Source organism: Parvimonas parva (assembly GCF_016552165.1).
GTDB lineage: Bacteria > Bacillota > Clostridia > Tissierellales > Peptoniphilaceae > Parvimonas > Parvimonas parva.
This window is the reverse complement of record NZ_JACVDA010000010.1, coordinates 1-57,671: the sequence shown is the minus strand read 5'-3', so window position 1 is coordinate 57,671 and position 57,671 is coordinate 1. Positions and strand designations below refer to the sequence as shown.

The window sequence follows — 57,671 nt, the reverse complement described above, 5'->3', positions numbered from 1 at the left end:
CCGAATGAAATTCCAGCCACAATTGCCAAAATTGGAACGGGAAAGAAAAATATCGGTAAAATCGAAAATAGTAAAATGTAAATGAATGATGCGTTTTTACCATATCCTTGAATTATATTTCTAATTTTTTCAGGAGTGAAAATTTTGAAAATATAATAAGATATAATAACTATAAGAATAACTGAAATTAAGGTAATAATTTTTTTCTTACTCATTGTAACACTCCTTTAATAGTTTTTTTAGTTTTTCATATTCTGAAAAATTAATTTCGTTTTTTACAAAAAAATCCAAATCTTCTTTATTGTCTATATCTCTTAAAATTCTAGCACTTGTATAGCTTAAATTTTCTTTTTCTAAAACTTTTATAGTATTTTCAAAAACTGATTCAGTTTCAAAAATTTTTTCGTCGAATAAATTTTTACATAGCTTTTTTAAGCCTATTAGATAATATCCCTTGTCGAAAGTTTTGTTTATACAGGCGTCGAAGTCATCTAAGCTTTTAAGTGCAGTCTCTATATCTTTTTTGGAAATAGTCGGAATGTCGGTTCCGATTAAAATAACTTTTTTATATCCCATTTCAAAGGCTTTTTTAAATGCAAAATTCATTTTTTCTCCGAAAGGATAATCGCCTTGAGAAAAAATATTTTTTTCAAAGGCAAAAAAGTTTTTATTTTCTTCGTTTAATTTTTCAAACTCCGTTATGAATAACAAAATATCGGAAAAATCATTTTTGCAAACGGATATAGTATCCAAAACCATTGCTTTATGTATGTTTAAAACTAGATTTGTGTCAATATCTTTGCTAAGTCTTGTCTTTACTTTATTCTTTGACGGAAATCGTGTAAAAATTATAACAGCATATTCTTTCATAAAATCACCATATATACTTTAACATAAAATATGAAATATTAAAAGTCATTTTTGGTAAAAACATTGTTGTATAAAAAGTTCTTATAATTGCACATAAATCCATAAAAAAATTTTATTTGAAAGAGGATTAAAAATGATATATAATTTTATTATGAAAATATATATTTAAGGAGTGTGTTTTTATGAATAACAATTATTTTGAAAAGAAAGATTTAGGCAATTTTGCAAATGGAGTTTTAGGTGAAGAGGCTAAAAAATTATGGGACGAATTTTTAAAATATTATGGAGATAGTACTTCAGATGGAGCTTTAACAAAGAGAGAAAAGGCACTTTGTGCATTAGCTGTTGCTTTTGCTACTCGTTGCCCTTATTGTATAGATGCATATACTCAAACTTTAATTTCAATGGGAGTAACTGAAGAACAATTAACAGAAGTTTTACATGTTGCATCTTCAATGCAAGCCGGTATAACACTTGTAAATGGTTTTACAATGAAAAACACTGTTTCAGAAATTAAATTATAGGAGTTGATAGTATTTTTAATTTAATTAAAAGAAATTTTGAAGAAGAACAAGAACAGGAAGATGAAAAGATTTCATTTTCAAATACAATAGAATTTTCGAGAAAAGTTTTGGAATGTTTAAATTATATTCCAAAATTTTTTGAAAAAGTTGAAAATAAAAAATTTTTATATACTTCAAGTATGGATACAATGCAACTTAATATAGGAAAGATTTGTAATCTTGCCTGTAAGCATTGTCATGTTGAGGCAGGACCTCATAGAAAAGAATATATGAAAAAAGAGATTATGGACGATTGCTTATATGTTTTTAAAAAACATAATTTCAAAGTTATGGATATAACAGGTGGTGCACCTGAAATGATGCCTAATTTTGAATATTTAGTTGAGGAGTCTGGAAAGATTGCGAAAGAAGTAATTGTCAGAACGAATTTAACAATTTTATTAGATGAAAAGTATTCACATTTAATAGATTTTTATGCTAAAAATAGAGTTACAATATTTTGCTCTCTTCCTTTTTACACAAAGGAAATTACCGACGGTGTAAGAGGTGTCGGAGTGTATGAGGACTCAATAGAGGTTTTGAAAAAATTAAATGCTGTGGGATATGGTAAAGAATTACCTTTGAATTTAGTTTACAATCCTGATGGTGCTTTTTTGCCTGATTCACAAGAAAGTTTAGAAACTGAATATAGAAAAAAATTGTTAGATGAATATGGAATTATTTTTACAAATTTATTTACGATAACTAATAATCCAATCGGTAGATTTGGTATGCGACTTTATAAAAAAGATAAACTTAAAAATTATATGCTTAAACTTTTTAACGCTTATAATGAAGATACAGTTGAGTTTTTGATGTGTAGAAATGAAATTAATGTATCTTATGACGGTTATATTTTTGACTGTGATTTTAATCAAGCATTAGATTTAAAGATAAATTCGGATAAAGTACATATTTCAGATTATAAAAATTGTGATTTTCCAAAGAGAAAAATCGCTCTTGGAAATCATTGCTATGGTTGTACTGCAGGAGCAGGTAGCTCTTGAGGTGGAGAAATTAGTTAGACGTGTTCTAAGGAGGAAAAATGAAATTAAAAAAATCTACGATTATAAAAATACTAACAGTTTTAGCCATTGTGCTGATATGTATTTTTGTTAAGCCGGTTAATGATAAGATAAAGGAATTTATTTTGTTATTTAAAGGCTCAAGTACAGACGAAGTTTTAGAAAATGTAAAGAAATATATTTTATCATATGGAAATTGGGCAATTTTCATTTCATTTATGTTAATGGTATTCCAATCAATCGCTGCACCTATTCCTGCATTTTTTATAACATTTGCAAATGCGGCTATATTCGGTTGGCAATTTGGAGCAGTTTTATCTTGGACAAGCTCAATGGCAGGCGCGATTCTTTGCTTTTACATTGCAAGATTTTTAGGAAGAGAAACTGCTGAAAAATTTGCAACAAAATTTGCTCTTGATGAGGTGGAAATTTTCTTTGACAGATATGGAAAATATACAATATTAATTGCAAGACTTTTGCCATTCGTTCCGTTTGACCCGATAAGTTATGCAGCAGGACTTACTTCGATGAGTGCTTGGAGTTTTATCTGGGCGACAGGACTTGGTCAATTACCGGCAACTATAATCTATTCATATATTGGCGGAACTTTAACAGGTGGCTCAAAAACTTTTGTTACAGGATTATTTATTTTATTTGCAGTTTCAATTTTGATTTTCTTAATAAAGAAAATTTACAATGAAAAACATAAAAAAGTAAATTAGGAGAAATTTTGAAAGAAGTAATAGATTATATAGAAAAAAATAAAAGCAAATTAGGAATTAATAACTATGAAATTACTTTTTTGCAACAGGGAGAATATAATATAAATTATCTTCTAAATACGGATAAGGGAAAATTCGTCTTAAGACTTAATTCAAGAAGTCAGATGAATTTACCAAATCAGATAAGATATGAGTACGACACTCTTAAGTTTTTAGAAAAATCGGGTGTTACACCAAAGGTCTATTATGTTGATGATTCTTCTGAAAAGTTATTAAATGGTGTTATTCTAATGGAGTATTTGGAGGGTAGGCCACTTATTTACGAAAAAGACGGAGAAGTTGCAAGTAATATATTTGCAAAAATTCATTCGCTGGATGTTTCTTCACATAGTGAATTTATCGTTGAAACAAATTTATTTCAAGATAGGATAAATGAGGCAAATTTTTGGCTTAAAGACGTTTTTTCAAGTAAAAAAGTAAGTGATGAACAAAAACACTTTTTTGATAAATTTTTAAATTACCTTGAAAAAAATAAAAGTGATGAAAAATATTTTGAACAAAATAGAATTTTATGTTTAAATAATACGGAAGTTAATTCCAATAATTTCATAATTGGAGATAGAGGTTATTTGATAGACTGGGAGAAAGCTGTTGTTTCAGACCCTTGCCAAGATATAACACATTTTGTAGTCGTTACAACGACAAAATGGAAAACGGATTATATTACAACAAGAGAATATGAAGATAACTTCTTCAAAAATTATGAAAGATTTTTAAATAAAAAAATAAATATTAAAGAAAGAGTAAATTTATATAAGCCATATATGTATTCAAGGGCACTTAGTTGGTGTATTAATGCTTATCTTGAATATCTTGATGAGGATAAGCTGATAAAAAATATGGATACTTTTGAAAAAGTAAAAGAATTTACGGATATTTATTTTATGAAAAATTTGTTAAAAGATTATTTTTAACATAAAAATAAATGGAGGAAATAATATGAGAAAAAAATTATTAGTTTTAATTTTATTTTTAATGCCTATATTGATTAGTGCTTGTTCTAAAAAATCTACTGTTAGTAAAGATTTAACATTATTTGGAATGGACAAACAAAATAACATAAAAGTAGATAAAGAAAATAAAAAGATAAAAATATTTGCTGTTGTAAATGGAAAATATCTACTTACAAATACAAGACATGCAGTTATTTCAGAAACTGGAAAATTTGCAGATAAAGCAATTTTTAAATCTTTTACAAAACCATCTGATTTTTATAAAGCTCTAGTAGAGATAGGAGCTGTACCTGGAAATAATATGACTGAACAAAATGCAACCTCAACTTTAACAGAAGGTTCAAAATTAAAAGTAACCTTTACTTGGAAAGGGGAAGAAAAAGGTAAGGATATAAATGAAGTTATCATTGATTCAAATAAAAATCCTATAGATATTAGATTTACAGGGAATTTAGAACGTTCAAATAATAAAAATACAGGTTGTTTAACTTGTTTAGATTCATGTCTTGTAGGAATTTCAAGTAATCATACCTATCCTTATGGTAGCGTTGAAAAAGAAAAAAAGGTAGAATTTAGAGGAAATGCTAAAGTTTTACCATCTGATGGAGAAGCAGTTATAATAAATTATGAAGTTGTTAAATAAAATTTTACAAAACTATATATATTTTATTATAGGTATTATTTTAGGCTTATTTATATCCGCGTTAATTAGCCTAAATATATGGATTGATATGAGAATTCATTCTTATCAGATAATTTTAGTTTCAACTGTATTTTCTATAGTAATTTTTAATATATTAAAAATTAAGATATTTAAAAAATTAGATGAATTTAAAATATTTTTGATTTTTGAAATTATATTTTTAATTTTTGGTTTTACATTTAATAAATTTAATAGATATTTGTATGATTTTAAAGAGTTTTGTCCTTTAGATATTGATATTTATACAAGTAAAATTATTTTGATTTTTATTATATTTATTGCAAATATCAATATAATAAAATTTTTAAAAAATGAATAATATATAAGAATTTAATAATAAAATAGGTATATATTTATAAATTTATATACCTATTTTTATAAAATATGCCATTCGAAAGAGTGAGATTTTTTTAGGAGAGTTTTATGGATAAAACAGGATTATTATTTTGGGGATTTTTAGTTGTTTATGGAATTTGTATGCTTATGATTTCCCCACAAAAAGTTTCGTTAGGTGGATTTTTTAGAGGAGAAGATAAAAATGGAAAGGACGTTTCTTATTTTTTATTAACTTCAAGTGTGTTTATTAGTTGGATTTTTGCAAAATCTGTAACTAATGCTGCGAATTTAGGAGCTAAATATGGAATTGTTGGAGGAGTTGCCTATGCAGTTTATTGGCTATGTATTCCTTTAGCAGGATTTGCAATTTATAGATTAAGAGCAAAATATGTAGCAAAGGGTTTAATAAGTTTTTTAACTGAAAATTACGGAAAATCAGCGGCAATATTCTTCTCAGCAGCGATTTTGATTAGATTATTCAATGAGGTTTGGAGTAATACTTCAGTAGTTGGAGGATATTATGGAGCTCCGGGAAGTAAAGGCTTTATTTTATCAGCTACTGTTTTTACAATAATTACTTTGATTTACTCAGTTAGAGGTGGACTTAGAAGTTCAATCATTACAGATATGATACAAACAGTTGTATTTACAATTTTTGTATTGCTAATTATATTTACAATCTTACCTAAACACTCAATCGGAGAATTGGTTACAGAGGGGACTTGGAAGATGAATACAGGCGTTGATATGTTATTGGTTTCTTTTGTTCAAATCTTCAGTTATCCATTCCACGACCCTGTTCTTACAGATAGAGGATTTTTATGTGAGAAAAAAGTTATGTTAAAAGCATTTATCGTTTCAGGACTTTTAGGATTTTTAGCAATAGTATTATTCAGTTTTGTAGGAATTCATTCAAGACTGTTAGGACTTCCTGTATCATCAAACATTCCGGCAAGTTTAGCTCAAAAAATGGGAATTGCAGGTTCTTTTATTATGCTTGCAGTAATGGTTTCTGCAGCAGGGTCAACTTTGGACTCAACTTTTGCAAGTCTTGGAAAACTTACAGCTCACGATTTACCTTTAATGCGTGGAAAAGATTATGGAGAAAAATCAAAAACTATCGCAATAATAGTTATGATTGCAATAGCGATAATTGGAAATTTACCTATGATTATCGGAACGGATATATTAAAGGCTACAACTATAAGTGGTACTATGGTTATAGGACTTGCTCCGGTATTTTTGTTACATGGATTTGTTAAACCTACAAAGCTGGGCTTTCATTTAAGTTTTTGGACAGGAATTATTTTAGGATTGGCGTTGACATTAAAATTAATTCCTTCAGCATTTGCCATTGGAGGAGGCGACCAAGCACTTCTTTTAGGAGTTAATGTTTACGGTTCAATCTTATGTACTTTAGGATATGTAATTCCAGGTTTGGTTTCAAAACTTTTAGAGAAAAAATAAGGAGTCATATATGAATATTCCAGGAAGAACTTGTCCTTTAGATTATGATATAGAAAGAGAAGTTTTTGAAAGTGAAATTCCAACGGCTGTAGTTCTATATGTTGTTGGTGGATTGTATGGAAATAAATTTGCCTTAGACGAAATTGAAAAGATGAAGTTAGAAGAGGAGTTTTCAGTTTCAATTATTTACAACGGAGATATACATTGGTTCGATAAGGATATAGCTACTTTTAAATATATTGAAAGTTTTGTTACAACGGCATTGCTTGGAAATGTTGAGGCTGAAATTTTAAGGAAAGAAGATTTACAAGTGGGTTGTGGCTGTTCGTATCCAAGTTGCGTTAGCGATGTTGTAGTTAAAAGGTCAAATGAAATTCATAGATTATTAAAAAATTCAGTTGAAAAAGATGAAGAAATATTAAATTCATTTAGCAAAAGAAAAAAGGCAATGATTGTATCCGTTGGAGATAAAAAAATATTTATAACTCATGGTGATGAAAAATCTTTGGCCGGTTGGGGATTGTCGAGAGAAGAATTATCTGATTTAGACAGACAAAAAGAATTGGTAAATTGGTTTTCTGAGCATAAAATAGATATTATTGCTTGCACGCATACTTGTTCCCCTGCGATGTTGAAATTAGATTCAAAAGTTGTAATCAACAATGGAGCATCAGGAATGCCTAATTATAAAAATAGGCTTTCAGGGAATATAATTAGAATTTCAAAGATAAAAAGTAATAGAGCAATATGTAGAACAAAAATAGACGATATTTATGTCGAGCTTGTAGCTGTTAATTATGATACAGATGCCTTTTTGAATTGGTTTGATAATTTGTGGGATAAAAAAAGTCCTGCATCTCTATCTTATAGAACCAGAATTATTAAAGGAACAAAGGACGAAATAAAAGATTCAATTATAAACGGATTTGAAATTTGTAAATAAATTTATCCACTCTTACAAAGGGTGGATTTTTTATCATTTAAAACAGTCAAAAATTGACTTTTTCTTCTGTATTTAGTATAATGGTATGAATAAAATTGTAATTTTTTATAAGGAGAAGTGTTATGGACGAAAAAGAGATATTTTTGACTGCTGAGGGGTTAAAAAAATTAGAATTAGAATTAGAAGAATTAAAAACTGTTAAGAGAAAAGAAATAGCAGAAAAAATAAAAATTGCAAGAGATTTTGGAGACCTTTCTGAAAACTCTGAATATGATGAGGCTAAAAATGAACAAGCTCAAATAGAAGAAAAAATCGTAAAACTTGACAATATGATTGCTAATGCAAAAATAATTGAAGAGGTAGAGATAGATACCAATACTGTTAGTGTTGGAGCTACTGTTAGTTTAGTACAAGTTGCTACTAAGAAAAAAATGGAATATACAATTGTAGGTTCTGCTGAAAGTAATCCTCTTGAAGGAAAAATTTCAAATGAATCTCCGGTTGGTAGAGCTATTTTAGGAAAGAAAAAAGGAACTAAAGTTCAAGTTCAATTACCAAATGGAAATGTTGTAGATTATAAAATAGAAGATATAAAGAGAAATTAAGGAGTGATATAGTGGAAGAACAAAATCTAAATGAGATGCTTTTGGTTAGAAGACAAAAGCTACAAGAATTGATAGAAGCGGGAAAAGACCCACACGAAATTGAAAAGTTTGAAGATATAATTTATTCTAAAGAAATAAAAGATAATTATGAAAATTATGAGGGAAAAGTTGTTAGACTTGCAGGACGTATTATGACTAAAAGAGGTCATGGTAAAGTTTGTTTTATGGACTTGCAAGACTTTTCAGGAAGAATCCAACTTTTCAATAAGCTTGATGTTTTAGGCGAAAGCTATGAAGAAGTTAAGTCTTTAGACCTTGGGGATATTGTTGGTGTTGAAGGGGAAGTTTTCACAACTCATGCCGGAGAAATTTCTATTAGAAGTTCACAAGTTGTTTTACTTACAAAATCACTTCAACTTTTACCGGATAAATTCCATGGATTAAAGGACGTTGACTTAAGATATAGACAAAGATATGTTGATTTAATAGTAAATCCTGAAATTAAAGACGTTTTTGTTATGAGAAGTAAGATTATTTCTTCTATTAGAAAATATCTTGACAGCAGAGGCTTCTTGGAAGTTGAAACTCCAATTTTAAATACAATTGCAGGTGGTGCAAATGCAAGACCTTTCATCACTCATCATAACACTTTAGACATTGATATGTATTTAAGAATTGCCAATGAATTATACTTAAAGAGATTAATCGTTGGTGGTTTCGATAAAGTCTATGAAATGGGAAGAATGTTTAGAAATGAAGGAATGGATAAACTACACAATCCTGAATACACTGCGATAGAATTGTATCAAGCTTATGTTGATTATGAAGAAATGATGAGACTTTGCGAAGAAATGGTTTATACTGTTTGTATGGAAGTTGTTGGTAAATCAGAAGTTGAACTTCAAGGAAAAGTAATTGACTTTAAACCACCTTGGAGAAGAATTTCAATGGTTGATGCTGTAAAAGAATATGCAGGAATTGACTTTGAAACTATTTTAACTGATGAAGAGGCAAGAGCGATAGCTATTGAAAAGAGAATAGAAGTTACTGAAAATACAACAAGAGGAGAAATTATTTCTCTATTCTTCGAAGAATTCTGTGAAGAATATATGGTTCAACCGACTTTTGTTACTAAGCACCCGGTTGAAATCAGTCCGCTTGCTAAGAGAGACCCTCAAGATAAGAGATATACTCAAAGATTTGAGGCTTTCGTAAACTGTGGAGAAATTGCAAATGCATTTAGCGAATTAAATGATGCAATAGACCAAAAGCAAAGATTTTTAAAACAAGTTGAAGCCAGAGAAAATGGAGATGATGAGGCACAAATGATGGACTATGACTTCATCAATGCGCTTGAAATCGGACTTCCTCCAACTGGTGGTATGGGAATTGGTATTGATAGACTTATTATGTACCTTACAAATCAAGAAACTATAAGGGACGTTTTACTTTTCCCAACAATGAAACCTATGATTGAAAAAGATAGCGAATAGGAGCTTTTTATGAAGAAAAGAAATTTATTAGCACTTTGTTTAGTTTGTTTTTCTTTTGTTGGTTGCCAAAGTTTTCATACAGGCAAAGTCGTTATTGAAGATAATAAGACAACAGGAGAAAAAGTTACAAATGTTGAATATATAGTCGTTGATGAGTCCGATAAAGAATCTTTAATTAAAAATATTAAAGAGGGAAAAGGTGCTGTTATTGACAGAAGTAAAAAGAGTGCTGATTTAGATGATAATAACAGTGCTAAGATTACTACTGATTCTAACGAAAATAATAGTAACAACAGCAAAAATAACAATAGATAGGATAGTGATTTAATATATGAGAATAGAATTTTCTCCACCGGACATTAGCCAATTAGAGATTGACGAAGTTGTTGACGCTTTAAAATCAGGTTGGATAACTACCGGACCAAAGACAAAAAAATTAGAACAAGAGCTTTCAGTTTTAACAAATACAAATAAAACTGTTTGCTTAAATTCTGCAACTGCTTGTATGGATCTTACTTTAAGACTACTTGGAGTTGGAGCAGGAGATGAAGTTATAACTTGTGCATATACTTATACTGCATCTGCAAGTGTTATTGACCATGTTGGTGCAAAGATTGTTTTAGTTGACTGTAACAAAGAAGATAAGTTTATGGACTTAAGCGCTTTGGAAAATGCTATTACTGAGAAAACAAAGGTAATCATTCCTGTTGATTTGGCAGGGAAACCTTGTAAATACGATGAAATTTTTAAAATCGTAGAGAGAAAAAAAGCTTTATTTAAACCTAATAATAAACTACAAGAAAAAATCGGAAGAGTTATAGTTATGGCTGATGCTGCCCATTCATTTGGAGCTAAATATAAAGGGCAACCAAGTGGAAGTGTTGCAGACTTTACTTGTTTTTCATTCCATGCAGTTAAAAACTTTACAGTTGCCGAAGGTGGCTCTGTAACTTGGAATAAAAATTTAGGTTTAGATGATGAAGAAATTTATAGAGAATTTCAACTGTTATCTTTACATGGACAGTCAAAAGATGCTCTTTCAAAAATGAAACTTGGTGCTTGGGAGTACGACATTGTCGCTCCGAACTACAAATGTAATTTAACAGATATCGCCTCCGGAATTGGACTTGCTCAATTAAAGAGATATGAGGGACTTTTGAAAAGACGTTTTGAAATTGTAGAAAAGTATAATAAAGGATTTGAAGGAACTAGAGTTAAACCTTTTGTTCACTTTGAGGACGGAAGAAATTCTTGTTGTCATCTTTATATCGTAAATATTGAGGGTGCGACTGAAAGCGAAAGAAATGAGATAATCACAAAAATGGCTGAAAAAGAAATTGCTACAAATGTTCATTATAAGCCATTACCAATGCATACTGCTTATAAAAACTTAGGCTTTGATATAAAAGATTATCCAAATGCTTATGAAAATTATAAGTCTGAAATAACTTTACCACTTCATACTTTATTAACTGATGAGCAAGTTGACTTTGTAATAGAGAATTTGAAGGCGTTGGTGTAATTATGAAGATAAAAAAAGTTGTTATACCGACTGCCGGACTTGCAACAAGAATGTTCCCTGCAACAAAGGCTGTTCAAAAGGCGATGCTACCGATTTTTGATAAGCCAACTTTGCAATATGTTATTGAAGAAGCTTTAGATGCAGGAATTGATGAAGTAATACTTATTGTAAATGAAGATTATTTTACAATCGATAAACATTTTAATGTTCCGATTGATGAAAGAGTTAAGGCATCAAAAAATGTTTCTGAAAAAGATATAAAAACATTAGAAGAAGTTTTGAAATGCAAAATAAAATTCATTGTTCAAAAAGAACAAAAAGGATTAGGTCATGCAATTCTTTGTGCAAAAGAGGCCGTTAACGGGGAAGATTTCTGCGTAATTTTGGGTGATGTTATAATTGATTGTAAAGGTAAATCTTGTACAAGTAGGCTTGTGGATATTTATAATAAATATGATAAAACTGTAGTTGGTGTTGAATTTGTTCCTGACGAAAAAAGACATAACTACGGAATATTAGAAGGAAAAGAAATAGAAGATAATATTTTTGATTCTACAAGGCTTATAGAAAAACCGAATATCGATGAAACAAATTCTAATTTAGCAATGGTTGGAAGATATATTGTTAAAAATGAAATATTTGATATTTTAGATAATCAAAAAGCCGGTAAAAATGGAGAAATACAATTTACCGACTCATTAAACGAACTGACTCTAAAAGGAGAATTGCTAGGACATAGATTTGACGGAAAAACTTATGATGTTGGGAATAAAACCGGTGTTTTAATTGCAAGTGTTGAGTATGGTTTGAGAGATGAGTTAAATAGAGATTCTATAAAAGAATATTTAAAAAATTTGGTAGCATCAGATTTTAAATTGGGAGAGTAAAATGGCTAGAAAAATTTTTTTGATGATATTGGATATAATTGTAATTAATCTTTGTTACTATCTAGGTTTTCTATTAAAATTTGATTGGAAAATTCCTACTAGTTACTGGAATATGTATGTTAGGTGGATAGTTCCTATAATTTTAATAAAAATTATTATATTTGTATTGTTTGGACTTTATAGAACGATGTGGAGATATGCTGATTTTAAAGAGTTATTTAAAATTTTTATGGCCATAACCGTTGCAAATGTAGTTACAGGAATGTTTTTAATCTCAATGAATGTTGGATTTCCAAGAAGCGTTATAGCTCTTGTATTTGTAATAGATATGTTTTTTGTTACAGGAACCAGATACCTTTCACAAGCTAGAAAAAATTTAGTTTTTTCTATTCCGGTTGATAAGGTTAAAAGGGTTTTGATAATCGGAGCAGGAGATGCTGGAGTTTTAATGTTAAGTGAACTTAGAAAACATAAAGAGCTTGGATATAAAGTAGTTGCATTTATTGACGATGATAAAAATAAAATAGGAACTGAACTTTTGGGAATTCCTGTTATCGGAGGAAAAGAAAAAATTATCTCAGCTATAAGTGAATATAGGGTTGATGAGGTTATTTTAGCTATGCCTTCAGCTAGTAGAGAAGTTCAAAAGGATATTTCAGATATTTGTTCAAAACTTTCTATGAAGGTAAAAATAATTCCCGGAATGTATGAATTGATTGACGATAATAAGTTAAATGTAAGAGATTTAAGAGATGTTGAAATCGGGGATTTGCTTGGACGTGATGAAATTAAATTGGACCAAGAGATACTTAATGATTTCTTAGGAGATAAGACAATTTTAGTAACCGGTGGAGGAGGCTCTATTGGTTCTGAACTTTGTAGGCAAATAGCAAAATTCAATCCGAAAAGATTGATAATTTTGGATATTTATGAAAATAATGCCTACGAAATTCAAATGGAATTGTTAAGACATTATAAAGATTTGGACTTGGTTGTAGAAATTGAATCTATAAGAGATGCAGTTAGAATGGATATTATATTTGAAAAATATAAACCTAATGTAGTTTTCCATGCAGCTGCACATAAACATGTTCCACTTATGGAAAACAGTTCAACTTCTGCAATAAAGAATAATATTTTCGGAACTCTAAATGTTTTAAATGCCTGTGATAGACATGGCGTTGAAAAATTTGTTTTGATTTCAACAGATAAGGCTGTAAATCCAACGTCTGTAATGGGAACGACAAAGAGAGTTTGTGAAATGTTAGTTCAAACTTTTAATGAAAAATCAAAGACTGAATTTGTTGCAGTTAGATTTGGAAATGTTCTTGGCTCTAACGGTTCGGTTATTCCTCTTTTCATAAATCAAATAAAAGAGGGTGGACCTGTTACGGTTACTCATGAGGATATAATAAGATACTTTATGACTATTCCTGAGGCTTGTCAACTTGTATTACAAGCCGGAGCAATAGCAAAAGGTGGAGAAATCTTTATACTTGATATGGGTGAACCGGTTAAGATAATTGATTTGGCTAAGAATCTTATCAGGCTTTCAGGCTTTGAGCCTTATAAGGACATTGATATAAAGATTACCGGACTTAGACCGGGAGAAAAACTTTATGAAGAACTTCTATTAAATTTGGAAAATTCAGTAGCAACTGAGTATGAAAAAATATTTATAGAAAAACCGATAGTTCATGATGTAGAAGCACTAAAAGACGGTCTTGAAAGACTTGATAAAGTTAAAAACACTTTGGATAAAAAAGATATTACAGATATATTAAAAGATATGGTTCCAACATTTAAACCGGATTTGATAAATAAATAATATTTTGTTATAAAAACTTCGTTTAAAATTATTTTTTACGAAGTTTTTGTTTTAAGTGGATATTTATTTGTTAAATATTTTAAATTGACAAAAAGTAAAAAAAGTTGTAAAATAGTAATTGTGAGAAATCACGTTTAATTTTAAGGAATAATAATTTGATAATTGTAACTTGAAAATTTAATATGAGGAGGTGTGAAACTAATGCCAAAGGAATTTTTAATGATGCCTATTTTCTTGATTGTTGGTGCTGTTGTTGGCTATGTTTTTAGAAGAATGACTTCTGAAAAACTTATAAGCGGTGCCGAAAATCATGCAAAAAAAATTGTTGAAGATGCGGTTAAGGAGGCTGAAACTAAAAAGAAAGAAAAATTAGTTGAGGCTAAGGAAGAGGCGCATAGAATTAAACAAGAAAGCGATAAGGAAAATAGAGAAAGAAGAAATGAAATTCAAAAGTTAGAACGTCGTTTGATTACTAAAGAAGAAAATTTAGATAAGAAAAATGAAAATTTGGATAAGAAAAATGAACGTTTAAATAAAGAATTGAAAGCTTTAGAAGTTAAAGAAACTGAAATTGAAAAATTAGTTGAAAAACAAAAAGAAGAACTTGAAAGGGTTGCGAATATATCATCAGCAGAGGCTAAGGAAATTATACTTGAAGAAGTTAGACAAGCAAGTATAAAGGACGCTGCAAATATTATAAGAGAGATTGAACAAAATGCAAAAGATAATGCAGAAAGAAATGCCAGATATATTATTGGAACTGCTATTCAAAGATATGCAGCAGACCATGTTGCAGAATCTACGGTTAGTGTTGTAACTTTACCTAATGATGAAATGAAGGGTAGAATTATTGGTAGAGAGGGAAGAAATATAAGAACATTTGAAAGTTTGACAGGAGTAGATTTGATTATCGACGATACTCCGGAAGCTGTTGTTTTATCTTCTTTTGACCCTGTTAGAAGAGAGATTGCAAGACTTGCACTTGAAAAATTAATTAATGACGGAAGAATCCACCCAACTAGAATTGAGGAAATGATTGAAAAATCAAAACAAGAAGTTGAAAATAGTATTAGAATCGCAGGTGAAGATGCTTGTGATCAAACTAATATTCATGGATTACACCCTGAACTTATAAAACTTTTAGGAAGATTAAAATATAGAACTTCTTATGGACAAAATGTTTTAAAACATTCAATAGAAGTTGCTCATATGGCTGGAATGTTAGCTGCTGATATAGGAGCTGATGTTAAGATTGCTAAAAGAGGTGGTCTATTACATGATATAGGTAAGGCTATAGATCACGAAATGGAAGGAAATCACGTAGAATTAGGTGTTCAGATGGCTAAGAAATACAAAGAAAAACGTGAAGTTATCCATTGTATTGAAGCACATCATAATGATGTTGAACCTTCAACTGTTGAAGCACTTTTGGTGCAAGCAGGAGATGCTATCTCAGCTGCAAAACCTGGTGCTAGACGTGAATCAGTTGAAAATTATATTAAACGTTTAGAAAATCTTGAGGCTATTGCAAATTCATTCGAAGGAATTGAAAAATCTTTTGCAATTCAAGCTGGACGTGAAATAAGAGTATTGGTTAAACCGGAAATTCTTGATGAAGATAAGATGTTATTAACTTCAAAAGAAATAATTAAGAAAATACAAGAAGAACTTGAGTATCCCGGAACAATTAAAGTTAATTTAATTAGGGAAACAAGAGTTGTTGACTATGCAAAATAGTTTTTAAATTTGAAAATAAGAATGTTTATAGAAATATGAACATTCTTTTTTTGTGTAATTTTTTTGTTGATATTATTTATCCATTGTGTTATATTTATTATAGTTATTATTATGAGGAGTAAATTATGAAAAGAGAAAAATTATCAATTTTAGGAATTGGACCTATTTATGTGGGTATTATAATAATTTTAACAAATATTTTGGTATTTTTACAAAATAAAGGATATTTTAAAAGTGGAATTGTTCCGTTTTTAAAAATTCCTTTTATGATTATAGGTATTGCATGTATGCTTGTTGGGATTGTGCTTTGGGTCAGCGCTGTTTTTCAGTCGAAAATTTCAAGAAATATAAAAGAGATGAAGTTAGTTACAACTGGAGTTTTTGCTTTTGTTAGAAATCCAATTTACTCTGCATTTATGTTTTGTTGTTGGGGAGCTAGTTTTATTTCAAATAATTTATATTTTTTGTTTACAATTCCGTTTTATTGGGGACTTTTAACTGTTTTGATTAAAAAAACGGAAGAGGTATGGCTTAAAGAAATTTTTGGAGAGGAATATATTGCTTATTGTAAAAGAGTCAACAGATGTATTCCTTGGCTTTCTAGGGATACAAAATAGGAGGTTATATGAGTAATAATTATTTTGATGAAGTGGCTAAGGTTTGGAATACTAAAGAAAGAGAAAATCGTACCTTTACTGTTTATGAAAAAATGTTTAAGTATTTAGGAGAAAATCTTAAAGAAAAAACGGCTCTTGAAATAGGCTCAGGCGATGGACTTTTGGCAACTTTGTTTTCTAAAGACTTAAAAGAGGTAGATTGCATGGATATGTCTTTAAAGATGAGAGAGGAATCTTTAAAGAGAATCAATGAAATGAAAATAGAAAATATAAGTATAAATGATGAAAAATTTTTAGAAAATTCAGATAAAAAATATGATTTTATTTATAGTTTAACTGCTTTTCATCATATTGTTGATGTTGATGCAGAGCTTAAATTGTTAAAAGAACATTTAAAAGATGATGGAAAAATCATTATAATGGATTTAGATACAGTTTCTCCGGATTTTCATAAAGATTTTCCAAACTTTGACGGACATGACGGTTTTTCAAAAGAAGAAATGGAAAATTATTTCAAAAATGCAGGATTTACTCCGATTAATTATGAGATATTGTGGAATGGAAGAAATGGGGAGATTGATTTTAGAATTTTCTTAATGGAAGGGAAAATTATAAGAATTTTAAAATAGTGAATTTAATAAATTAGCTATTTTAACGCAGTGGAAAAGTTTAAATATTTGACAAATTTAATTTTATATGATAAAATGCAATAAAGTGTTATTTCGAATAAAATTAATTGATATATTTATTATGGAGGATGATTTTTATGAAGTGTAATAATCCTAAGAGGTATAAGAACGAAGATAAATAAATTTATTAGTTATTGTTTTAAGTTTTTTATAATTATATTTCGAACAAAGTTAGGAGAGAAAATCATGAAAAAATTCTTAAGATATATTTTAATTATTTTAATAGCTTTTTGTTTAAATTTTAGTAATAAAACAATTTTTGCTAGTGAAAATAATGAATATTCTCTTCAAGTTCAGAGAGGAGAGTATAGTGATGAGATTTTAGATTATATAAGAAATAATTGGGAAAATTTTTTTGGAAGAGATGAGTTAAAAAAATTTTTAGGTTCTGATATTATTGTTGGGGAACTTTATGGAATATATAGCGTTGATGAAGATAAGTTTATAGCTACTAAATTTCCTATTTATGTAAAAGGTAATTGTGTACAAGTGCTTGATGTTTTTGAGAATCCTAAAACAGGGAAATTGACATGGACTGCGAGCACAGATAAAGATTTCATGAAAGTAATAGATGATTTAAATAAAAAAACTGGGAAATATAGATTTGAGACAAAGTATAGTTCTACTGGTGGTGCGGATACTCTTGATATTGTAAAAATTGAAGAACAAGGTTTTAGAAGTTTTAAAGATGCCATATATTCTGATATAAGTAAGCCTTTGTTAAAAATAAAGGTTAGAAATATTAACGAGAAGCCCGCTCTAAGATATTCAAATTATCCTGTAGAAAAGATTTTGCCCATGGATCCAAAAGAATCTCAAGATAATAAACCTTGGTGTGTAGCTTATGTGGTGCTAGGATTTTATCTTATGAATTTTCTAAAGATATTAGGGCTAGAGATATAATGGATGAAATATGTAATTATAGAATGATTTATGCTTGAGGTAGAAATTTGAATAACCCCAAAGGTTTTCGTGCTATGGTTGTGTATGGGTATGAGAAAGATAAGTACTATTGGAATCCTTGGGGAGAATCAGGATTAAAAAGTTCTATGGATTAAAATACTATGAAAACAAGAAATGGTACAATGTATGATTGGATAGATTCAATTAGAAATTTTACTTGGAATTAAATTAAAAGGTTATGCCCACGCATAACCTTTTAAAATACTTATTTTTTTACGCCTGTAACATTAAATGTTCCGTCCTCGTTTTTATAGCCTGAAATTTTAAATTTATCATTTTCTTTTGCAAAGATTAAATCGTTTGAAACTGAAACTCCAGCGATATATATTAAATTATCTTCTTTGGTTGTAAAGTAGAAGAATGTGTTTCCTTCAATGTTTATGGCTTTTATTTCCTTAATTGTTCTTTCAACTGCAGAATTGTTATCTACACTCGGGTCGATTAAGTCTGCGTTTAATTTGTTGTAGTTTTTAACTACTTCGTTTATATCGCTACCGACTGCAACGCTTTGATATTTTTGTGCATCTATAAGTGCAAAAAGTTTTGTAAGTTCTGCACCGTCTTTTAAGCTCATAAAATATGTCGGTCTGTTATTTAAGTTTATTAGAATAGGGAATGTTGAAGAATATCCTTTTTCTTGAACGCTACCCTTTGCACTTTCCATAACTGAAAATTCTTCTGCTGATGAAACAGGATAGAATTTTGTTTCCTTCGTTCTCATATTTACAAGTACAAAACCTATATTTGATTTGTCGGAAAGAACGGAAGTTATACCTGTATAGAAATAAATATCTTCTCCGATAGAAAGATAATTATATCCTTTAGTCGGCTTTGTAACACCTGTTTGCTTTATATATTTATTTATAAAACCATTTTTGTAAACACCGTTATAAGTTAATTGTTCTTCAATCATTTCTGCAGGATAAACTCTATCCACCCAAGCGGGAACATCTTTTTTATCATATTCTTTAATTTCTCCGGAATTTGCATCTACGATTAAAACCTTGTTAACGTCCATACCGCCAACTAAGCCGATTGTTGGTTTTAAAACTGATGCAACCCAGAAAGGATTGCCTTCATCATCTATTTCAAAATTTATTTCTCCGATTATATAAGTCGGTCTTTTAAGACGAATATGTCTTTTTATATTTCTGTTAAGTTTATCTGAAAAACTGTAAAAAATAGGCTTTTCAAGTTTTACAAGTTTTGTATCTTGACTTGCCATGTCAACAGAAACGTAGTGTCCAAGACCCTTTGATTGGTTTACAAACCATTTAACAATTCCCGAATAAGTAAGAGGAGTTACTCTAAAAGGCTTGCCCTTAATATTTATTTGTGGATATGTCGGGTCAATGTCGTATTGTGAAACTAAATCTCCACCGATTTCTCCAAGTTTTCTTGAGCCCAATCTTTCGGCAGTTGATTTGTCAACAACCGGAATTTGATTAAAGTTTATAGGCTTTACGTCGTCTTTAAAAATTCCTTCTTGTTTGTTTATTAGAGCAGAATATTTTTTCGCATTAAAAACCGGAGAAGATATTAAAAATGCAAAACCATAAAATCCTACCGATATTCCCAAAACATATAGTAAAATTTTTCTAAGACTTTTACTAAATTTATCATTTATATTTTTTATATCTTCCAACATACTTGAAAAAATAACAAAGCTAATTGCAATAATTCCAAGAAAAAAGTAAAAAGAAATATGTCTAAAATTTATTATTGGTAATGCTATATAAAAATATATAGAAGAAACCAAAATCATAAAAATCAAACTCGGTAAAAAAACAGAGCCGTTTGTTTTAACTTTTTTTCTTTGGTGAGATTGGAAAAAATTTTCTTTATTTTCAGGTTCGTTTTCTTTATCTACTTTTTCAAATTCTTCTTTGATAGAAGAAAAAAATTTATTTATAAAAAAATTCATAAAATTACCTCCTTATTTATTTTATTTGAACATATTTCCACTTTGATAAATTTAAAGAGGTAAATATGATGAAATAAATATTCTTTTACACAATAATCGTAAATTCATATTTATTTTATCATAAAGTAATAAAAAAATATATACCATATCTTTTTAAGAGTATAATTTTTTTCTTGAAAAATATTATTAAAAGTTGTATAATTTTGTTAACGACGTAAACGTCTTTAAATATAAATAAATCTTTAAATTATCTTGCTAAACTATATTTAATTGATTATTGTTTTATGAAAATAATTGTTCTTTATTGACTATTTTTAATAATAAATATCGACAAGAAGTAAAATAAATTTTGTGATGCAACTAAAATTTATAATCTTTTTTATATTTAAGTGCTTTATCTGTTCACATTTCTTTTTTTATATGTTACAATATATGTGAGAAAATTTTGGAGGAAAGTATTGAGTAGAGAAAAGATATATGTAAAGAACCATTATAGATATGATGCGATATTTATATTTTCTATTTTAGCAATGTTAATTGGATTGTTTTTTGATAGTCCTAAAGAAATTTTAGATGGTTACATTAAAATTTTACAATCACCGAGTCATTTGCTTACAGACTATATGTCAGTAGGGGGGATTGGTGCGACATTTTTGAATGCCGGAATGCTTATGTTGTTGGCATCTTTTGTTTTGTGGAGAAGAAAGCAATTATTAACAGGGCCAATCATAGCTGCTCTTTTTACACTTTTTGGATTTTCTCTTTTTGGGAAAAATTTATTTAACACAATTCCTATAACTTTTGGTGTTTATCTTTATGGTAAAATCGAGGGATTAAAATTTAATACTTTGACCATGAACAGTTTGTTTGGTACTGCTCTAGGGCCTGTTGTAAGTTATATTTGTTTTGGTATTGGATTGCCTTTTGTCAAAGGTTTTTTAATTTCGTATGCCGTTGGTATTTTGATTGGAATGGTTATTCCTGCTCTTTCGGCGTCGTTTTTACGTTTTCATCAAGGTTATAGTTTATATAATATCGGTTTTACTTGTGGTGTTATAGGACTTTTTATTCAAGGTATTTTTAAATCTTTTTATTTAGAAGTGAAAAATGTAAATATAGTTAGTAAAGGAAATCTACAAATAGCGATTATAATGTACATATTTTTCTTTATAGTTTTTGCTCTAGGTTTTTATTTAAACGGTTTTAGTTTTAAAAACTTAGGAAATCTATTAAAGAATAGTGGTAGAGCTCCATCTGATTTTGGGAATATTTACGGTAGGGGTGTCAGTATGATTAATATGGCAACTCTTGGAATTATATATACTACCTATGTTTTACTTATGAATCAGCCTTTAAACGGTCCAATTCTTGGTGGAATTTTTACTGTTTTCGGGTTTGGAATTTTCGGTAAACATATCAAAAACGTATTGCCAATTCTAGTTGGAACATTAATTGCCTACTTTTTGAATATTTATGATCCACATAGTGTTTCTGCAACTGTTACGATTTTGTTTGCTACAAACTTAGCTCCTGTTGCAGGGGAATATGGAATATTTGCTGGAATGGTTGCCGGTTTTTGCCACGTTTCCATTGTTTCAAGTGTAGGACTTCTTCATGGAGGTTTGAATCTTTATAATAATGGTTTCTCTGGTGGATTTGTTGCCGCAACTTTAGTTCCGATTTTTGAGGCAATTAGAAATTCTAGATTTTTTGATGAAAAAGGAGAGTAATTGTTTTGAATACTATAAAATATGAAGAAAATTGTGCTAAATTAATTGTTAGTGGACTTGTTCATTACTATTTCAGTAAAAGAGTTCAAGATTTAAGAATAGATTTTAAGATAAAAAAAGATTCTTTAGTTGTTATTGCTGAAGGAAATGTTAAGATAAAGCCTGAGGACTTGGAAGAGTTAAACAGAATTTCAAATTCTGTAAGACTTCCGGAGTTTGAAAATTATTATGATACTTTGGTTGGGGTTGGTAGCACCGGTTGTGATAGTTCCAATATAGATACTTTGGGTTCTATGGTTGATGAGGCTATTGTTTCCTATTCTGAAGACGGACTATTGACAATTTTATTAGTTAGAAATTTTTAAGCCTTTAATATTTGAAGGTTGTACATAATCAGTTTATTTGTCTTGCCCTTTGGGTATTAACAAATAAGCTGAGCTTAAATACTTATTATAAGGGGTAGATATATATGAAAATATTAGAGGTTAAAAATCTTCATGTTAATGTTGGAGATAAAGAAATTTTAAAAGGTATCGATTTGGATATTTTTGAGGGAAAAGTTCATGTTATTATGGGACCTAATGGTGCTGGTAAATCAACACTTACTAACTCAATTATGGCACATCCGAAGTATGAAGTTACAAGTGGAGATATAATCTTTAAAGGAGAAAATATAAACGAATTAAGAGCTGACGAAAGAGCAAAACTTGGTATGTTTATGTCTTTCCAAAATCCTGAAGAAGTTCCCGGAGTTACTGTTTCTAATTTTATTAGAGCATCAAGAATGTCAATAACAGGAGAAAAAGAAAGTGTTGTTGAATTCCAAAGAGAACTTGAAGAAAAAATGGAAAGTTTAACAATGGATACAGCTTATTCTCAAAGATATTTGAATGTCGGTTTTTCCGGTGGAGAAAAGAAAAAGGCAGAAATTTTACAAATGGTTATGTTAAATCCTTCATTTGTAATGTTAGATGAAACTGATTCAGGTCTTGATATTGATGCTGTTAGAATTGTTTCTGAAAATGTTGAAAGATTTAAAAACGAAAATAAATCTATTTTGATTATAACTCACCATAGAGCGATTTTATCAAGAATTAAACCGGATTATGTTCACGTTCTATACAATGGAAAAATAGTTAAAACATCTGACGCATCTTTGATTGATAAAATTCAAAATGAAGGTTATGCTTGGATTGAACAAGAGGTGTAGTTATGACATCAGAAAGAAAAAAAACACAAGTAGAGGAAATGGACAGAGGTGTCTATGATATAAAAAACGAGGTAAGATATTATTCAAAAACTGAAAAAGGCTTGACTCGTGATATTGTTATGCAAATTTCTAAGGAGAAAAATGAACCTGAATGGATGCTGGAATTTAGACTTAAAGCATTAGAAGTTTTTGAAAATTCTAAAAATCCAAATTGGGGACCTGATTTATCTCCTGTTGATATAAATGAAATTACAACTTACATTCGTCCTGATGCAAAGATGAGTGAAGATTGGAATGAGTTACCGGAAGATATTAAGGGGACTTTTGATGCACTTGGTATTCCTGAGGCTGAATACAAAAGAGAACTTTCAGGTGTTGGAGCTCAATATGATAGTGAAGTTGTTTACCACAGCTTAACTGAGAAAATGAAAAATCAAGGAGTTATCTATACAGATTTTGAAACAGCTGTAAGAGAATATCCTGACATAATAAAAGAATATTTTATGACTTGTATAAAACCTGAGGACCATAGATATGCCGCATTACACTATGCAGTTTGGAGTGGTGGCTCTTTCGTTTACGTTCCTAAGGGAGTAAATGTTAGTATCCCATTACAATCATATTTTAGACTTAATGCTCCTGGAGCCGGACAATTTGAACACACTTTAATTATTATTGAAGAAGGTGCATATTGCCATTTCATTGAAGGCTGTTCTGCACCAAAATACAATGTATTAAATGTTCACGCCGGTGCTGTTGAGCTTTTTGTAAAGAAAAATGCGACTTTAAGATATTCTACAATAGAAAACTGGTCAAGAAATATGTATAACTTAAATACAAAGAGAGCCATTGTTGATGAAAACGGAACTATTGAATGGGTTTCAGGTTCATTTGGCTCAAAGGTAAGCTTGTTATACCCTATGAGCGTGTTAAGAGGAGAAGGTGCAAAGAGTGAATTTACAGGAATAACTTTTGCTGGTAAAGACCAATATCTTGATACTGGAGCAAAAGTAGTTCATGCAGCTCCAAGAACAAGCTCATCAATCAATTCAAAGTCTATCTCTAAAGGTGGAGGAGTTGCAATTTACAGAGGACTTGTAAGTGTTAAACCAAATTGTCCAGGATGTAAATCAACTGTAACTTGTGAATCTTTAATGTTAGACCAAGAATCTCAGTCAGATACAATTCCGGTTATAGATATTCAAACTTCAGATATTGACTTAGGACATGAGGCGAAGATTGGTAGAATTGATGATGATGTAATCTTCTACCTAATGAGTCGTGGTATTCCTGAAGAAGAGGCAAAAGCTATGATTGTTAGAGGCTTTGCTGAACCTATTGCAAAGGAATTGCCTTTGGAATATGCAGTTGAAATGAATGCTTTGATTAATCTTGAACTTGAAGGAACTATTGGTTAGGGGGTGTCTGTATGAGAGGAAATTTTATACCAAGTAATACTTGGAACAAGGCGAGAGTTAATAATACAGAGGTAACACTACCTAATTTAGAGCCAAAGGCTTATTCATTAATGAATTGTGAAAAGAAAAATCTTGATTTTTCTTATGAAGAATTTTCATTTTCTAAAGAATTAACTGAAACTTTAAAAGTTTTTAAAAATTTAGAAATGGATTTTGTTTCAACTAAAGATAATGCTCTAAATAAAGTTGTTGAGTTGGAATTAAATAAAGAAAATAATCAATTAGTTGATATTATAAAGATAAAGGCTTGTGAAAATTCAACTTTAAATTTAAACTTGGACTATTTTACAAAAGAAAATTTTGAAGGCTTTAGACATTCAATCATTGAAGTTGAGGCGGGAAAAAATAGTAATGTAAAAATTTGTATCTCTCAAAGATTTTCTTTAGATGTTTTGAGTATTCAAAGTGTTTACTACAAAGTTAAAGAGGGAGCAAATGTTGAATTCGTTCAAGTAGATTTAGGCGGTAGAGGAAACTATGTTTCTTATATAGGCGACCTTGTTGAAAAAGATTCAAATGTTAATGTCAGTTCAATATATTTTGGTAAGAAAGAACAAAAATTAGATTTTAATTATATTACAAATCAAAGAGGAAATTCTACAAAATACGCTTTAGTTGTTAAAGGAGCTTTAACTGATAAGGCAGAAAAAATTTGTAGAGCGACTATTGACTTCAAACGTGGCTCATCAAAGTCAAAAGGATCAGAACAAGAGTATGTAACATTACTTTCTGATGATATAAGAAATGTTGCAGTTCCAATCCTACTTTGTACTGAAGATGATGTTGAAGGACTTCATGCAGCAAGTGCAGGAAAAATTGATGAAGATATACTATTCTACATTATGAGTCGTGGATTTAGTGAGTCAGATGCTAAGAGATTAATCTTAGAATCACAATTTGCCGAAGTCATCGACTTAATAGATAATGAAGAAGTAAGAAAGAGAGTTTATACAACTTTAGCAGAAAAACTTGCGGAGGTATAATATGACTAAAACTGTTCTTGAAATTAGAAAAGATTTTCCGTATTTAAACGAAGAAAAAGTTGGTAAAAAAGTTATTTATCTTGACAATGCAGCCACAAGCCAAAAGCCACAAGCTGTTATTGATACCATAACAAATTATTACTCATATCAAAATGGAAGTCCTCACAGAGGTAGTCATTACCTTAGCATGTCTGCGACTGAAATTTATGAGGGAACTAGAAAGAAAGTTAAAAATTTTCTTAATGCAAAGAGAACTACTGAAATAATTTTTACTAAAAATGCAAGTGAGGCACTTAATTTAGTTGCTTATGCTTATGGACTTAAAAATTTACAAAAAGATGATGAAATAATGCTTAGCATTATGGAGCATCATAGTAATTTATGTACTTGGCAATTTTTAACTGAAAAAACAGGTGCTAAACTTAACTATATTTATCTTGATGAAGATTTTCAACTTTATATGAAATCTTTTGAAGAAAAAATTTCAAAAAAAGTAAAATTAGTTTGTATAACTTGTGCATCAAATGTAGTTGCTACAATGCCTGATGTTAAAAAAATCGTTGAAATTGCTCATAAAAACGGAGCAAAAGTATTGCTTGACGCATCACAAATTGTTGCACATAAAAAATTGGACGTTCAAGAATTGGACGCAGATTTTCTAGTTTTTTCAGGACATAAAATGCTTAGTGCAATGGGTGTAGGCGTGCTTTATGGAAAATTTGAAGTTTTAAAAGAAATGAATCCATTCCTTTTTGGTGGAGATATGATAGAATATGTTTATGAAGATTATTCAACTTATCTTTTACCTGCCGGTCGTTTTGAGGCAGGAACACAAAATGTTGGGGCAGTTGCATCACTTGGAACAGCTATCGACTATTTAGAAGAAATTGGATTTGAAAATATAGAAAAGATAGAAAAAGAACTTATGGATTTTGCTTTTGAAGAAATGAAAAAGTTAGATTTTGTAAAGACTTATACTACAACAAAAGAGAATAGATGTCCTGTAATAGCTTTTAATGTAAAAGATGCACATCCTCATGATGTTTCTTCAATACTTGACAGTTTTGGAATTGCAATAAGAAGCGGACATCATTGTGCAGAGCCTTTGCATAGATATTTGAATGAAAATGCAACTTGTAGAGTAAGTTTTTCTTTCTATAATACTAGAGAAGAAGTTGAATATTTCATTGAGAAACTAAAAGAAGTAAGGAGAATATTACATCTTGGACATTAGAGAAATTTATACAGAAATAATAACAGAAGAAAGTAGAAATACTAAAAATAAGAGATACTTACAACACCCAACTCACGAAGAAAAAGGTCATAATCCTAGTTGTGGAGATGAAATTACATTACAACTTGACATTGAAGACGGAATCATAAAAGATGCCTCTTATGTTGGAGTTGGCTGTGCCATTTCTCAAGCGTCAACGTCACTTATGATTGATTTGGTAAAAGGAAAGAGTTTGGACGAAGCAAAGGAACTTTGTGAAACATTTTTGGCAATGATTACAGAAGGTCTTGAAGGTGATGAGCTAAAAAAACTTAAGGATGCTATAGCTCTTCAAAATATTTCTACAATGCCTGCAAGAGTTAAATGTGCTGTTCTTGCTTGGCATACCTTGAAAAATATAATTGAAGCTAATTAAATATGGTCGTAACTCTTTTGAGTTGCGACTTTTTTGAATTGTGGAGGGCATATGAGAATTTTTTTCATATTATATTTACTTTTGGGTGGTTTATTATATAACTATAAATTATTGATTTCTATAATTTTTATGATGAATTTAATATCTTTTACAATATTTTATATTGATAAAAGAAAAGCTATAAAAGGCAAGAATAGAATTTCAGAAAATAGCTTATTGTTATCAGCCTTTTTGTTCGGCTCTATTGGAGCTTTTTTATCAATGCAAATATTTAGACATAAAACTAAAAAGATAAAATTTAGGATTTTAGTACCACTATTTTTTGTGGTGAAAGTATTGATTTTATATCATTTATATAAAATTCTTTTGTAGAAAAGATATATAATATTATTTTAAAATAGAAAAAATATTTAAACTGTTATAAATTTTTATAGCAGTTTTTTTGTTTGTCTAAATATAACTGAATATTTTAAAATATTTTTTTGTAAAAGTCAATTTTTTTTGTAAAAAGGTATTTACATTTTGTAAAAAATCTGGTAAAATTTAAAGATAATAATGTAATAGTGGGATAATATGTATTTTTATCTTTTTTAATTTTTCAAAGGGGTGAAGTTTTATGACACATACTGAAAAGTATGGAATCACAGAAAGGGTTAGTTACTCAAAGATTCAAAATGTTTTGGATCTTCCAAACTTAATTGCTATTCAAACTGAGAGTTATGATTGGTTTATTAAGCAAGGTATTAGAGATGTTTTTGACGATGTTAGTCCAATCAGAGATTATTCTGAGGCTATGAAGTTGGAATTTTTAAATTATCGTTTAGAAAACGCTCCAAAATATTCGGAACAAGAATGTAAGGATAGGGATATGAACTATTCTACACTTCTAAAGGTTGATGTTCGTTTGACAAATAATAATACCGGAGAAGTTAAGGAACAAGAAGTTTTTATGGGTGAAATTCCTTTAATGACTGACAATGGAACTTTTATCATCAATGGTGCTGAAAGAGTTATTGTAAGTCAGCTTGTTAGAAGTCCGGGTGTTTATTACGGGGAAGAAATTGATAAGTCTGGTAATAAACTATTTTCTTCAACAGTTATTCCTAATAGAGGTGCTTGGTTAGAATATGATACTGATACTAATGGTGTTGTTAGTGTTCGTATCGACAGAACTAGAAAATTACCTATAACAACTATGATTAGAGCGTTGTTATATGAAACAAATGAAGAAATGATTGAAAACTTCGGAGATATTAAAGAACTTCATACTACTTTGGAAAAAGATATATCAAAGAGTTATCAAGAGGCTATTCTTGAAATTTATAGAAAGTTAAAACCGGGAGACCCGGCAACTGTTGAAAGTGGAGAAAGTTTATTACATAATTTACTTTTTGACCCAAGAAGATATGACCTTGCAAAAGTTGGTAGATATAAATTCAATAAGAAATTAGCTTTAAGAAATAGATTAGTTGGAACTATTTTAGCTGAAGATATTTTTAAAACAGATAAATTCGGCGAAATGGAAAAGATTGCAAGTGTTGGAGAATATATTTCAGAAGAACTTGCTGAAAAAATTGAAAATGCAGGATATAAGAGAGTTCACGTTAAGGTTGAGGACAAGAAAATTATCGTAACTGGTAACCACTTTGTTGATATTAGTGCGTTTGAATTAGGTTTTGATATTAAATGTAACGGACTTTCAGAAAAAATTTACTATCCTGTTATGATGGAAATTTTAGAGTCTGCATCAGAATATGAAGGCGAAGAATATGAAACACAAGTTAAGAGAGCTGTTAGAAATAGAGTTAAAGAACTTTCTCCAACTCATATAACTCGTGATGATATTGAGGCTACTGTAAGTTATGAATTTAACTTATTCTATGGTCTTGGAATTTGTGATGATATTGACCATTTAGGAAATAGAAGAGTTAGAGCTGTTGGAGAGCTTTTACAAAATCAATTTAGAATTGGTTTGTCAAGAATGGAAAGAGTTGTTAGAGAAAGAATGTCAACTCAAGACCCTGACTTAGCAACTCCACAAGGTTTAATCAATATTAGACCGCTTGTTGCTTCTTTAAAAGAGTTCTTTGGTTCTTCACAGTTATCACAATTTATGGACCAAAACAATCCACTTGCAGAACTTACTCATAAGAGAAGATTATCAGCATTAGGACCTGGAGGTCTTAGCAGAGATAGAGCAGGATACGAAGTTAGAGACGTTCATGAAAGCCACTACGGAAGAATTTGTCCGATAGAAACTCCTGAAGGTCCAAATATCGGTCTTATTACTTCTCTTACAACTTATGCAAGAGTTGACGAATATGGATTTATAGAAACTCCATATCGTGTTGTAAATGACGGAATTGCTACAAAGGATATTGTTTATTTAACTGCAGATGAAGAAGATGAAGTTATTATTGCTCAAGCTAATGAGCCACTTGATGAAAATGGTCGTTTTGTAAACGAAAGAGTTAGTGGTCGTGGTATTAATGGAGAAAATGATATTTATCCAAGAGATATGATTCAACTTATGGACGTTTCTCCACAACAAATTGTATCTGTAGGTACTGCAATGATTCCTTTCCTTGAAAATGACGATGCGACTCGTGCGTTGATGGGTTCTAACATGCAAAGACAAGCAGTGCCACTACTTGTTACTGAGGCTCCTGTTGTAGGAACTGGTATTGAGTATAAAGCTGCAAGAGATAGTGGTGTTGTTATTATTGCTAAAAATTCAGGAATTGTTACTAAAGTTGATAGTGATGAAATTCATATAAAAAGAGATTTAGATAATGTTGTTGATAAGTATAGATTACTTAAATTCAAACGTTCAAACCAAGGTACAACAATTAACCAAAGACCTATTGTAAATGAAAATGACAGAATTAAAGCTGGAGATATCATTGCTGATGGTCCTTCAACTGAAAATGGAGAAATTGCACTTGGTAAAAATATTTTAATGGCATTCATGAACTGGGAAGGTTATAACTACGAAGATGCGATGCTGTTAAATGAACAACTTGTTATAGATGATATTTTAACTTCATTGCATATTGAAGAACATGAATGTGAAGCTCGTGAAATTAAATTAGGCTCTGAAGAAATCACAAGAGATGTTATAAATATCGGTGAAGATATGAGAAAGAACTTAGACGAAAATGGTATCATCAGAATTGGTGCTGAAGTTAATTCAGGAGATATTTTAGTTGGTAAAGTATCACCTAAGGGAGAAACTGAGTTAAGTGCCGAAGAAAGACTTTTAAGAGCAATCTTTGGAGAAAAGGCTCGTGAAGTTAGAGATACTTCTTTAAGAGTTCCTCACGGAGAAACTGGTATAGTTGTAGATGTTAAATGTTATAGCAGAAAAAATGGAGATGAATTACCACCTGGAGTAAATGAAGTAGTTAGAGTTTATGTAGCTACAAAGAGAAAGATTAATGTAGGGGATAAAATGTGTGGTAGGCATGGTAATAAAGGGGTTATTTCAAGAATTATGCCTCAAGAAGATATGCCATTCTTACCTGACGGAACTCCATTACAAATAGTTCTTAATCCACTAGGGGTACCTTCTCGTATGAACATTGGACAGGTGCTTGAAGTTCATTTAGGACTTGCAGCTAAAAGACTTGGTTGGAAAGTTGCTACACCGGTATTTGATGGAGCAAGTGATTTTGATGTACTTGATGCGTTAAGACTTGCAGGTTGTCCTGAATCCGGAAAGATAAGACTTAGAGATGGTAGAACTGGAGATGAGTTTGACAATCCTGTAACTGTTGGTTATATGTATATGTTAAAACTTCACCACTTGGTTGATGAAAAAATTCACGCAAGGTCTATCGGACCATACTCATTAGTTACTCAACAACCACTTGGTGGTAAAGCACAATTTGGTGGACAAAGATTCGGAGAAATGGAAGTTTGGGCGCTAGAGGCGTACGGAGCAAGCCATACTCTACAAGAAATGCTTACTGTTAAGAGTGATGATATTGTAGGTAGAGTTAAGACTTATGAATCAATCGTTAAGGGTGTAAATATTCCTGAACCGGGTATTCCTGAATCATTTAAAGTTCTTATGAAAGAATTACAATCATTATGTTTAGATGTTAAACTTATTGATGAAGAGGGCGAAGAAATTAAACTTAGAGAAAATTCTGATGAAATAAAAGCTCAACTTGTTTTAAATGAAGAATATGAAGATGAAGAAGGGGAAGAAGAATTCGACTTTGATTCATTCTATGAAAAATCAAGTGGAAATGAAGAAGAATTTGACGGCTTTGACCTTAGCTTTTTAGAAGATAAAGATGAAAAAGGAAAGAACAGTCCAAAAGAAGAAAAAGAAGAAATATTTATAGAAGAAGATATTGAGCAATAACATAGAGGAAGGGAGTGAACTCCTTGTTGGAATTAAATAATTTTGATGCAATGAAGATTGGCTTGGCTTCACCTGATAAGATTAGAAGTTGGTCAAGAGGAGAAGTTAAAAAACCTGAAACCATAAATTATAGAACATTAAAACCGGAAAGAGATGGACTTTTCTGCGAAAAGATTTTTGGACCGGTTAAAGACTGGGAATGTAATTGTGGTAAATACAAGAGAATAAAATACAAGGGAAATGTATGTGAAAAATGTGGAGTTGAAATCACAAAATCTAAAGTTAGACGTGAAAGAATGGGTCATATAGAACTTGTTGCTCCAGTTTCTCATATATGGTATTTCAAAGGAATACCTTCAAGAATGGGACTTATATTAGATATGAGTCCTAGAGCACTTGAAAAAATATTATATTTTGCAAATTATGTTGTACTTGATGCAAAAGACACTGACCTTTATGTTAAACAATTATTAACTGAAGGTGAATATGGTGAGGCTTGTGAAAAATTCGGTTCTGAAAATTTCAGAGTTGGAATGGGTGCTGAGGCTGTTAAAGAACTTTTGGAAAATATTAATTTAGATGAGCTTTCAGAAGAACTTAAAAAAGGTCTTGTAGATGCAACAGGTCAAAAGAAAATCAGACTTTCAAGAAGACTTGAAGTTTGTGAGGCATTTAGAAAATCAGGAAACAGACCTGAATGGATGATTATTGATGTTGTTCCTGTAATTCCACCTGATTTAAGACCTATGGTGCAACTTGAAGGTGGAAGATTTGCAACTTCAGACTTAAATGATTTATACAGACGTGTTATAAATAGAAATAACAGACTTAAAAAACTTATCGAACTTCATGCTCCGGAAATCATTATGAGAAATGAAAAGAGAATGTTACAAGAGGCTGTGGATACATTAATTGATAATGGAAGACATGGAAAAGCTGTAACGGGAGCAGGAAATAGAGAACTTAAATCTCTATCAGATATGTTAAAAGGTAAAACAGGAAGATTCAGACAAAACTTACTTGGTAAACGTGTTGACTACTCAGGACGTTCTGTAATCGTAGTAGGGCCTGATTTGAAATTCCACCAATGTGGACTTCCAAAGAAAATGGCACTTGAATTATTCAAACCTTTCATTATGAAACAATTAGTTGAAGATGGAGTTGTTCATAATATTAAGAGTGCAAAGAAATATGTTGAAAGATTAAATTCAAATGTTTGGGATATCTTAGATAAAGTTATCAAAGACCACCCTGTACTTTTAAACAGAGCACCGACTCTTCACAGACTTGGTATTCAAGCGTTTGAACCTGTTTTAGTTGAAGGAAAAGCTATAAAATTGCATCCTTTAGTTTGTACTGCATATAATGCCGACTTTGATGGCGACCAAATGGCTGTCCATTTACCTCTATCAACAGAGGCACAAGCAGAGGCAAGACTTTTGATGCTTTCAACAAATAATATTTTGGCTCCAAAAGACGGTAAGCCAATTACAACTCCTGCCCAAGATATCGTACTTGGTTCATACTATTTAACAAGTGGAACTGTTGAAGAACAAGCTGTTCGTTCATTTATGGATTATGATGAAATGTTTAAGGCTTATTCTACAAAGAATGTTAAAATTCACGATACAGTTAATGTTTTATATAGAGATGAAGAAACAGGAGAAAGTCAAATTGTAAAATCAACAGTTGGTAGATTTATCTTCAACGAACATATTCCACAAGACTTAGGTTTTGTTGATAGAAGTAAAGATAAATTCTCACTAGAAGTTGATAAACTTGTCGATAAAAAAATGCTTGGTAAAATTGTAGATAAATGTTTTAGAAAACATGGAAATATCAAGACTGCCGAAGTATTAGACTATATAAAATCAACTGGATATAAATACTCAACTATTGGGGCTATTTCAATCTCAATGAATGACGTAATTGTTCCGGAAGAAAAATGGGGAATTCTTAAAGAGGCAGAAGAAAAAATTGCAACTTATGAAGAATTATTTAAAGATGGTTTAGTTTCTGAACAAGAAAGATATGAATATGTAATCAGCGTTTGGACAAAAGCGACTGAAGATATTACAAAAATACTTGTTTCAAGACAAGACCCTACAAACAGTATCTCAATCATGGCGGACTCCGGAGCCAGAGGTAATATTAACCAAATTAGACAGTTAGCCGGTATGCGTGGACTTATGAGTTCTGCAACTGGTAGAATCGTAGAAATTCCTATCAAGGCAAACTTTAGAGAAGGTCTTTCTGTTCAAGAGTTCTTTATTTCAACTCACGGTTCAAGAAAAGGACTTTCAGATACAGCGCTTAGAACTGCCGACTCTGGTTACTTAACAAGAAGACTTGTAGATGTTTCACAAGATGTAATTGTTAGAGAAGATGATTGTTGTACTGATGAATATGTATTAGCTAAAGATTTCAAAGACGGAAATGCTGTCGTTGAAAAACTTGCAGATAGAATTGTAGGGAGACATTCATTCGAAGATGTATTAAACCCAACTACTGGAGAAATATTAATTCGTAAAAATGAAATGATTACTGAAGTTCTTGCAGAAAAAGTTGAAAAACTTGGAATTACTGAATTAAAAGTTCGTTCCGTTTTAGGTTGTAAAGCAAAACATGGTGTTTGTGCAAAATGTTATGGACGTAACCTTGCAACAGGAAATCCGGTTGATATTGGGGAGGCTGTTGGTATTATTGCTGCTCAATCAATTGGGGAACCTGGTACTCAGCTTACAATGAGAACATTCCACTCTGGTGGTATCGCTGGTGTTGGAATCACTCAAGGTCTTCCTCGTGTGGAAGAACTTTTTGAGGCAAGAAAGCCAAAAGGACTTGCATATATAACTGAAATAGACGGAACTGTAAAATTAGTTGACAATAAGAAAAGATATGATATAGTTGTAACAGCTGAAGATGGTGATGAAAGAATTTACGCTATCCCTTATGGAGCTAGAATTAAAGTTAAAGATGGAATGGAAATTAAAGCAGGTGATATGCTTACTGAAGGTTCTATAAATCCACATGATATTTTAGCTATCAAAGGACCAACTGGCGTTCAAGAATATATCACTAAAGAAGTTCAAAAAGTTTACCGTAGCCAAGGGGTAGATATCGATGATAGACATATTGAAATTATTATTAAACAAATGCTATCAAAGGTTAGAATTGATACTTCAGGAGATACTAACTTCTTAGAAGGAAGTTTAGTTCCATTTAGAGAAGTTGAGGCTGTAAACAAAGAAATGTTAAATGAAGACAAGATGGGTGCTACATTTGATAATGTACTTCTTGGTATTACAAAAGCATCTCTTGCTACTGAAAGTTTCTTATCAGCTGCATCATTCCAAGAAACAACTAGAGTTTTAACTGATGCCTCTATCAAAGGAAAAGCAGATGGTTTATTAGGATTAAAAGAAAATGTAATCTTAGGTAAACTTATCCCTGCTGGAACAGGTATGAAAGTTTATAAATCAATCGAAATTGATTATGAAACAATGGAAGAAGAAGATAGACTTATGGAAGAGGCACTTCTTGAAGAAAATAAAACTGAAGAAGTAGAAGATTCTAATGAAACTGAAGAAACAGTAAAAGAAACTGAAGAAACAGTAAAAGAAACTGAAGAAGTTAAAGAAGTTGAAACAGTAGAAGAATAGAATTTAAGAGTCGGAAAATTTTTCCGACTCTTTTTATAAAGTGAGGGTTAAAATGAAAAAAGCATTAATTTTAACAGCGTCATTTGGTGGTGGACATAATAGAGCCTCAAATAATATTAAAGAGAAACTTGTTAAAAGAGGATTTGAAGTAGAAGAAATAGATTTGTTAAAAGAAATTTCTGAAAAATTGGACAGCTTGCTTGTTGGAGGATATTTAGGAATTGTAACGAAGACACCTGAAATTTATGGACTTATATACAAGGGAACAAATTTAACTACGCATCAAAATGTCTTTTCAAAACCGATTTTAAATATATTAAGTTCTAAGATATTGCCGATTTTGGAAGAAAAAAAGCCTAATGTTGTTATAGGAACTCATGTTTTTGCAATAGGGGTTATGGAGCATATAAAACAAAAAGAATATTATGATGTTCCGTTTATTTCAGTTATCACAGACTATGTAACTCACAAAATGTATTTTAGTGATTATGTAGATTATTATATAGTCGCAAGTGAATTTACTAAAAATAAAATGATTGAGGACGGAATAAAAAAAGAAAAAATTTGCGCTTTTGGAATTCCGATAGACGATAGCTTTAAAATCAGACATTATGAAAAAAAAGACGGATTTAATATTTTAACAGTATTCGGCTCTTTGGGGATAGACGATTTTTCCGATTATATTATGCCAATTTTAGATATTGCAAAAGACGTAAAGCTAACAATGGTTTGTGGTAGAAACGAAGAGTTAAAAGAAAAATTAGAAAAAAAATATAGCTTATTTATCGATGAAAACAGACTTGAAGTTTTAGGTTATACAAACGAAATAGCAAGACTTATGGAAGAAAATCAAATTTTGGTTACAAAGCCAGGTGGACTTACAGTTACAGAGGCGATAGTTAAAAATATTCCACTTATAATTCCTTTCTTTATTCCGGGACATGAAGAAGAAAACAAAAACTTCATTGTTGAAGAAGAAATTGGTGTTTATGCAGAGGGTGTTGAATCTGTTGTAAAAGAAATAAAAAAGTTTTACAAAAATAGAAGAAGAGTGGAATATATGGCGTTAAATATGAAAGAAATTGCAGAAGGTTTTTCAGTAGATAAGATTGCAGAACTTGTTGAAAAAATAATTTAAAAACGATTGACAAAAAAACTTTATTATAGTATAATGCTTGATGAATGAAGATTTTTAGGAGGTATTTATATGAAAATTAAAAAATATTTAATTTCTGCTATGGCTATTTTATTAATGGGTTCAATGGTTGCTTGTCAATCAAAACCGGCTGAAACTAAAAAAACAGAAGAAAAGAAAGAAGACAAAAAAGAAGAAAAGAAAATGGAAAAGGCTTCTGATGAAGAAAAAAATGCTACAATCAAAGCATTAGAAGAACAAAAAGCTGTTGAATTATCAATTCCTAACTTAAAAGACTCAGATAAGAAAAGTATTGAAGAAAAATATGCTTCATTAATCTCTTCTGTAAAAGAAGATAAAATGGATAAAGCTGAAGTTATTAAATTAGGAAAAGCTGCTGAAAACTATGTAAAAAATGTTAAAGCTGCTAACGGAGAAAAAACAGAAGAAAAAAAATAGTAATATGATATTTTTAATGAGGGCTAAGCCCTCATTTTTTTATAAAAAAATGAGATAATTGCTTATCTCATTTTGTCAAATATTTCAACTATATAATTATTTACAAGTTCCTTTGCAACAGATGAATTTATACTTCCTCTATATACTTTTAAAAGCATACTTTCAAATACACAAATTATCAAACTGTCAATCATTTCTGCTCTATCTTCAGATACAATTTTTTCTTCAACACAAGCCTGCATTAAGTTAAAACTTCTCGTTTTTATAGATTTGGATAAAAGCATTTCTCTAATGACTTTAGGATATTTTTTTACGTCTAAAGGAAAATAACTGTAATAACTTTCTACATATTGCTCTAAATCCTGTTTTAAGTTTGAAAAGAATATTTTATAATAAATTTGTGGCTTTCTAAAAGCACAGTCTATGTAACATTGCCAAACTAATAGGTAAATATCTCTTGAATCCTTTGCTGATTTTATATAGATTGGAATTTCCTCTATATATTCTCTTAGATAATGCATAGATGCAAAAAATAATAAATGCTCTAAGTTGTCAAAATAATTATAAATGGTTGCACTATTATATCCGGCAATATCTGCAACTTTTCTTATGGTTACACTTTCGTATCCGTCTTTTTCTATTATGTCTATCGTGGCATCAACAAAGTATTTTACCATTCTAGTTTTTTGTATCATTTTTTTATCTATAACAGTCATATTATCTCTCCTCTACAAAGTATTATTTTATCATAAGTTTTAAATAATATCAAATTTACACTTTAAATATATTAAGTAAAAGTCTTTCGTGTAAATTATTTTTGTAAATTTTTGTTAATTTTATATCACTTTAAAATAAAAAATAGAAAATTAAAATTAATTTTTAATAAAAAACTATTGCAAACGATTAAATTTTATGTTATATTTATTTCAGATTAAAAAATAATCATGATTATAAAATGATTATAGTTAAAAAATAATTATTTTGTATCGAAAGCACATATTGGAAATTTCTGCAGATTTCTTGTGTCTTAAATTCAAAAAGTATTTTAAGAGAAATTTTTTAAAATTAAATAAGGAGAAAAAAATGAGTAAAAAAAATAATACTGTGTTTTATGCATCAATAGCATTGACATTAGCAATCGTTTTTTGGGGCTTTTTAAGTCCATCATCATTTGAAATTGCCGGTAACGCATCTTTCAAATTCTTATCTACTAATTTTAACTGGTTTTATACTTTTACTATGACTTCATTTATTGTTTTTGCAATTTGGATTGGTTTTTTTAGTAAGTATAAAAACATAAAACTTGGTGGAGATGATTCAAAACCGGAATTTTCAAATTCATCTTGGTTCGCTATGCTATTCTCAGCAGGTATGGGAATCGGTTTAGTATTCTTTGGCATTTCTGAACCATTAAGTCATTATTTAAATCCAATGTATGGTAAGGGAATGACAGAAGAGGCAGCTAAGTTTGCTATTACAAAATCATTTTTACACTGGGGACTTCATCCTTGGGCTAACTACTGTATATTAGGTTTAGGACTTGCTTATATGCAATTTAGAAAAGGTAAACCGGGCTTAATAAGTAGTATATTTATTCCTATTTTAGGAGAAAAAGGAGCTAAGGGTCCAATAGGAAAAATAATCGACATTTTAGCTGTATTTGCAACAGCAGCAGGAATGGCTACTTCTTTAGGACTTGGAACTCAACAAATCAACAGTGGACTTAATTATATGTTCAAGATTCCTGAAACTCCAATGGTTCAAATTATCTTAGTTGTTACAATTACTTTGATTTACACTTGGACAGCAATTTCAGGGGTTGAAAAAGGAATTAAAGCTGTTTCAGACTTAAACTTAATTTTGGTTGTAGTTTTACTTGCAGGTTCGTTCTTGTTTGGGCCAACTGTTAAGATTTTAAGAACTTTTGTTGAAGGAACAGGACTTTATATTCAAAACTTCATTCAAAATTCATTAGAAGTTGGAGCTTTTGGAAAAAGTTCTTGGTTTGGAGATTGGACAGTATTCTACTGGGCATGGTGGATTGCTTGGGCTCCATTTACAGGAATCTTCATTGCAAGAATTTCTAAAGGTAGAACTATAAAAGAATTTATTGCAGGTGTTATGTTAGTGCCTACAATCGTATCGTTCATTTGGTTCTCAATTTTTGCCGGAATTGACTTTGCAACAGCCGGAGAAGTTTTACTTGAGGCAAGTAAGAGTTCAGCGACAGCATTCTTCATTGTTATGAACAATATACCACTTGGAGCTATTTTATCATTTGTTGCTATAATTCTTCTTTTCACATTCTTCATTACATCTGCAAACTCTGCAACTTTCGTTTTAGGAATGTTATCACAAGAAGGAGATTTAAACCCAACAAATACAAAGAAAACTATTTGGGGAGTTGTTCAATCAGCACTTGCACTATCACTTATGATAGGCTCAGCAAATGGATTAAAGATGCTACAAACTATATCAATTATAGCTGCATTCCCATTTGCATTTATAATGTTATTTAGTATGTATTCACTTGTAAAGGCGTTGAAAACAGACGAATTTATAATAAATAATAAACTTTAATAAAAAATAAGGAGGCTTTCTATGAAATTAGAAATCGGTAATTTTCATGTTAAAGATGTAGTTTTTGGAGATAAAACTTTCTTTGAAAATGGAATTTTAACAATTAATAAAAAAGAGGCTTGTGAATTTATTTTACAAGACGAACATATCACAGAAGTTGATATAGAAATCGCAAGACCAGGGGAAGACATCAGAATTGTTCCTATTAAGGAGGCTGTTGAACCTAGAGTTAGAGTTGACGGAAGAACTTTATTCCCAGGAGTAACTGGTGAAGTTGTTCCTTGTGGAGAAGGAAAACTTCATGCGCTTAAAGGTGTAAGTGTTCTTGGTGTTGGTATGCACTGGGGAAGTTTTGGTGACGGTTTAATTGATATGTGTGGAGAAGGACAAAAATATACAATATTCGGACAATTAATCAATATCTGTATCGTTGCCGACACTGATGAAGAATTTGAAAGACATGAACAACAAAAGAAAAATAGAGCAATTAGATGGGCAACTCACAAATTTGCTGAATATTTAGGACAAACTGTAAAAGAATTAAATCCTGATGAAACAGAAGTTTTTGAATTTGATCCGGTTTTAAATAGAAGCGAAAAGGTAAATAGTTTGCCAAAAGTTGTTTTAGTAATGCAACCACAATCACAAATGGAAGAAATGGGATATAACGACTTAATTTATGGTTGGGATATGAACCACTTTGTACCAACATTTATGAATCCTTGCGAAGTTCTTGACGGAGCAATTATTTCAGGAAGTTTCATGCCTTGTTCATCAAAATGGTCAACTTATGACTTCCAAAACTTCCCAACAATTAGAGAACTTTACAAAGAACATGGAAAGACAATCAACTTTGTTGGAGTTATAATGTCAAACTTAAACGTTGCTTTAGACCAAAAAGAACGTTCAGCAATCATAATGTCTAATATAGCTAAATACTTAGGAGCAGAGGCTGCTATCGTAACTGAAGAAGGTTATGGTAACCCTGATACTGACTACATTAGATGTATCGTAGCTTTAGAAGATATCGGAGTTAAGACAGTAGGTATCAGTAATGAATGTACTGGACGTGATGGTGCATCACAACCACTTGTAGTTTTAGATGAAAAAGCTAATGCATTAGTTTCTTCAGGAAATGTTTCTGAATTAATTAAATTACCACCAAGAAAGAAAGTTATCGGAGAACTTGAGGCTCTTGCAAGAGATGGTTTATCAGGTGGTTGGGCATTTGATGAAATTTTAGGCTCATCAGTAAAAGAAGACGGTTCTATAATTATGGAAAATAATGCAATGTTCTGTGGAGATGCTATTGCAGGATGGTCTGTAAAAACTATGAAGGAATTTTAAGAGGTGTTAAGTATGAAAAAAGCAATTCATTATATAAATCAATTCTTTGCCGGTATTGGTGGAGAAGATAGGGCAGATTTCAAGCCTGAATTAAAAGAAGGAAAGGTAGGCCCTGGTATTGCATTACAAGCAAAATTAGACGCTGAAATTACTCATACAGTTATTTGTGGAGATAACTATATGGGCTCTAACACACAAGATGCTATAGATGAAATCTTAGCTATGTTAGAAAATTTAGAATTTGATGTATTTATTGCAGGACCTGCATTCCAAGCCGGACGTTACGGTGTTGCTTGTGGAAATATCTGTGAGGCAGTAAAAGAAAAATTCAATGTTCCTGTTGTAACTTCAATGCATGTTGAAAACCCTGGAGTTGAAATGTTTAAACTTAAAATGCCTGTTTTTGAAGGTGGAAACTCAGCTGCTTTTGTTAAAAAAGATACAGAAAAAATGGCTCTTTATGTAAATAAATTATTAGCTGGAGAAGAAACTAAAGGTGCTAAAGCTGAAGGTTACTTTGAAAGAGGAATCAGACACCAAGTTTGGTTAGAAGAACCAGTTTCAGCATCAAGACGTGGAGTTGATATGTTACTTAAGAAAATTGCAGGAGAAGAATATGTTACAGAACTTCCAATTCCTAAAAAAGATTTAGTACCAATAGCAAGTCCATTAAAAGATTTAAAGAAAGCTAAAATCGCCGTATTAAATACAGGTGGTATCGTTCCTGTTGATAACCCTGATAGAATTCAATCTGCATCAGCTACAAGATGGGGACGTTATGACTGTTCATCAATGGAAAGATTAAAAGGTGGCGAGTTTAAAACAATCCATGCCGGATTTGACCCTGCAGCTGCAGATGCTGACCCTAATGTAATCGTTCCTTGGGACGTATTAGTTGACCTTAAAAATGAAGGAGTTTTTGGAGAACTACATGAATATTTCTATTCAACAGTAGGAACAGGAACTACACAAGCAGAAGCAAAGAGAATGGGACAAGAAATGTTAGCTAAACTTCAAGAGGCTGGAGTTGACGGTTGTATCATGGTTTCTACTTGAGGTACTTGTACACGTTGCGGTGCAACGATAGTAAAAGAAATCGAAAAGGCGGGAATCCCTATCGTACAAATGTGTAACTTAGTTCCAGTTGCAATGACAGTTGGTACAAACAGAATTGTTCCAACAATCTCAATTCCTTATCCACTAGGAGACCCTAGTACAAGTAAGGAAGAACAATACAAATTACGTTATTCAAGAACAAAATTAGCTTTAGAATCATTAGCTACTGATGTTCAAGAACAAACAGTGTTCAAATAAATTTAAAGACTCTTTCACTTCCTTAGCTTTGCTATAAGAGTCAAAATTTTTAAATCTACTTCCCAACAAAATAGTTGGGAAGGGATTTGAAAGATAAAAAATATTTTTGTATATAAATAATATTTACATACAATGGTATAAAGGAAGTACATTAAAATAGTATTTGAATTTTAAATTAATTTAAATAGATATAATCACACTAATAACAGACCTTACAACTAGAACGCAAATACCATACTTAAAATTTATTAGGAAGATATGCTATGTAAAATTTTTACATAGCTATTTTTTTGCTTTAAATTTTGTTTATATTTTTAAGGTTGTTTTAAGGTTAGGGGTTTAAAATGTACGAAGTCGCTTTTGTGACAAAAATATTTTAGGGGGTAGATTATATGAAAATTATATCTAGAGAAAATGCAAATACAAAACAAAAATATCTTTCCAGAAAATTATCAGTTGGATTGGTATCAGTATTGTGTGGATTTGCATTTGCTTTTGGTACACAACAAACTAATGCACAAGTCGATAATATTTCAGTTTTAAGAACTGAAATTGAACAAAAAGCCAATGAGGCAGTTAATAACAAAAAAATATCACAAAATGATGCTAATGCAATTAAAAACGCATCAAAGATGATGAAATCAGAATATGCTTTAAAGAACTTATTAAATAAGCTTAAAACTCCAAGAGTAACAATACCTGCTAAGGTAAAAACTCCGGAACAAATTAAAGCTGAAAGATTAGAAAGATATAAAAAAGAAGTTGTTTCTTTGATTTCAAAAACTCATCTTGACAACAAAACAAGAAATATGTTAACTGACGAAGTAAATAAAGCACAAAGTGTTGAAAAAGTTAGGGAAATTCTTGAAAAAGCCAGAACACAATCTGAAGAGGCATTTACTAAAAAAGAAATGCAAAATCAAGAACTTTTTGCTTTAAAAGAAGAAGTTAGAAGCTTATTACAAAAATTAGAAGAAAAGCAAGCGATTAGTAAAGAAGATGCTAACGGAGTTAGATCTGCATTAAGAATGATGAATTCAAAAGCTCCAGTTCAAAGAATTCAAAGAATGCTTGAAAATGTTAAGTCTAAATAAAATTTTAGATAAATTATTTAATTCGAATTTTTGGGGAGAGTTTTGTATTAAAGAGAAAGAAAAGCTGTTTATAATTAGTTTATAACAGCTTTTTTTGTTGAAAAACTTTTTTATTACATTAATTTGCTTATAATAAAGAAATTGTGATATAATATAGGTTGATTAATTGTAAATTTAAAAGGAGAGATATATTTTGTTTGATAAATTAGAATTATTAATTGAAAAATTTGAGGAGCTTGAAAGAAAGATTATAGATCCTGAAATTATGAAAGATATGAATGTTTGGCAAAAACTTGCTAAAGAGCATGGAGATATGAAACCAATCATTGAAAAATATAAAGAATATTCTAAACATAAAAAAGAACTTGAAGAAAACAAGGAAATGTTAAGAGAAGGCTTAGATGAGGATATGAAAGAGCTTGTTAAGGAAGAAATTTCGATGCTTGAAGAATCTATCGAAAGTGAAGAACAAGAATTAAAAATCCTATTGTTACCTAAAGACCCTAATGATGATAAGAACGTATTTATGGAAGTTAGAGCCGGTACAGGTGGAGATGAGGCAGGACTTTTCGCTGAGGATCTTTTAAGAATGTATAGAATGTTTGCTGATAAACAAAGATGGAAAACTGAAATAATGAGTATTTCCGAACAAGGTGTCGGAGGTATCAAAGAAGTAGTTTTCTTAGTTAAAGGTCAAGGAGCATATTCAAAGTTAAAATATGAAAGTGGAGTTCACAGAGTTCAACGTGTTCCTGCTACTGAATCAAGTGGTAGAATTCACACTTCTGCTGCAACTGTTGCAGTTTTACCTGAAGTTGAAGATGTTGATGTTGTAATAAATCAAAATGACCTTAGAATTGACGTTTATAGAGCAAGTGGTAACGGTGGACAATGTGTAAATACAACAGACTCTGCAGTAAGAATTACACATATACCGACAGGGCTTGTTGTTACTTGTCAAGATGAAAAATCACAACTTAAAAATAAAGATAAAGCAATGAAAATCTTGAAGTCAAGATTATATGAAAAATACCAAGAAGAACAAAATAAAGATATTGCTGATGCAAGAAAATCACAAATAGGTTCAGGAGATAGGTCTGAAAGAATTAGAACATACAACTTTCCACAAGGAAGAGTTACAGACCACAGAATCAATATGACTATTTATCAATTAGACAGTTTCTTAAACGGAGATATTTCTGATATGATAGATGCATTAATTACAAGCGACCAAGCAAAGAAGATGCTTGCGATTACGGAGTAGCCAGTGAATTCTAATTTACAAAATAAGTTAGTAAAATTTGGTGTTTTTCTTGCACTTTATACCTTTGGGATATTTGTGTTTTTTAATTTTGCGTTTTCTAAAAAAGAAATTAAAGTTGATGTAACAAAAAAAGAAGAAACTACAACCAAAACAGACACAACTTTAAATGCAAATGGAATAGATGTAAAAAAGCTGTCAACTAAAGTTAATGGTGGAAATAAAATTAATCTTTTGAACGAAAAGATTATTCGTGACGGGTTAAAAAATACCACTGATAAAGACATTAAAGAAATTTTAAAAAGCGAAAATAAACTTAGTATTGGGTATTTAGCTTTGCTTTACAGAAATCCATCTGCTAAACTTTTTGTAAAAGATAAATTAGAAAATAAAGTTATAGATAATTTTACCGGAGAAAGTGTTGACTTTAAAAGAAGTATTCCATACTATTTACAATGGGATAGACGTTGGGGACAAAAAAAATATACTGATGAAAATATAGCGATAAATGGTTGTGGCCCAACTTGTATGGCTATGGTAGTTTCAGGACTTTCAAAAGATAATTCCATTACGCCTGTTGAACTTGCAAAGTATGAAGAATATGCAGAGGGAGCAGGTACCGGTTGGAAATATTTTACTGAAGTTCCTAAAAAATATGGACTAACAGTAAAAGAAGTAGGAAATGATGAACAAGTTTATAAAAACGAATTAAAAAGTGGAAGACCGATAATTGTTAATGTTGGTAAAGGAGATTTTTCAACAATCGGACATTATATTGTATTAGTTGGGGTTGATGAACAAGGGAATTTTATAATAAATGACCCGAACAGTCCACAAAATACAAATGATACATGGACTTTTGAAAGATTAAAACCACAGATAAAAAACGCATGGTCTTTTAGTAAGGGAGAGTAGTTTTGAATTTTTTAGAAAGATTTTTAGATTTTATAGTTTATTTCTTTAGGTCTGAACCTGAAGGACGAGATATAGTAAAATATGGAACAACACATATTTCACTCGTTTTGATTGCCTTTATAGGTGCAATTTTGATTTATAGACATAGAGATACATTTAAAAATAGCAATAAAAATATTTTAAAGATTTTTGTGATTATACTATTTTTACAACAATTTATATTATATGCTTGGTATTTAACAAGTGGCTCATTTTCAATAGAAACAAGCCTACCGCTATATGATTGTAGAGTTGCGATTATATGCTTGATATATGGAGTGTTTTTTGATAGCAACAAAGCTAAAAGAATCGGAATTTATTTAGGTTTTGTAGGCTCAATAGTTGCATTACTATCTCCAGAGCTGGATAAATTTATATTCCCACATTATACTTGGATAAGTTTCTTTGTCGGACATATATTCTTGCTTTGGGTAAGCTGTTATATATTCTTTGTTGAAGAAATAGAAATTTCATTCCAAAAATATATGGAAGTTTTTGTGTTTACGAATCTTTTACACATAGCTATAATAATCTTTAACAACTTTACAAATTGCAATTATGCATTCCTATCAGAACCACCAATCTTTAAAGAAGTGGCTTGTAAATTGCACCCAATCACATATATATCAATTATGATGATAATATTGAATTTTTCGCTTTACCTAGTACATTCCTACTTTATGAAATCAAGAGATGGAAAATTTAAAATAATAAACAAAAAAGTTGAGAATTAGATGTTTATTGATTATTGTTTAGATAATTTAAAATATAATATTAATTTTAAAAAAGTGATTTGTTTTAAAATCACTTTTTTAATGAAAAATAATTCTTAAATTATGAAAAAATCTCAATTTATGTTATACTATAAAGTAATATTTTATATTTTTTAAAAGGAGTTTTAATTATGAAAAATTTATATTTACTATATGGCGGAAAGAGTGCAGAACACGAAATTTCTGTGTTGACTGCAAAGTCCGTTATAAATAATTTAGATAGAAATAAGTACAAAATATTTCCTATTTATGTAGATAAATGTGGTCGTTGGAATTATTTAGGAGAAAATACAAAAAATATTGAAAATGAAAGTGAAATTGTACTTGAAGGAAGTGGGGCTGTTTGTGATTCTATTTCAAAGTTTTTTGCAAATGACTTTGTAAATGAAAATGCAATTTTCTTCCCTGCAATGCATGGAACTTTTTCAGAGGACGGAACTATTCAAGGCTTTTTCGATATAATGGATATTGCTTATGTTGGAAATAATGTTTTATCTTCTGCTGTTTGTATGGATAAGGGAACTGCGAATGATGTTTTTGCAGGTAATGGAATTTTACAACCTGAATATTATTTGGTTACAAAGTATGAGTTTGATAAAGATAAAGATAAACAAATAAAAAATATTTTAGAAAAAATTGGAGAAGTTTCTTTTGTTAAGCCTTGTAATGCTGGTTCAAGTGTAGGTGTTACAAAGGTAAACAAAAAGGAAGAAATAGAATCAGCTTTGATTGAAGCATTTAAGTTTGATACTAGAGTTTTGGTTGAAGAGGCAGTTGTTGGAGATGAACTTCAAGTTTTAGTTATGGGAAATAATGTTTTAAAAGCAAGTTTGCCAGGTGGGGTTAAGGTTACTCGTGAGTTTTTTGACTATGAGGCAAAATATTTAGATGAAACAACTGATCATATTATCCCTTGGGATTTATCGGAAGAAGAAATTAAAGAAATTCAATCCGTTGCAAAGAGAGCTTATGCTGTTACAAACTGTAAGGGATTTGCAAGAGTTGATATTTTTGTAAGAGATAGCGACAGAAAAATGCTTGTAAATGAAATTAATACAATTCCGGGAATGACTGCTGTTTCTATGGCTCCGGCAATGTATATGAAAACTTTTGATAAAACTTATAGTGATTTTTTGGATGAATTAATCGAACTTGCGATTGAAAATAAAAAAGAAAAAGATTCTTTGACTACAAATAGGGGGTAATTATGTTAAAAGCAACTTTGGAAACTATCGCTAAAATAGTTGGTGGAAATTTAGTTACTACAAGCATGAAAGATGTAATAGTAGAGGGAGTTTCAACAGATACTCGTGATATAAAACTTCACAATCTTTTTATTCCACTTGTTGGAGCAAAGTATGACGGACATACTTTTGCTTTTGATGCTATAAAAAAAGGTGCGATTGCAACTTTGTGGGATAAAAATCACCCAACTCCTTATCTTGACGCAGGAATTATTGTCGTTGATGATACTTTAAAGGCTTATCAAAAACTTGCAAATAGCTATTTAAAGGCTACAAAGTCTAAGGTTATCGGAATAACTGGCTCAAATGGAAAAACTGGAACAAAAGATATTTTAGCATCAATTTTAGAAGAAAATTTTAGAGTTCATAAGACTGCAAAAAATCTTAATAATGAAATTGGTGTTCCAAAGACTATTATGGAAATGGACTTGGACGATGAGGCTATTGTTTTGGAAATGGGAATGGAACGTTTCGGAGAAATTAGTGTTCTTACAAATATTGCAAATCCGGATATAGCCGTTATTACTAATATTGGCGATAGTCATTTGTTAGAACTTGGAACAAAGGAAAATATTGCAAGAGCAAAGTTTGAAATTTTAGAGGGATTAAAGCCTGACGGAATTTTCATTTTTAATAATGATGATGATATTTTAAGAGAAGTTATAAGAGAATATTCAATTCCTCAAAGGGTAATAAAGATTGGAACTAGAGAAGATTCAGACGTAATCATTAGACCAATTCGTTCAGACGAATCAGGAAGTAGTTTTTCAATAGGGGAATATGCTTATAGTATTCCATTCATCGGTAAACACCAAATCTACAATGTTTCGGTTGCAATAACTATTGCCGGACTTTTGGGTATGGACTATGCAAGTATTGTAAAAGGACTTTCAAAAGTAAAACTTACAGGAATGAGAATGGAATTAATGCATTTGCCAAGTTTTGACATTTTGAACGATTGTTATAAGTCAAATCCACAAAGTTTGATGTCTTGTATCGAAACTGTCTATACTATGAAAGGATATAAAAATAAGATTTTAATTCTTTCCGATATGTTGGAGCTTGGAGAAAATGAAGAAAAGTTACATTTTAATGTAGGCGAAAAAATTGATAGAGATAGAATTGATTATGTAATTTGTGTTGGGGATTTGGCAAAAGAAATTTACAATGGAGCAAATAGAAATTTCAATGTAAAAAATCTTTTCTACTTTGAAACTAAAGGCGAAGTTATCGAAAAAGTTAGGGAAATTATTTCAGAAGATACTTTGATTATGGTTAAAGGTAGTAGAGGAATGAAACTTGAAGAAATTATTGAAAAATTAAAGGAGATTTAAGATGAATAAGGAAAGACTTTTAGATACATTTTTAGATTTGGTAAAGATTTATTCTCCGTCAAGAAATGAAATAAATGCTATGAAATATGTAGTAGAAAGATTAGAAAAACTTGGGGTTAAATACATTTTACATGACCATTCAAGTGAATATGGTGGAAATACTCCGGTAATTATCGCAAAACTTGAAAAAAATTCTGATGATGAAAGTTTAAAACCTATTTCTCTTTCTGCTCATATTGATGTTGTTGAGCCTTCAAAAGATTTGGACGTTTATGTTGAGGACGGACTTGTTAAAACTAGAACTGCTACAACTTTAGGAGGAGATGACAAGGGTGGTGTTGCTATCATTTTAGAAACTTTTGAATCTTTGGTTGAAAGCAATTTACCACATAGCGATGTTTTTGCCGTTATAACTCCTTCTGAAGAAGTTGGACTTTTGGGTGCAAAGTCAATTAAATGGGAAGAAATTCCACAAGATTTTATGCCGTCAAAGGATATGCTTGTTCTTGATAACGGTGGTGGCTGTGATACTGTCGCAGTTGAAGGACCTTGTATGTATAAGATAAATGTGCATTATGAGGGACTTTCTTCTCACGCAGGGATAGAGCCTGAAAAAGGTAGAAGTGCCATTGTTGCAATGAGTAATGCTATTTCAAAGATGAAGATAGGAAGAATTAACGACCATACAACTTCAAATATCGGTAGTATTGTTTCTGAATTTCCTACAAATGTCGTTCCGAAAGATTGTAAAATCAGAATGGAAGTTAGATGTTTGAATGAAGATGAGGCAAAAGAAAATGTTGATAATTATGTAAATATTTTTGAAGAAACTGCAAAAGACTTTGAAGTTAAATGCGATATTAACATAGAATACGATTATCCACCACTAAAACAAATTGACGGAAATATTTTGCTTAATAGAGTTTTGGACGCTTATAAAAAAGTTGGTGTTAAATCAAGACCGATTAAAATTGGTGGAGGTTGCGACGGTAATATTTACTTGAAAAATGGATTTAATTCTGTGATTTTAGGCGTTGGAATGTATAAGATTCATACAATAGAAGAATATTTAGTAATTGCTGATATGGAAAAAACTTTAGAGGCAGTTTTAGAGTTTATTGCGAAGTAATAATTTTACTTTTTAATTGTAAAAATATAAGTACAAAAAATAGGAGACGATATGTATAAAGGATATAAATTAATACAAGAAAAACATATTAAAGATGTGAATTCTGATTGTGTTTTACTTGAACACGAGAAAACCGGAGCAAAAGTTTTTTTGATGAAAAACGATGATGATAATAAAACTTTTGGGATCGGTTTTAAAACTCTTCCTAAAGATAATACAGGAATTTGCCATATAATTGAGCATAGTGTTTTATCTGGCTCAAGAAAATTTCAAACTAAAGAGCCTTTTATGGATATGGTAAAGATTAGTATGGCTACATTTTTAAATGCTCTAACTTTTCCGGATAAGACGATTTATCCCGTTTCAAGTAGAAACGAAAAAGATTTTAAAAATTTAATGGACGTTTATATGGACGCTGTTTTTTATCCTGTAATGAAAAAGGATAGAAGAATATTTATGCAAGAGGGTTGGCATTATGAGCTTGAAAATGCTGAAGATGAACTTAATATAAAAGGTGTAGTTTATAATGAAATGAAAGGTGCATATTCTGTCCCTGAAACAACTCTTTATTACAGAGTAAACAATGCACTTTGTCCTGATACTGTTTATGCTATGGAATCAGGTGGAGAACCTTATGAAATTCCAAATTTGACTTATGAAAATTTTTGTGATTTCCATTCAAAATATTATCACCCTTCAAATTCATATATTTATTTATATGGCGATTGTGATATGGAGGAAAGACTTGAGTTTTTAGACAGAGAATATCTTTCAAACTTTGAAAAAGAGAAAATAGATAATTTTGAGGGAAATCAAAAGCCTTTTGAAAATACAAAAAATGTTTTTGATGAATATTCCGTTTCAAAAGATGAAGATACTAAAAATAAAACATTTTTAGCTTATTCTTCTTGTTTCGGCGAAAGCAACGGACTAAAAGACGGAATAATCGAAAAGTTATTATCTGAAATTTTAGTTGATATGCAAGGTGCATATCTTAAAGAGGCATTACTTAAAGCAAATATTTGTGAAGATGTATCTTCAATTTCAATGGAATCTACAAAATTTTCCAGCTTTGGAGTTTATGTTATAAATTCTGAAAGAGAATATTTAGATAAATTTAAAGAAATTGTTGAAAATGTATTAAGAGAAGTTGTTAAAAATGGAATTGGAAAAGAAAAGTTAATTGCTGTTTTAAATAGAACAGAGTTTTCTATAAGAGAACTTTTGAATTCTACAACTGCCGGAGTTGAATATTTCTTTAGTATTTTTGATACTTGGTTATATGGTGGCAGTCCTATGGATTCACTTACTTTTGATGAGGCATTATCAGAAATTAGAGAAGATATTTTGAATAACAGATTGTTGGAAAGAGTTATCGAAGAAAAGATTTTGAATAACAATCATAAAGCATTCATCGTTCTTTCTCCAAGTGCCGGACTTAATGACAAAAAAGATTTAGCCCAAAAAGAATGGTTAAAGAGATATAAAGACTCTTTAAGTCAAATTCAAATCGAAAAAATAATTGAAAATACAAAGAATTTAATTGAATATCAACAAACGGAAAGTACTGAAGAGCAAAAGGCGACTATTCCAAAACTAAAAATAGAAGATATTGATAAGGAAACATTAAAAATTCCAAACGAAGTTGAAAAAATTGAAGATATAACAGTTTTAAAACATAATATTTTCACTTCAGGAATTAATTATGTCGATATTTGTTTCGACTTAAAACATATTTCAAAAGATGAAATTGTATATCTTTCACTTGTTGAAAATTTACTTAAATCTTTGGATAAAAAATCAATGACTTACAAAGATTTTTCAGTTGAAACATTCTTACGTTGTGGTGGAGTTTCAACGGCTATTACAACTTTGACTAATGCGAAAAACAGGGAAAAATTTGTTCCTAAATTTGTGGTCAGTGTAAAATTCTTAGGCGAAAAACTAAAAGAAACGGTTGAACTTTTAAAAGTTTTATTAAAAGAAACAATTTTTACAGATAAGAGCAGAATCAAAGAAGAAGTTTTGTCTATCAAGGGAGAATTGGAGCAAGATGTTCTTGGTGCAGGTCATATGTATGGAATAAATAGAGCAAAATCATATTTTTCAAATAAGGCTTGTTATGATGAAAGATTTAAAGGGCTTGATTATTTGAAATTTATTCAAGATTTGGCTGAAAATTTTGATGACAGAATTGATAATGTTCTAGAAAAAATGGAATTTGTTTACAATAGAATGTTTAAACAAAACGAAACTATTGTAAATATAACTACAACGGAAGAAAACTTTGAAGAAATCAAAAAAGCATTTGTTGAATGTGTAAAAGAATTCCCAAGATTTGAGGATATTTCTTATGATTTCACATTTGAAAGAGAAAATTTAAAAGAGGCAATTGCAACTTCTTCTGATGTAAATTACGTTACATTTGCAGGAGATTTGAAAAAGTTAGGCATTGAATACTCCGGAAGTTTTTCACTTTTATCAAAAATTTTAAGCACAACTCATATGCACAATAATATTAGAGCGATTGGTGGAGCTTATGGAGCAGGACTTAGCATAACTCGTGATAGTGAAATGTTGATGTTCAGTTACAGAGACCCTAACTTGAAATCTACGAAAGAAACATTTAATTCCGTTGGAAAATATGTTTCAGAAATGGAAATAACAGAAGAAGAATTGGAAAGTTTCAAAATTTCATTGGTAAAAGATTTCAATCCATTGCTTACTCCAAAACACAAAGGATATACTTCAATGGTTATGTATATAACCGGTTCAGATGAAAAAGAATTGGAATTATATTTAGGACAACTTTTAAATACAAAATTGGAAGATTTAAGAGAACTTGGAAAAGTAATTGACGAAGTATTAAGTCAAGATGGATTTGTTGTAGTTGGAAATACAAACAAAATAAAAGAAAATTCAAAAGAATTTAAAAATATCGTAGTTTTGAAAAAGTAAGATTAAAGGCGCTGTTTAAGCAGTGCCTTTTTCAATTTAATAATATTTTTTTATTATACAAATTTTTATGTATTAATCTACTTTTTGTTATAAGGTAAAACTATTTCATAAACTTTGCTAATAAATAGCTTGTTTTCCATAAATAATTAATATAAATGAAATATTGACTTAATTTATTAATATGATATAATTGAGTTGGTCAAAAATATGTGAAATACTAAATAAGATTAATACATAAATTAACAAAGTTTTTGACCAGATATTATTTGGAGGTTATTTATTAAAAAAGAAGTATAGGACTTTTATTGATGTCCGTATTAGTTTTGTCTGCTTGTGGACAAACTTCAAAGAGAGCTGATATCAATACAGCGAAGAAAACAAAAGAAAAGAAAGCGACTATGACTATTGCCGATGTTGATTTGAATGCAAAAGATTTATAAGAACAATGGAAAAAGGAACCACGTTATGGCTCCAAGACCTGGTATTATTAAGGAAGACATAAAGATTGATATGGAATATCCAAGAAATAGAAATAGTGATGAATTCATCGAACATAGAAAGCATATATTAGACGTATTAAATTTTACAACTTAGCGTTTTCATATAATATTCCGATATAAGCAAAAAGGATGGGTTCGTTAGTGGATCGTCTTTTTTGTTTATGATAAATTTCAAATAGAGAAAGGAGAAACGAAATGAAAGAAGAAAATATTAAACTTCCGAGTAATTTTGACGATTTCAATGAAACCAAAAAAAATGGATTTTTAAAGATGAAAGAATTAAAAGAATCCGGTAAAAAAGTTGCAGGCATTTTTTGTACATATACTCCTCAAGAAATAATCTATGCAGGAGGACTTATTCCGGTTAGTTTATGTGCCACAACAGAAGATTCTATAAAATATGCAGAAAGAGATTTACCAAAGAACTTATGTCCGCTTATAAAGTCAAGCTATGGTTTTGCTGTAAGTGATACTTGCCCATATTTTTATTTTTCAGATATTGTTATAGGAGAAACTACTTGTGATGGAAAGAAAAAAATGTATGAATTAATGGGCGAATTTAAAGATGTTCACGTTATGCAACTTCCACAAAACAATACTGATGAATTATCTTTGAAACTTTGGACAAATGAGCTTTATAAATTAAAAAGAAGATTAGAAGAAACTTTTAATGTTGAAATTACTGATGAAAAATTGTGGGAGGCTATAAAAATCGGAAATCAGGAAAGAAGAAACTTGAGAAGATTTTTTGAGCTTGGGAAACTTAACCCGTCTCCTTTAAGTGGAGTTACAATGAGTGGAACTCAAGATGCTTTTGGTTTTAATTTTGATAGAGAAACAAAAAATAAGGCTCTTGTTGAAAAGACAGAAGAACTCTATGCTATGTGGGAAAAAGAATTGAAGGGTAAAAAGAGTAGTAGGCCTAGAATTTTAGTAACAGGTTGTCCTGTTGGTGGAGTTCGTGAAAAAATATTGACTACAATAGAAAATGCAGGCGCTGATATTGTTGTCTATGAAAATTGCTCTGGAGTTCGTGAAAAACTTGAGCTTATTGATGAAACTATGGATAATCCGATAGATGCGATAGCTAAAAAATATCTTAATTTAAGTTGTTCTGTTATGTCTCCGAACAAAAAGAGATTTAAAGATTTGGATATGTTGATAGATGAATATCAAGTTGATGCAGTTATTGAAATTGTACTTCAGGCTTGTCATACTTTTGCTGTTGAATCAACAAAGGTAAAAAGATTTGTTACAGAAGAAAAAGGTAAACCATATATGTATATAGAATCTGATTATTCTATGACTGATGTGGGACAAGTTTCAACCAGAATTGAAGCGTTTTTGGAGATGATATAATGAATATAGGTATAGATATAGGGTCAACAGCCTCAAAAGTTGTTGTTTTTGATAAAGACAAACAAGAAATAGTTCATACAATTTTGATGCCGTCAGGTTGGAATAGTAAAGAAACTTCAGAAGAAATTTATAAAAAATTGACAGAAAAAGGCTTTGATGTTGACAATTGCTATGTCGTTGCAACAGGATATGGGAGAGTATCCGTTCCCTATGCTGATAGAGTTGTTACAGAGATTACAACACATGCAAAAGGTGCGATGTTTTTGTTGAAAAGAGATTGTGATGTAATCGACATTGGAGGGCAAGACACAAAGATTATAAATATTTCAAACGGTCTAGTTAGTGATTTCATAATGAACGATAAATGTTCAGCTGGAACCGGTAAGTTTTTGGAAGTTATGAGCAATAGACTTGGAGTTACTTTAAATGAAATGTTTGAATTGTCAAGAATAGGTAATCCTGTTCCGATAAGTTCGACTTGTACTGTATTTGCAGAGTCTGAAGTTATTTCCCTTATGGGACAAGGACGACCTAAAGAAGATATAGCAAGTGGAGTTGTTCATTCAATAGCAAATAAAGTTGTTGGACAGACAAGAAAATTTAGAAATGAGGCAGATTTGTATTTCTTAACCGGAGGATTTTCAAATAATTCCTATATGGTAGAACTTTTAGAAAAATTATTAGGAAAAAAAGTAGAAACACACGAGTTAGGAAGATTTGCAGGGGCATTAGGTGCATCACTTATGGGGAAATAATACTTCCAACTCTTATAAGATGATTAACATAAGGTTGGAGATAGCAGTAACTTTGTTGTTCTACAATAGAAAAAACAAAAATTCCATTAGATTTTAATGGAATTTTTTTGCGCAAAAAAAGAAAGCCTTACGCTTTCTTTTAAGTGTTACGGTGATTTGGGGGTACACCGTAAATTTGGAGAGAGTAACTCGTCAAAATTATAATGAGTTATATAGGTTATGTTATTCTTTAAAGTAAAACACTTTTAAGGCTAAGTGCTAATATTTTACTTAACAAAAGTATAACACTTATTTTAAAATAAGTCAACAGTTTATGTAATATTTTTTAATTTTGTTTTTTGTTTAAATTTGTGGTAAAATATTTTAAAATAAGTTATATTTAATAAATTAATAAAGGTGATTTTATGAAAAAGAAATCTTATGCAAAAATAAATTTGACTTTAGACGTAATCGAAAAGAGGAAAGATGGTTATCACAATATAGATGGAATTATGCAGATTGTGGATTTGTATGATGAAGTTACTGTTGAAATAGCTGATGAATTTAAAATTACTTCTAATTCTAAAAATATTCCGCTAGATGAAAAAAATTTAGTCTATAAAGTTTACAACGTAATTAGGGAAAAATATAAATTTGATGAAAAATTTTCTATACATATTGAAAAAAACATACCTGTATCTGCCGGAATTGCTGGAGGAAGTACAAACGCAGCCGTTGTTATAGAAATGGTAGATGAGCTTTTGAACCTTAATATGACTTTGGAAGACAGAAAAAAAATTGGAAGAAGTGTTGGTGCAGATATTCCTTATTTGCTTGTTGGAAAAACTGCGAGAACAAGAGGAATTGGTGATGAACTTGAAATTCTTGAGAGTCTGCCAACTACAAATGTACTTATTGTAAATAATGAAGTTGAAATTTCAACTCCTTATGTTTATTCAAATATTGTTCCGACCGGCAATAGTAAAAATGCTGATAAACTTATTGAAATGTACAAAATGAAAGATTATGATAAGTTTTTTGAGTCCCTATATAATACAATGGAAGAAGTTTCTATTTCATACTGTCCTGAAATTCAAACTATAAAGGATAAAATGTATGATTTTGGTTGTGTTAAGTCGCTTATGAGTGGATCGGGGCCTACTGTATTTGGTATTTTTAAAAATGATAAAGATATAGAGTTTGCATATAATTATTTTAAGAAGATTTATAAGAACACTTTTAAAGTAAAGACGATGGAGAGATAATATGGATAATAGAGCGATAGGCGTTTTTGATTCAGGTATTGGTGGACTTACCGTTGTTAAGGAACTGATGAAAATTTTACCTAATGAAAAGATATTATATTTTGGAGATACGGCTAGGGTGCCTTATGGGAATAGAAGTGAAGAAACTATAAAGCGATTTTCAACTGAATGTATTGAATTTTTAGATAAAAAAGATATAAAAGCGTTAATTATTGCTTGTAATACCGTTTCTGCAGTTGCGCTTGAATTATTAAAAGAAAAGTTTGATATGAATATACTTGGTGTTATTGTTCCTGGTAGTAAAATGGCAAGTTTCATTACTAAAAATAAAAAAATTGGAGTTATTGGAACAAATGCAACGGTTTCAAGTGGTTCTTATGAAAAATGTATAAAGCTAGAAGATGAAAATAATACAGTTTATTCGAAGGCTTGTCCATTATTTGTACCGATAGCTGAAGAGGGATTGTCTGAAAGTAGTATAGCAGTTGAAACGGCAAAATACTATTTGAATGAATTAATCGAAAAAGAAGTAGATACTATCGTTATGGGTTGTACTCATTATCCTATATTAGAAAGGACAATCCAAAAAGTTGTAGGAGAAACAATACAACTTGTTAATCCTGCAAAAGAAACTGCTATTGAAATGAAAAAATATTTAGAAGAGAATGATTTGCTAAATGATGAATTGGGAGATAATAAAAACACATTCTATATAACTGATGATGAGAAAAGATTTGAAAAAAATTTGACTGACTTTATAAAAATTGACAAACCTAATATAAAGAAAATAAATTTGAAAACAAAGCATATAGATGAATAATCTTTTAAATTAAATTTATCATTATTTTAATTAAAATCATATTTCATAAAAAAATTAACAAAGCCAAAAAAATTAGAAAAAATTTTTAAAAAGTGTTGACAATAAATTAAATAATTGATATAATAAAGACCCAGTGAGAGCTGGGTCACTTTTTTTGGAAATTTGATTAAAAAATTTTTTAAAAAAACTTTCGAAAAAGTGTTGACAACCAAAAAGAAATGTTGTATAATGTAATGGTTGTTGTGAAACATTAAAAATTTCATATAGTGATAGAAACTTTGAGAGTACAAAGAAAAACAATAATTTGGTGTAACAAAAAGTCAGCGAGAGCAGACGAACTTTTAATAGAGAGTTTGATCCTGGCTCAGGACGAACGCTGGCGGCGTGCTTAACACATGCAAGTCGAACGTGATTTTTATG

The 57,671-nt window shown here is 30.2% G+C and carries 51 protein-coding genes and 1 rRNA gene (1 of these 52 running past the window's edge); 48 read left to right on the top strand and 4 right to left on the bottom strand.

Annotation, left to right across the window (positions count from 1 at the left end):
• Together IBJ83_RS04490 and IBJ83_RS04485 are read right to left on the bottom strand one after the other, a co-directional pair.
• Positions 1-215, bottom strand: partial view of a TVP38/TMEM64 family protein gene (locus IBJ83_RS04490; RefSeq protein WP_201275545.1) — the start only. The gene continues 427 nt to the left of window position 1, outside the view; the window shows 215 of its 642 coding nt (coding positions 1-215); its start codon is at positions 213-215; its stop codon lies off the left edge, out of view.
• On the bottom strand, positions 208-870 hold the full coding sequence (locus tag IBJ83_RS04485) for a TIGR04282 family arsenosugar biosynthesis glycosyltransferase (protein ID WP_201275544.1): 663 nt from the start codon (positions 868-870) through the stop codon (positions 208-210). The genes IBJ83_RS04490 and IBJ83_RS04485 overlap by 8 nt, the downstream gene beginning before the upstream one ends.
• Before the next feature lie 182 nt (positions 871-1,052).
• On the opposite strand from IBJ83_RS04485, the gene IBJ83_RS04480 reads away from it, so the two are divergent.
• The 18 genes from IBJ83_RS04480 to IBJ83_RS04395 all read left to right on the top strand — a co-directional run bounded on the left by IBJ83_RS04480 (position 1,053) and on the right by IBJ83_RS04395 (position 17,923).
• On the top strand, positions 1,053-1,394 hold the full coding sequence (locus IBJ83_RS04480) for an arsenosugar biosynthesis-associated peroxidase-like protein (protein WP_068475023.1): 342 nt from the start codon (positions 1,053-1,055) through the stop codon (positions 1,392-1,394).
• A 107-nt stretch (positions 1,395-1,501) separates the two neighbouring features.
• Complete coding sequence (arsS, locus tag IBJ83_RS04475; RefSeq protein WP_201275543.1) at positions 1,502-2,440, top strand: arsenosugar biosynthesis radical SAM (seleno)protein ArsS; 939 nt, start codon at positions 1,502-1,504, stop codon at positions 2,438-2,440.
• Positions 2,441-2,478: 38 nt separating this feature from the next.
• Positions 2,479-3,180, top strand: a complete 702-nt coding sequence (locus tag IBJ83_RS04470) for a TVP38/TMEM64 family protein (protein ID WP_201275542.1) — start codon at positions 2,479-2,481, stop codon at positions 3,178-3,180.
• An 8-nt stretch (positions 3,181-3,188) separates the two neighbouring features.
• Positions 3,189-4,154, top strand: coding sequence for an aminoglycoside phosphotransferase family protein (locus IBJ83_RS04465; RefSeq protein ID WP_201275541.1), 966 nt, complete (start codon positions 3,189-3,191; stop codon positions 4,152-4,154).
• Positions 4,155-4,179: 25 nt separating this feature from the next.
• Complete coding sequence (locus IBJ83_RS04460; RefSeq protein WP_201275540.1) at positions 4,180-4,836, top strand: YdjY domain-containing protein; 657 nt, start codon at positions 4,180-4,182, stop codon at positions 4,834-4,836.
• 88 nt (positions 4,837-4,924) lie between these two features.
• Positions 4,925-5,215 carry a hypothetical protein gene (locus IBJ83_RS04455; RefSeq protein ID WP_201275539.1) on the top strand — a complete coding sequence of 97 codons (291 nt, stop codon included), beginning with the start codon at positions 4,925-4,927 and terminating at the stop codon, positions 5,213-5,215.
• A 104-nt stretch (positions 5,216-5,319) separates the two neighbouring features.
• Complete coding sequence (locus IBJ83_RS04450; protein WP_201275538.1) at positions 5,320-6,699, top strand: SLC5/6 family protein; 1,380 nt, start codon at positions 5,320-5,322, stop codon at positions 6,697-6,699.
• Positions 6,700-6,709: 10 nt separating this feature from the next.
• Positions 6,710-7,642: a metallophosphoesterase family protein gene (locus tag IBJ83_RS04445; protein WP_201275537.1), complete on the top strand. Its 933-nt coding sequence runs from the start codon at positions 6,710-6,712 to the stop codon at positions 7,640-7,642.
• Between the two features lie 122 nt (positions 7,643-7,764).
• Entirely contained in the window at positions 7,765-8,247 is a 483-nt protein-coding gene (greA, locus tag IBJ83_RS04440; RefSeq protein ID WP_068475035.1) for a transcription elongation factor GreA, read from the top strand.
• 35 nt (positions 8,248-8,282) lie between these two features.
• Complete coding sequence (gene lysS / locus IBJ83_RS04435) at positions 8,283-9,740, top strand: lysine--tRNA ligase (RefSeq protein WP_231698865.1); 1,458 nt, start codon at positions 8,283-8,285, stop codon at positions 9,738-9,740.
• A 9-nt stretch (positions 9,741-9,749) separates the two neighbouring features.
• Positions 9,750-10,055: a hypothetical protein gene (locus IBJ83_RS04430; protein ID WP_068475043.1), complete on the top strand. Its 306-nt coding sequence runs from the start codon at positions 9,750-9,752 to the stop codon at positions 10,053-10,055.
• A 16-nt stretch (positions 10,056-10,071) separates the two neighbouring features.
• Positions 10,072-11,262 carry a DegT/DnrJ/EryC1/StrS family aminotransferase gene (locus IBJ83_RS04425; RefSeq protein ID WP_201275536.1) on the top strand — a complete coding sequence of 397 codons (1,191 nt, stop codon included), beginning with the start codon at positions 10,072-10,074 and terminating at the stop codon, positions 11,260-11,262.
• Positions 11,263-11,264: 2 nt separating this feature from the next.
• On the top strand, positions 11,265-12,149 hold the full coding sequence (locus IBJ83_RS04420) for a UTP--glucose-1-phosphate uridylyltransferase (protein WP_068475049.1): 885 nt from the start codon (positions 11,265-11,267) through the stop codon (positions 12,147-12,149).
• Position 12,150: 1 nt separating this feature from the next.
• Positions 12,151-13,977: a polysaccharide biosynthesis protein gene (locus IBJ83_RS04415; protein WP_068475052.1), complete on the top strand. Its 1,827-nt coding sequence runs from the start codon at positions 12,151-12,153 to the stop codon at positions 13,975-13,977.
• Between the two features lie 201 nt (positions 13,978-14,178).
• Positions 14,179-15,714: a ribonuclease Y gene (gene rny / locus IBJ83_RS04410; protein WP_068475054.1), complete on the top strand. Its 1,536-nt coding sequence runs from the start codon at positions 14,179-14,181 to the stop codon at positions 15,712-15,714.
• A 125-nt stretch (positions 15,715-15,839) separates the two neighbouring features.
• Positions 15,840-16,331 carry a methyltransferase family protein gene (locus IBJ83_RS04405; protein WP_201275535.1) on the top strand — a complete coding sequence of 164 codons (492 nt, stop codon included), beginning with the start codon at positions 15,840-15,842 and terminating at the stop codon, positions 16,329-16,331.
• An 8-nt stretch (positions 16,332-16,339) separates the two neighbouring features.
• Positions 16,340-16,960: a class I SAM-dependent DNA methyltransferase gene (locus tag IBJ83_RS04400; protein ID WP_201275534.1), complete on the top strand. Its 621-nt coding sequence runs from the start codon at positions 16,340-16,342 to the stop codon at positions 16,958-16,960.
• Between the two features lie 246 nt (positions 16,961-17,206).
• Complete coding sequence (locus IBJ83_RS04395) at positions 17,207-17,923, top strand: hypothetical protein (protein WP_201275533.1); 717 nt, start codon at positions 17,207-17,209, stop codon at positions 17,921-17,923.
• 265 nt (positions 17,924-18,188) lie between these two features.
• Here IBJ83_RS04395 and IBJ83_RS04390 read toward each other — a convergent pair whose 3' ends face one another.
• Positions 18,189-19,907 (bottom strand): hypothetical protein, encoded by a 1,719-nt coding sequence (locus tag IBJ83_RS04390; RefSeq protein ID WP_201275532.1) that lies wholly within the window; start codon positions 19,905-19,907, stop codon positions 18,189-18,191.
• 458 nt (positions 19,908-20,365) lie between these two features.
• Between IBJ83_RS04390 and IBJ83_RS04385 the strand changes: the two genes are divergently transcribed.
• The 12 genes from IBJ83_RS04385 to IBJ83_RS04330 all read left to right on the top strand — a co-directional run bounded on the left by IBJ83_RS04385 (position 20,366) and on the right by IBJ83_RS04330 (position 36,585).
• A complete protein-coding gene (locus IBJ83_RS04385; RefSeq protein ID WP_201275531.1) occupies positions 20,366-21,637 on the top strand; it encodes a DUF1576 domain-containing protein in 1,272 nt (423 codons plus the stop codon).
• A gap of 5 nt (positions 21,638-21,642) precedes the next feature.
• A complete protein-coding gene (locus IBJ83_RS04380) occupies positions 21,643-22,002 on the top strand; it encodes a hypothetical protein (protein WP_201275530.1) in 360 nt (119 codons plus the stop codon).
• A 104-nt stretch (positions 22,003-22,106) separates the two neighbouring features.
• Positions 22,107-22,847, top strand: coding sequence for a Fe-S cluster assembly ATPase SufC (sufC, locus tag IBJ83_RS04375; protein WP_068475075.1), 741 nt, complete (start codon positions 22,107-22,109; stop codon positions 22,845-22,847).
• A gap of 2 nt (positions 22,848-22,849) precedes the next feature.
• Positions 22,850-24,265, top strand: a complete 1,416-nt coding sequence (gene sufB / locus IBJ83_RS04370; protein ID WP_201275529.1) for a Fe-S cluster assembly protein SufB — start codon at positions 22,850-22,852, stop codon at positions 24,263-24,265.
• 11 nt (positions 24,266-24,276) lie between these two features.
• Positions 24,277-25,308 carry a SufB/SufD family protein gene (locus tag IBJ83_RS04365; RefSeq protein ID WP_068475080.1) on the top strand — a complete coding sequence of 344 codons (1,032 nt, stop codon included), beginning with the start codon at positions 24,277-24,279 and terminating at the stop codon, positions 25,306-25,308.
• A gap of 1 nt (position 25,309) precedes the next feature.
• A complete protein-coding gene (locus IBJ83_RS04360) occupies positions 25,310-26,542 on the top strand; it encodes a SufS family cysteine desulfurase (RefSeq protein WP_201275528.1) in 1,233 nt (410 codons plus the stop codon).
• Complete coding sequence (gene sufU / locus IBJ83_RS04355) at positions 26,532-26,957, top strand: Fe-S cluster assembly sulfur transfer protein SufU (protein ID WP_201275527.1); 426 nt, start codon at positions 26,532-26,534, stop codon at positions 26,955-26,957. Before IBJ83_RS04360 ends, sufU begins: the two co-directional genes overlap by 11 nt.
• 51 nt (positions 26,958-27,008) lie before the next feature.
• Positions 27,009-27,329, top strand: coding sequence for a DUF1294 domain-containing protein (locus IBJ83_RS04350; RefSeq protein ID WP_231698863.1), 321 nt, complete (start codon positions 27,009-27,011; stop codon positions 27,327-27,329).
• A 244-nt stretch (positions 27,330-27,573) separates the two neighbouring features.
• Complete coding sequence (rpoB, locus tag IBJ83_RS04345) at positions 27,574-31,329, top strand: DNA-directed RNA polymerase subunit beta (protein WP_201275526.1); 3,756 nt, start codon at positions 27,574-27,576, stop codon at positions 31,327-31,329.
• 23 nt (positions 31,330-31,352) lie between these two features.
• On the top strand, positions 31,353-34,991 hold the full coding sequence (rpoC, locus tag IBJ83_RS04340; RefSeq protein WP_269902520.1) for a DNA-directed RNA polymerase subunit beta': 3,639 nt from the start codon (positions 31,353-31,355) through the stop codon (positions 34,989-34,991).
• Positions 34,992-35,043: 52 nt separating this feature from the next.
• Positions 35,044-36,129, top strand: coding sequence for an MGDG synthase family glycosyltransferase (locus IBJ83_RS04335; RefSeq protein ID WP_201275525.1), 1,086 nt, complete (start codon positions 35,044-35,046; stop codon positions 36,127-36,129).
• Positions 36,130-36,198: 69 nt separating this feature from the next.
• Positions 36,199-36,585, top strand: a complete 387-nt coding sequence (locus IBJ83_RS04330; RefSeq protein ID WP_201275524.1) for a hypothetical protein — start codon at positions 36,199-36,201, stop codon at positions 36,583-36,585.
• Between the two features lie 62 nt (positions 36,586-36,647).
• On the opposite strand, the gene IBJ83_RS04325 is transcribed toward IBJ83_RS04330, so the two are convergent.
• Positions 36,648-37,301, bottom strand: a complete 654-nt coding sequence (locus tag IBJ83_RS04325) for a TetR/AcrR family transcriptional regulator (protein ID WP_201275523.1) — start codon at positions 37,299-37,301, stop codon at positions 36,648-36,650.
• 367 nt (positions 37,302-37,668) lie between these two features.
• On the opposite strand from IBJ83_RS04325, the gene IBJ83_RS04320 reads away from it, so the two are divergent.
• The 18 genes from IBJ83_RS04320 to IBJ83_RS04240 form a co-directional block, all read left to right on the top strand.
• Positions 37,669-39,165 (top strand): BCCT family transporter, encoded by a 1,497-nt coding sequence (locus IBJ83_RS04320; RefSeq protein ID WP_201275521.1) that lies wholly within the window; start codon positions 37,669-37,671, stop codon positions 39,163-39,165.
• A gap of 21 nt (positions 39,166-39,186) precedes the next feature.
• Positions 39,187-40,512 carry a glycine/sarcosine/betaine reductase component B subunit gene (locus IBJ83_RS04315; RefSeq protein WP_201275519.1) on the top strand — a complete coding sequence of 442 codons (1,326 nt, stop codon included), beginning with the start codon at positions 39,187-39,189 and terminating at the stop codon, positions 40,510-40,512.
• Between the two features lie 12 nt (positions 40,513-40,524).
• On the top strand, positions 40,525-41,826 hold the full coding sequence (gene grdH / locus IBJ83_RS04310) for a betaine reductase selenoprotein B (protein ID WP_231698862.1): 1,302 nt from the start codon (positions 40,525-40,527) through the stop codon (positions 41,824-41,826).
• Positions 41,827-42,218: 392 nt separating this feature from the next.
• On the top strand, positions 42,219-42,920 hold the full coding sequence (locus IBJ83_RS04300) for a YSIRK-type signal peptide-containing protein (protein ID WP_201275515.1): 702 nt from the start codon (positions 42,219-42,221) through the stop codon (positions 42,918-42,920).
• A 193-nt stretch (positions 42,921-43,113) separates the two neighbouring features.
• A complete protein-coding gene (gene prfA, locus IBJ83_RS04295) occupies positions 43,114-44,184 on the top strand; it encodes a peptide chain release factor 1 (protein ID WP_068475125.1) in 1,071 nt (356 codons plus the stop codon).
• Positions 44,185-44,187: 3 nt separating this feature from the next.
• On the top strand, positions 44,188-45,096 hold the full coding sequence (locus IBJ83_RS08560) for a C39 family peptidase (protein ID WP_201275507.1): 909 nt from the start codon (positions 44,188-44,190) through the stop codon (positions 45,094-45,096).
• A 2-nt stretch (positions 45,097-45,098) separates the two neighbouring features.
• Positions 45,099-45,869, top strand: coding sequence for a YwaF family protein (locus IBJ83_RS04285; protein WP_201275505.1), 771 nt, complete (start codon positions 45,099-45,101; stop codon positions 45,867-45,869).
• Between the two features lie 170 nt (positions 45,870-46,039).
• Positions 46,040-47,113 (top strand): D-alanine--D-alanine ligase family protein, encoded by a 1,074-nt coding sequence (locus tag IBJ83_RS04280; protein WP_201275503.1) that lies wholly within the window; start codon positions 46,040-46,042, stop codon positions 47,111-47,113.
• 2 nt (positions 47,114-47,115) lie between these two features.
• A complete protein-coding gene (locus IBJ83_RS04275) occupies positions 47,116-48,486 on the top strand; it encodes a UDP-N-acetylmuramoyl-tripeptide--D-alanyl-D-alanine ligase (protein WP_201275501.1) in 1,371 nt (456 codons plus the stop codon).
• A 1-nt stretch (position 48,487) separates the two neighbouring features.
• The gene (locus IBJ83_RS04270; RefSeq protein ID WP_201275499.1) at positions 48,488-49,615 is read left to right on the top strand and encodes a M20/M25/M40 family metallo-hydrolase; all 1,128 of its coding nucleotides are present in this window, start codon (positions 48,488-48,490) and stop codon (positions 49,613-49,615) included.
• A gap of 51 nt (positions 49,616-49,666) precedes the next feature.
• Positions 49,667-52,573, top strand: coding sequence for an insulinase family protein (locus tag IBJ83_RS04265; RefSeq protein WP_201275497.1), 2,907 nt, complete (start codon positions 49,667-49,669; stop codon positions 52,571-52,573).
• Positions 52,574-52,881: 308 nt separating this feature from the next.
• Positions 52,882-53,013: a hypothetical protein gene (locus IBJ83_RS08495; protein WP_269902519.1), complete on the top strand. Its 132-nt coding sequence runs from the start codon at positions 52,882-52,884 to the stop codon at positions 53,011-53,013.
• A gap of 25 nt (positions 53,014-53,038) precedes the next feature.
• Positions 53,039-53,167 carry a hypothetical protein gene (locus IBJ83_RS08490; RefSeq protein WP_255353745.1) on the top strand — a complete coding sequence of 43 codons (129 nt, stop codon included), beginning with the start codon at positions 53,039-53,041 and terminating at the stop codon, positions 53,165-53,167.
• 101 nt (positions 53,168-53,268) lie between these two features.
• Complete coding sequence (locus IBJ83_RS04260) at positions 53,269-54,432, top strand: double-cubane-cluster-containing anaerobic reductase (protein WP_201275490.1); 1,164 nt, start codon at positions 53,269-53,271, stop codon at positions 54,430-54,432.
• A complete protein-coding gene (locus tag IBJ83_RS04255) occupies positions 54,432-55,187 on the top strand; it encodes an acyl-CoA dehydratase activase (protein ID WP_068475147.1) in 756 nt (251 codons plus the stop codon). The genes IBJ83_RS04260 and IBJ83_RS04255 overlap by 1 nt, the downstream gene beginning before the upstream one ends.
• 404 nt (positions 55,188-55,591) lie before the next feature.
• Complete coding sequence (ispE, locus tag IBJ83_RS04250; RefSeq protein WP_201275488.1) at positions 55,592-56,431, top strand: 4-(cytidine 5'-diphospho)-2-C-methyl-D-erythritol kinase; 840 nt, start codon at positions 55,592-55,594, stop codon at positions 56,429-56,431.
• 1 nt (position 56,432) lies between these two features.
• The gene (gene murI / locus IBJ83_RS04245) at positions 56,433-57,251 is read left to right on the top strand and encodes a glutamate racemase (protein ID WP_201275486.1); all 819 of its coding nucleotides are present in this window, start codon (positions 56,433-56,435) and stop codon (positions 57,249-57,251) included.
• A 341-nt stretch (positions 57,252-57,592) separates the two neighbouring features.
• Positions 57,593-57,671, top strand: a 16S ribosomal RNA gene (locus IBJ83_RS04240); the annotation flags it as partial.

Excerpts from the sequence above, each read along its gene's own strand:
- IBJ83_RS04485 (WP_201275544.1), bottom strand. The coding sequence starts at position 870 with ATGAAAGAATATGCTGTTATAATTTTTACACGATTTCCGTCAAAGAAT.
- IBJ83_RS04480 (WP_068475023.1), top strand. The coding sequence starts at position 1,053 with ATGAATAACAATTATTTTGAAAAGAAAGATTTAGGCAATTTTGCAAAT.
- IBJ83_RS04470 (WP_201275542.1), top strand. The coding sequence starts at position 2,479 with ATGAAATTAAAAAAATCTACGATTATAAAAATACTAACAGTTTTAGCC.
- IBJ83_RS04460 (WP_201275540.1), top strand. The coding sequence starts at position 4,180 with ATGAGAAAAAAATTATTAGTTTTAATTTTATTTTTAATGCCTATATTG.
- IBJ83_RS04455 (WP_201275539.1), top strand. The coding sequence starts at position 4,925 with ATGAGAATTCATTCTTATCAGATAATTTTAGTTTCAACTGTATTTTCT.
- IBJ83_RS04450 (WP_201275538.1), top strand. The coding sequence starts at position 5,320 with ATGGATAAAACAGGATTATTATTTTGGGGATTTTTAGTTGTTTATGGA.
- IBJ83_RS04445 (WP_201275537.1), top strand. The coding sequence starts at position 6,710 with ATGAATATTCCAGGAAGAACTTGTCCTTTAGATTATGATATAGAAAGA.
- greA (WP_068475035.1), top strand. The coding sequence starts at position 7,765 with ATGGACGAAAAAGAGATATTTTTGACTGCTGAGGGGTTAAAAAAATTA.
- lysS (WP_231698865.1), top strand. The coding sequence starts at position 8,283 with ATGCTTTTGGTTAGAAGACAAAAGCTACAAGAATTGATAGAAGCGGGA.
- IBJ83_RS04430 (WP_068475043.1), top strand. The coding sequence starts at position 9,750 with ATGAAGAAAAGAAATTTATTAGCACTTTGTTTAGTTTGTTTTTCTTTT.
- IBJ83_RS04425 (WP_201275536.1), top strand. The coding sequence starts at position 10,072 with ATGAGAATAGAATTTTCTCCACCGGACATTAGCCAATTAGAGATTGAC.
- IBJ83_RS04420 (WP_068475049.1), top strand. The coding sequence starts at position 11,265 with ATGAAGATAAAAAAAGTTGTTATACCGACTGCCGGACTTGCAACAAGA.
- IBJ83_RS04415 (WP_068475052.1), top strand. The coding sequence starts at position 12,151 with ATGGCTAGAAAAATTTTTTTGATGATATTGGATATAATTGTAATTAAT.
- rny (WP_068475054.1), top strand. The coding sequence starts at position 14,179 with ATGCCAAAGGAATTTTTAATGATGCCTATTTTCTTGATTGTTGGTGCT.
- IBJ83_RS04405 (WP_201275535.1), top strand. The coding sequence starts at position 15,840 with ATGAAAAGAGAAAAATTATCAATTTTAGGAATTGGACCTATTTATGTG.
- IBJ83_RS04400 (WP_201275534.1), top strand. The coding sequence starts at position 16,340 with ATGAGTAATAATTATTTTGATGAAGTGGCTAAGGTTTGGAATACTAAA.
- IBJ83_RS04395 (WP_201275533.1), top strand. The coding sequence starts at position 17,207 with ATGAAAAAATTCTTAAGATATATTTTAATTATTTTAATAGCTTTTTGT.
- IBJ83_RS04390 (WP_201275532.1), bottom strand. The coding sequence starts at position 19,907 with ATGAATTTTTTTATAAATAAATTTTTTTCTTCTATCAAAGAAGAATTT.
- sufC (WP_068475075.1), top strand. The coding sequence starts at position 22,107 with ATGAAAATATTAGAGGTTAAAAATCTTCATGTTAATGTTGGAGATAAA.
- sufB (WP_201275529.1), top strand. The coding sequence starts at position 22,850 with ATGACATCAGAAAGAAAAAAAACACAAGTAGAGGAAATGGACAGAGGT.
- IBJ83_RS04365 (WP_068475080.1), top strand. The coding sequence starts at position 24,277 with ATGAGAGGAAATTTTATACCAAGTAATACTTGGAACAAGGCGAGAGTT.
- IBJ83_RS04360 (WP_201275528.1), top strand. The coding sequence starts at position 25,310 with ATGACTAAAACTGTTCTTGAAATTAGAAAAGATTTTCCGTATTTAAAC.
- IBJ83_RS04350 (WP_231698863.1), top strand. The coding sequence starts at position 27,009 with ATGAGAATTTTTTTCATATTATATTTACTTTTGGGTGGTTTATTATAT.
- rpoB (WP_201275526.1), top strand. The coding sequence starts at position 27,574 with ATGACACATACTGAAAAGTATGGAATCACAGAAAGGGTTAGTTACTCA.
- IBJ83_RS04335 (WP_201275525.1), top strand. The coding sequence starts at position 35,044 with ATGAAAAAAGCATTAATTTTAACAGCGTCATTTGGTGGTGGACATAAT.
- IBJ83_RS04330 (WP_201275524.1), top strand. The coding sequence starts at position 36,199 with ATGAAAATTAAAAAATATTTAATTTCTGCTATGGCTATTTTATTAATG.
- IBJ83_RS04325 (WP_201275523.1), bottom strand. The coding sequence starts at position 37,301 with ATGACTGTTATAGATAAAAAAATGATACAAAAAACTAGAATGGTAAAA.
- IBJ83_RS04320 (WP_201275521.1), top strand. The coding sequence starts at position 37,669 with ATGAGTAAAAAAAATAATACTGTGTTTTATGCATCAATAGCATTGACA.
- IBJ83_RS04315 (WP_201275519.1), top strand. The coding sequence starts at position 39,187 with ATGAAATTAGAAATCGGTAATTTTCATGTTAAAGATGTAGTTTTTGGA.
- IBJ83_RS04300 (WP_201275515.1), top strand. The coding sequence starts at position 42,219 with ATGAAAATTATATCTAGAGAAAATGCAAATACAAAACAAAAATATCTT.
- IBJ83_RS04280 (WP_201275503.1), top strand. The coding sequence starts at position 46,040 with ATGAAAAATTTATATTTACTATATGGCGGAAAGAGTGCAGAACACGAA.
- IBJ83_RS04275 (WP_201275501.1), top strand. The coding sequence starts at position 47,116 with ATGTTAAAAGCAACTTTGGAAACTATCGCTAAAATAGTTGGTGGAAAT.
- IBJ83_RS04270 (WP_201275499.1), top strand. The coding sequence starts at position 48,488 with ATGAATAAGGAAAGACTTTTAGATACATTTTTAGATTTGGTAAAGATT.
- IBJ83_RS04265 (WP_201275497.1), top strand. The coding sequence starts at position 49,667 with ATGTATAAAGGATATAAATTAATACAAGAAAAACATATTAAAGATGTG.
- IBJ83_RS08495 (WP_269902519.1), top strand. The coding sequence starts at position 52,882 with ATGTCCGTATTAGTTTTGTCTGCTTGTGGACAAACTTCAAAGAGAGCT.
- IBJ83_RS08490 (WP_255353745.1), top strand. The coding sequence starts at position 53,039 with ATGGCTCCAAGACCTGGTATTATTAAGGAAGACATAAAGATTGATATG.
- IBJ83_RS04260 (WP_201275490.1), top strand. The coding sequence starts at position 53,269 with ATGAAAGAAGAAAATATTAAACTTCCGAGTAATTTTGACGATTTCAAT.
- IBJ83_RS04255 (WP_068475147.1), top strand. The coding sequence starts at position 54,432 with ATGAATATAGGTATAGATATAGGGTCAACAGCCTCAAAAGTTGTTGTT.
- ispE (WP_201275488.1), top strand. The coding sequence starts at position 55,592 with ATGAAAAAGAAATCTTATGCAAAAATAAATTTGACTTTAGACGTAATC.
- murI (WP_201275486.1), top strand. The coding sequence starts at position 56,433 with ATGGATAATAGAGCGATAGGCGTTTTTGATTCAGGTATTGGTGGACTT.